Here is a 57,671-nt window from a genome sequence, read left to right on the forward strand (position 1 = left end):
GGATAGCCCATTTTCAGGTCGTGCCGCAACGATAGAGCCTGGATTTGACGTCATCCTCATCCTGCGGGACGGGGCTTTACGGCGCATCAGATAAATCAGAACGACCAGGAAACGCCAAGATTAGCATTCCATGGCGACTCCAGCCTATTGCCCCGGGAATAGCTTACATCCGTATGAACAGCCAACCGCTCCGTTAACTTTACGTTAACACCAATTTGGTAAATACCTCGCGTACCACTTAAGTCATTGACAAACTTATCATTGTTGACGCCCACTTCATTATCATCAATAAATTCTCTTTCAATGGCAAGTTTGAGATAAGGTTGAACCTGAGTGTTATTAACTATCACGTCGTGACCCAGCCTCACCCCCGCCTCACCGATAACTGATTGCTGATTGCCGACATGCGCTTTCATACCATTGGATAAGGTGTAGTGCTGTGAAGTGCCGGTGAAACCCATTACGGAGGTATAGGGAACCACATAGGCATTACCAATATATAAATACTTGCCCGCTTCGAGGTTTATTCCTAATCCAGTTACATCATCACTACCATTTGCTGCCATGCCACTTGTCATACGGGCATTAACATCATTTTTAAACCGATTGATTTTAAGTATGCCATCAAGATACAACCCTGTACTATCGCGATAGCTTGTGTAGGCACCGACTGAATACGAATTTGTTTTACCACTGCCGCTATGATGAAAATCGACTTTAGAATGGCTGTAAGAAAAGAATACACCTTCTGACAGAATGCCATCAGCAAATGCCTGAGTATTATCCGCGCCTATCGTCAGACCATTAATATCCAGTTCAAAATTGGCGCCAGCTGAATTATTCAGTTTGAGTTGGCTCGTGGTGTAATGTCCCCAGACATTTAAATCGTGGCTATACGACCGTGTCTGATCCATACGACTACGCACGGTGTTAAGTTCGGTGCGAAAGATCAACGGATCAACAGCCGCCATCGACAACACAGCACGCGTACTGGGAGAAATCATCGGTGCAGCTGAAGGCACTGACGGAGTCGCTGCCGGTACCGGTTCTTCTGCTGCGGATTTTGCAGGAGTAACAGGTTCTGCCGCAGCCGCGTCCTCAGGAGTAACGGGCACATCCGCAGCAGGTGTAGCGGGTTCTGCCACAGCCGCGTCCTCAGGAGTAACGGGCACATCCGCAGCAGGTTCTGCAGGTGTGACGGGGTCTGTCGCCGCTGGTTCCACTGGTGTGACAGGCTGCTGCGCATTTGGCGAGAGCGCCCAGCCTCCCGTGCCATCTGCCACTAAAAAGTATTGATATGTGCCGACATCAACCACGTTACCGTTGTTGGCGAGCGTAAAATCGGCATCGCCTCCACCCGTCTGGATAATTTTTAAAGCAGATGCTGACACCGGACTGACCCCAGTATCAGCAATATAGACATCAAAATCGCCGTTTGCCTCTCCCTGAATAGTCAGGAAATTACCGGTTAAGCTGGCTAAGTTACTGTTCATATAGAACGAGCCAGTGCCATCCAGTGTTTGCATGGTTAATGTTGAATAACGGGTCGATGAAATATCGCTGACTGCTGAGTCAAAGTAAATACTGCTGCCACTCATTGTAACAGTGCCTAATGAATAGTGATAAGGGCTATTGGCCGTTGTACTTTCAGCCAGATGTAAATTCCCTGTTCCCGATAACACCAGGCTGGCATCCACCGTGTTAACATCACCAGACAGGTTTAGCTGAGCCCCTTCATTTACTGCGATAGTACCCATAAGCGTTGAGATCATGTCTGTCCGCTCAGGGTTATTCTGAACGTTCATCGTGCCATTGATGGTGCTATCAGTCAGGGTGCCAGACTCTATATTTGCAACGGCTCCATTCCCGACGATCAGATTGGTAGAGGAGGCCGTTTCAGTTCCTCCCAGAGTGTATATCCCGCTACTGATCACACTATCTACATCAGATCCCCCGACGTTATTCATCTGACCATCGTTCATCAGGATATTAACAGCAGTGCCTTTATTTATCAGTAAAGCACCACTATTAAAGGTACTGTCGTTAATGGCTGATGTATCATCCTCAAGCGTAACGCTGCCCTCGATGCCACCATTAACTGTCCAGCCATTAGCTTGCGCGTTTTCATTAATAGTCGCTTTTACACCGTTTTCAAGCGTGGCATTCTCAGAGATGGCGGCCATACCGTCCTTGATACTTCCCATCATGCTAAAAGTGGCGTCAGGCATTATATGCGAGTTATTATCAACACCCCCATTATTTTGCATCTCACCATAAACAACCGTATCATTAGCCGTACCATATTGCGGGCCAGAGGTATCTGTATCAGTTTTATTATGCATGAAATAGAGAATTTTAATGGTTCCCCCTTTATTAATGATTGAACCGTTACTTGTTCCCTGATTATCAACCGTTTGTAATCCACCTTCATTCACCGTCGCATTATTTGATATCGCCGTATCAATCCAGTCGTTATCCAGACCCGAACCTGTTTGTAACTCTGCTCCAGCATTGACAATAGTATCAGTATCAATACCAAAACGGTTTTCCAGAAAGGCACTCCCGCTGAGAACAGTACGGTTCATACTCCCTCCTAAAGCAGAATCTACTGTGCCATTAAGGCCCGAATTAATGGATATTAATCCAGCCGTTGATACAACATCGTTGGCAATACCGTTAACAGCTAATTCACCTCCTGACATCAGGATGCCGTTAGAAACACCGTCATAAACAATATAATGAACACCATCTTTTAAAATAGTGTTGTTAGCAGTTCCAAAAATAAACTGGCTACCTGTCAGAATTGTTGTGTTATTGGCTTCCCCTTCTACGGTTTGTTGAGCAGCATCACCGCCATCGATAATTTCGCCATCCACTGTCTGGCCTGCATTAACCACCGGAGTAAATGCTGCAATAGCATGGTTTGTGGGTAACATTGCAACTGCTAAAAAAAGCAATAACGTCTGAGTGTTATTTTCCATTAACTCACCTGTTTTAAAATCCATTCAAAATTAGTGTGATTTGACGCAAAACAATGACTGTCAACCGTATCCAGATGGATAGCAGAAGGCGAAATATGATAAAGCAATACTTCACGTTTTACTGAACTTTTATTAACCCCAACCGGATATATTGAGAAATATTTACGTTGGCACTCTGCTAAAATTGTCAAAAATCCGAGCATCAATACTATTATGACTATGCATGTTATTTTTAACAAAGAGTTGTTATTTATTTGTTAGATGCATCATCTTTCAAAGATGACATAATGATTATTTACTAAAATTCATCCATTAATTTAATTTATAAGAAGCAGGTAATTATTAATATTTAAATGGCACCTAAAACCAGCTCAGGGAATCAACATTATGACGAAGCAGTACCAGCAACGATCGCGGTTTTCGTGCGTGTGACACCTGTTTAAATGTAAGTTTATTCATTACTGAATCAAACCTCGCACTCGAGTTCATTTTTTTTAGATTAAATTCAGAAGCTGTTTATCAGGCGATTTTTTAGTAAGTTATGGCTGACTGATGATGTTTTTACTGATGGGTAGAACTTAATATCATCCGGATCCTTTAAGGGCCTGTCAGTTTACTGCAAAATTCTGAACCTGATATTTATATTTGTCTGGGGCGGGAGTTAGCAGGTAATGGATCCTGCCTATGCACCGAGCGGATATGCAAAGACTGGCGCGATGGCACTTAATCCATACACCTCGATTTACGGTAACGGCCCGATTAATTATGCATTCAGTGCAGGGACAGCTTTGGCTGCAGTAGGGATGGCGGGATAAGTGGATTGTCCATCATGCTGGCGACGATGCTCTCAGCAACGGTCATTGATGCACTTATCGGGAGGGACAGATATATGTAATTTAACATAATTAGTATTGTGCGCATAAAGTAGCAACCTGAATTTTTTCCCCTGTTACAACCCGGCATCCCTCCAATCTTGAGCAATCCTGCTCTCTGATCTACCTTCAGACAGCGTGTTTAACCTCTTACCCTTATCCCCCATCAAACCAGCCGGAGGCCAGATGTCCGACAGTAAACATTCCAAACCCTATAGCGGCACCCTGTTTTTCGATGTCAATGAAACCCTGCTGGACACCACTGAACTGAACCGGTCTGTCGCACAGCGGCTCGGCGACAGACCGGAACGCGCCGAGGCCTGGTTTACCTCGCTGTTGCATCATTCACTGGTCGAGTCGGTAACCGGCAGCTGGAATACCTTTGGTGATATCGCCGAAGCGGTACTGGAAATGACCGCCGCGCGTTACGGCGTCACCTTGCCGAAAAACGCAACACCTATAGCTGAGATTATCGCGGCCATGCCCGCCCATCCGGATGTTGCTGCAGGACTGACTGCCTTACAGCAGCAGGGATTCACCCTGGTTGCGCTGACCAACTCCTCTGCTGCGCTGGCAGAAAAACAGCTCGGTTCAGCCGGGCTGGCGCCACTGTTCACTCGCCTTCTCAGCGTGGAGCAATTGCAGGTTTATAAACCCGATCTGAAGGTCTATCAGTGGGCGATGAAAGAGATGGGCAAGCCCGTCTCAGAGTGCATGATGGTGGCTGCGCATGGCTGGGATGTGGGTGGAGCAAAACGTGCAGGTATGAACACTGCATTTGTTACACGCAAAGGGCAGGCACTCTACCCGCTGGCACCTGCACCCGATCTGCTGGTCAGCGATATCGGTGCGTTAGCCACTAAGATAAAACCGCTTTGCTGACCCGCCGTTTACCGCTAATACCTTAATGCCGCGAGAGTTAATCGCTGCCCGAAAACGCTAATAAAAGGCGTATTGGATGCGAAAACGCTAACGTCATTTTTAACTCAGGGCTTAACCACGATACACAGCAGGCCGATGACAATAATCACTACGCCCGCCAGGCTATGCCAGCTGAACGCCTCATGGAATACTGGCAGACAGACAGCCACCAGCCACACCAGCACATAACTCAGGCTGAGCAGCGGATAGACCCGGTTAAGCGCAAAATAGTGCAGCGCGCGAATCCAGCAGAGCATGGAGACACCATAAGCGCCCAGCCCGGCCAGCAGCAGCAAGGCGGGCAACAGGGCAATAGCCGGCAGCGACGTTATGCTGCTGACATCAGGCAGACGCGGCATCGCCCAGCGCATCATCAGCTGTGCCGCTGAGACCAGCAGCACGCTGCATGCAACCCATCCATAGCCTTTCATAGCTGGCTCGCCATCAGCGCCACCCCCGTCACCACCAGCAGCGTGCCGGCGATCTGGCGCAGCGTCAGGCGCTCGCGCCAGAGGATGCGTCCTGCCAGCGCAACGAAAATGAAGTTAAGGCTCAGCATCGGATAGGCCTGGCTGACAGGCACCCGTTGCAGTACCCGCAGCCAGAGAAGCATCGCGACACCCAGCAACAGCACGCTCACCCCAATCCAGCTTAAGCGGATACGGCGTGATGCCGCGTGGGTCGCCTGTTTCTGGCACAGCTGCGCGCTGCAGCTGAGCAGACTGACCAGCACAATCAGCAGCAGCATCACTTCGTCTGACTGTAATAGAGGCAGACCAGCCTGCCCTGGCGATAGACGGCGTCCGGCACCGGGATATCCTCGCCGATATCACTGTGGACCGAGTCGACCAGCAGCAGCAGAGATACGCTTCCCATGCGGCGATGATCGGCAAGCCAGCCGCCGAAATTCGCCTCAGAGACAAAGCGGGATTGCGCATCCGGGTAGCTCAGACCATATTCCAGCTCACCTTTAGTGTCATAGAAGTCGATATCACTGCGTTGCAGATGCCAGGCCACGGCAGACGCCACGCCGGGATTGTCCGCCAGGATAAAGTGACTTGAGGCCAGACGCTTGCTGATCGTCGAGACAAAGTGCTGCGGTTGTTTGGCGTCGCGGATTTTATCCGGGATCGCCGTGCCAATAAACAGGGCGACGCCCAGCGGGCAAAGCGCGGCCGCCAGCCAGCGGCGCTGTGCAGAGCGGCAGCTATAGGCGCCCACCAGCCCCCAGATGAGAAATGCCAGTGCCCCCAGCGCAAGTTTCAGCATCTCATGCGTGGCGAACAGCGGATGATGCGTCACGCTCCAGGGAGCAAGCACCAGCACGACCGTTGCCAGAGTAATGATGCCGAAAATCAGGTTGAGCCAGCCATTAACGGTTAATGCGCGCCCTGCCCGCTGCGCGGCGTTCAGGCCATAATGCGCCATCAGCAGCGATAGCGGCACAAAACAGGGCAGGATGTAGGTTGGCAGCTTGCCTTTTGCCAGGCTGAAAAACAGCAGCGGCATCACCGTCCAGCTCAGCAGATAGAGCGCGCCGGGATGCTGCTGACGCTCGCGCCAGCCGGTCATCAATGCGCCCGGTAACAGCGCCAGCCACGGCAGCGTTCCCAGCAGCAGAACCGGCAGGTAATACCAGTACGGGGCTTTGTGCTGCGCATTCTCTTCCGCAAAGCGCTGGATATGCTCAACCCAGAAGAAGTAGTGCCAGAAATCGGGGGCCTGATGATAGATCGCCAGCGCCCAGGGTGCGCTGATCGCCGCGGCTGAGAGCAGCGCCAGCGGCCCGAAACAGAACAGTTCGCGCAATCGCTGCCGCCAGATCGCCCACGGCAGAATCGCCAGCACCGGCACAGCCAGCGCCAGAAAGCCTTTGGTCATGAATCCCATGCCGCAGGCGAGACCCAGCAGCAGATAGCCGCCCGCCCGCCCGGCGCGTCCGCTGGCCTCCGTCGCCAGCCAGAAGCTGCACATCGCGGTCGCCAGCCAGAGCATCAGCATCGGATCGAGCACCGCATAGGTGCCGACGGCATAGACCAGCAGCGAACTGAGGAAGATAAGAGATCCGACAGCAGCCGTGCGCGCCGAACCAAACATCTGCCTGCCGAGCCAGTAGATCAGCACGGCGGTCATTGCCGTGGAGAATATCGATCCCGCCCGCACGCCAAAGTTATTATGGCCAAACAGCCACTGACCCAGCGAGTTAACCCAGTAGCCAGCAATCGGTTTTTCAAAATAGCGCAGACCGAAGAAGTGTGGCGTCACCCAGTTACCGGTTGCCAGCATCTCCCGACTGATCTCCGCATAACGGGTTTCATCCGGCTGCCAGAGATCGCGGAACATCGGTGGAAGCAGATAATAGAGAATAAAAAAGCTGAAAAAAAGTAACCACTTCGTGTTGTTGCGTATCCGCACTAGTTCGCCTCTTCTGTCAGTTTCTGGCAGCCCAGCCATCCTTCCCGTCCGGGGATTTCGCCTCTGATTACCTTGCCCACCGGCAGGGTGCTCAGATCGTCGGGCAGCAGCTCGCTTAACGGACAGAACTGAATGCCGTGACGGGCCGCAGCAGCCAGCAGCTGGTCAAAGTCCGGATAGCCGATAATTCCCTCAACTTCGGCATGCACGGTATAGACCGCCCCCTCTTCAGCGGAGAGCATTTTCGCCAGAATGTAGTCGTTATAGCCTTCTGCGCTGACCTCGCGGCCAACCACTTCATCCCAGGTCGGCAGCGTCACCGGAATCTGTACGGTGCCGATCTGCCCATCAGGCAGCATGGGCCGGAAGGGGCCGCTGCCACGACAGTCGCTGTTGTAGTGAAAGCCAAAATCCTGTTTGGCGGCGATCACCCGGCCATCGGCGCGCCAGCCCGCGACGGCCGAGCAGTTGACAGGATGACCGAGGATCTCACTCAGCGTTTCGGTGCCACGTGCTATCTGCTCAACCAGCTTATCCTGCGGCCAGACGCCGGCCCAGGTCTGCCAGGCAAAGTGGTCCCAGGCATGCAGACCCACTTCGTGCTGACGAGTGGCGTCCTGAATAATGTGCCGCAAGCCCCGTCCTATCTGCTTTCCCGGCCAGGCCGTTCCGGCGAGCAGAATGTCCCAGCCATAGAGCGACGCGGCGCGGGAGCGCAGCATCTTTATGAGAAATGCCGGTTTCACCAGCCGCCAGAGATGGCGGCCCATGTTGTCCGGTCCCACGCTGAAGAAAAAGCTGCCCCGCACCGCATGACGCCGGAACAGCGTAAGCAGCGCCGGCACGCCCTGCTTCGTGCCGCGCCAGGTATCTACGTCAATCCGCAGACCGATCTTCTTCATCACTTATCAGCCTGTGGCTCAATGGTGCGCAGGAAGAAGTCGAGCGTGTTATCGATAGTGACATCCATCGTCACGGTCGGCGTCCAGCCGAGCAGGCGACGCGCATTGCGGATTGCCGGTTTACGGTGCTCCACATCCTGATAGCCCTTACCGTAGTAGCTGCTGCTTTCTACCTCGCGAAAACCGGCAAACGGCGGGAACTGGCTGCGCAGCGGGTGACGTTCGAAGCTGGCCAGCAGTTGCTCGGCCAGCTCTTTGATACTGGCTTCGTTATCCGGATTGCCGATATTGATGATCTGACCATCACAATTTTGCTGTTTGTTTTCGATAATGCGGAAGAGTGCCTCAACGCCATCCTGAATATCGGTAAAACAGCGCTTCTGTTTGCCGCCGTCGATCAGCTTAATCGGTGAACCTTCTACCAGGTTGAGGATGAGCTGGGTTATGGCGCGGGAACTGCCAATTCGCGCGGCATTAAGGTTATCCAGACGGGGTCCCATCCAGTTGAAAGGCCGGAACAGGGTAAAGCGCAGCCCCTCTTTTTCGCCGTAGGCCCAGATCACACGGTCCAGCAGCTGTTTGGAAACCGAGTAGATCCAGCGCTGTTTGTTAATGGGCCCGACCACCAGGTTAGAGCAATCCTCATCGAAGCTGGCATCGGTACACATGCCGTAGACCTCAGAAGTGGACGGGAAAATGATGCGCTTCTGATACTTCACGCAGTCACGGATGATTTTCAGGTTCTCTTCAAAATCGAGTTCGAACACGCGCAGTGGATTGCGGGTGTACTCAATCGGCGTCGCGATCGCCACCAGAGGCAGGATGACGTCACATTTTTTGATGTGATATTCAATCCACTCGGAGTGGATGGCGATATCCCCTTCAACGAAATGAAAGCGCGGATGCTCCAGGAAGCGGCTGATCGCGTCTGAACTGATATCCAGGCCATAGACCTCGAAATGCTCATCCTGTAACAACCGCTCGGTGAGATGGTTACCGATAAAGCCGTTAACGCCGAGGATCAACACGCGGGTACGGCGTTGCAGCACCGACTGCGGCTGTGAATAGAGCAGTGCGCCAGGCACCATGCCCAGGCTTTGCGCCAGCTGGCTGCCGTTCATGTAAACACCATGCTCGGACTGTCCGGTCTGGATTTCAAGCGCGTCCTCGCCACAGGCAATCAGGAAAGGCTGCTTAGAGAGCACCGTCCCCGGCTTCGCATGATGCTGCTGCGGATGAACCCGGCTCTTCCAGACGGTAAATCGGACCGAACCGGCAAAGGCAAAGGCACCAGGCCAGGGATCGGTGACCGCTCTGACCAGATTGTGAATCGTCTGAGCCGGCTGATTCCAGTCAATGCGGCCATCTTCGGCCGTACGGCGGCCCACACGTGTCGCCTGGCTCTCATCCTGCGGCCACTCACTGACCTCACCCTGGCGCAAGCGGGGTAACAGGTCGCCGAGCAACTGTGCGGCGGCCTGGGTCAGTTTGCGGTGCAGCGTCAACGCGTTGTCCTGATCCTCAATCATCACCGCCTGCTGTGCCAGAATATTACCGGCATCCGCGCGTTTCACCATGCGATGGAGCGTAACGCCCGTTTCGGTTTCGCCGTTAATCAGCGCCCAGTTCAGCGGTGCACGGCCGCGATATTTTGGCAGCAACGAGCCATGCAGGTTAAAGGCACCCTTTTGGGCGCATGCCAGGATCTCATCGCTCAGCAGATGGCGATAGTAGAAGGAGAAAATCATCTCTGGTGCCATGGTGCGGATGCGATCAAGCCAGATCGGGTGATTCGCGTCGTCCGGTGCATAGACCGGAATGCCATGCTCTGCCGCCAGACGGGCAACCGAGCCGAAAAAGGGATTTTCGGTCGCCACATCGTTGTGGGTAAAAATGGCGGTGATCTCATAGCCTGCACTCAGCAGCGCATTGATGCCGACACAGCCCATATCGTGATAGGCGAAAACAACGGTCTTCATGATTGAATATCCTGTACTGAAGGCTCTTCTGGAGCCTGAACAATGCGTTGAACGAAATAGCGCGGACGCGCCCGAACGTCGTTGTAAATGCGCCCGATGTACTCCCCGAGCAGTCCCATACCCACAAACTGGGCGCCGATAAACATGAACAGCACAGCGAACAACACGAAGACGCCATCACCCGCCCAGGCCGCACCAAAAAAGAGTCGTAACACGATCAGCACCAGGGAGAAGGCGAAGCCGGAGAGCGCAATCAGGCTGCCGACCACGCTGAGCAATCGCAGCGGCGTGGTGGTCAGGCAGGTCACCAGGTCGTACATCAGGTTAATCAGGCGCATAAAACTGTATTTCGAATCGCCAAACGCCCGTTCGGCGTGGATCACTGGCAGCTCAATGGTGTGTCGGGCAAAAGTGTTGGCCAGAATCGGAATAAAGGTGCTGCGTTCGTGACAGTTGAGCATCGCCTCAACGATGTGGCGACGATAGGCGCGCAGCATGCAGCCGTAATCGCCCATGGCTTTGCCGGTGACACGCTGAATCAGCAGGTTGAGCGTGCGCGAGGCTTTACGACGGAACCAGGTGTCCTGGCGCTGCTGCCGGACAGTGCCCACCACGTCATAGCCCTGACACGCGGCGTCAACCAGCCGTGGGATCTCCTCTGGCGGGTTCTGCAGATCGGCATCCAGCGTAATGACCAGATCGCCACGGACCTGGCTAAACCCGGCCATGATGGCAGAGTGCTGACCGTAGTTGCGGTTGAGCAGCACGCCGGTTATCCGACTCCCGGGAACGGTAGCGGCCTGTTCAATCAGTTCGGCAGAACGATCGCTGCTGCCGTCATCCACCAGCAGAATTTCATACTCAATCTTAATTGAGTCACAGGCGGCGCAGGTGCGCTGAAGCAACTCCGGCAGGCTCTCCTGCTCGTTATAAACCGGGATGACCACAGAAAGCATATTGATTGGTTTGATATCGCGCATCTCAGGCTCCGGCAATGTCATGCAGGGCATGAATTACACGTTCGACATCCTGATCCGTCATTGACGGAAACAGTGGGATCGAACACATCTGCTGGCTATTAAGTTCACTGGCGGGCAGACGTAAATCGGAGTAGTGCTCGCGATAATATTTGTGGGTATGCGCCGCACGGAAATGCAATCCGCTGCCGATATTTCGCGTCTTCAGCGCCTGCATAAAGGCATCGCGCGACAGACCGCAGCGCTGTTCATCAATGCGGATAATAAACAGGTGCCACGCATGCTGATGTGGCCAGGCGGGCAGTGACAGCGGCGTAAACGGCAGGGTGCGCAGCGCTTCAAGATAGCGTTCAGCGATCTCACGGCGGCGGACAATAAAGCCCGGCAGTTTCTGTAACTGCACCAGCGCAATCGCTGCGCTGATATCGGGCAGATTGTATTTAAAGCCCGGCATTATCACTTCTGCCTGTGGCAGACGGCCCTGGGTCTGGCGATCGAACGCATCTACTGCCAGGCCATGAAACTTCAGGCTGCGTATACGATCGGCGAGCGCGGCGTCATCGGTTACCACCAGGCCCCCTTCCGCGCAGGTGATATTTTTGATGGCGTGGAAAGAGAAAATTGCCGTACCGCGATGCCCGACCGGCTTTTCATGATAAGTGGTGCCCACTGCATGAGCCGCATCTTCAATGATGGCGATGCCATGCTGCTCAGCCAGTTGATAGACTGGCGCGAGATCGGCAGGTGCACCGGCGTAATGCACCGGAATAATGGCGCGGGTGCGGGGCGTAATCGCCTGCGCTATCCGTTCCGGCGTCACCATCAGGTTATCGGGATCCACATCAATCATCACCGGCGTGGCACCCAGAAGCGTGATCAGGTTCAGGGTAGAGACCCAGGTCATGGACGGCGTGATCACCTCATCGCCAGGCCCGATCCCCATCGCCATCAGCGTGACATGCATCCCGGCAGTGGCAGAGCTTACTGCAATGGCATGTTGGTTGCCGGTCAGCTGAACAAAGGCCTGCTCCAGTTCGGCGCATTTTGCTCCGGTGGTTATCCAGCCAGAGTCAAATACCGCTTTAACAGCAGCCAGCTCTTCATCACCGAATGAAGGGCGGGAAAATGGCAAAAAATCCATGCTAAAACTCCTGCAAATCAAACCCATAAACTGTCGCACGTTGTCAATCAGGCACAACGCCGGAAATAGAATTGGAATAGCGAATTATCAACAGTCGGCAATAGCGTTATCGACACCCTACTTTCCCTTTATGGAATCAAGGTTACCGGACTGCTAATACAACCTAACGGATGAAAGTTAACTGAACATTAAATGAAGCGTGTTAATTACAATAAAATCAGGCAGGAGTAAGTTGATGAATTCCGAAAAAGTTCACTACTAAAGGACTAATAATCACCCTGACAACCACTCTTTCAGGTTTATTGATATTTTGTTTAAAAACAGCAGGATCGCCCAGTAATGTGCGCAGAAACGCGCTCATCCAGCAGCAGGAATGTTGGGGTGCGGAAATTAACACGCTGATATTTATAGGCTAATTTCAGCCTGCTAATTGCAGTCTGACATCGGGAAAAATAGCGCCCCGCCGATTTCAGTAAAACCTCAGATTAATAAATCCTTCTTAAGGTATTCTTAATAATGTTTGTTATTAATATTCTGCCCTTACAATAATCAGTGTCCTTTGATGGATCTCAGGTGACAGTCAGTTAATATCTGTCAGCCCCTTTGTGTCGGTAAGGTAAAAACAGGGCTAAAAAAAGTGAATAAAATCGCGACTTCAGGCGTTAACGTTGAGTCTGCCTAAAAAAGAGAAAATAGTGATGATACGTGCCGCCTGTTTATGCACTCTGTTAGCCCTGGTGAGCCCGGTGCTTTGCGCCGCGCCGATAACCTATGCCATTACCCCCGACACAACGTCGATAGGCCTTTCATGGCGCGCCTTTGGTCACGACTTTTCGCAGGCCAGACTGCAGGGTGTGACTGGCACGGTGACACTCAATCCTGATGAAGACCGTGACGATCGTATTGAAGTGACTATTCCGGTAGGGACGCTGGTGGCCTCGAACAGCCTGTTAACCTGGCAACTGAAAAGTAATCTGTTTTTTGATGCAGCGCGTTACCCAAATATTCACTTTGTCAGCAGCCGCGTGGCCTCACTGGGTGGCGGGAATTACCGTATTTTTGGTGTGCTGACGGTTAAAAATGTCAGCCGGCCAGTCGTGATGCTGGCCTCGCTGGACAGCGGAAAGACCATTGATCCGGCTTCAGGCTCGCTGGCGCTGCATGCCTCCACCGCCATCTCCCGCTCCGCCTTCGGCATGGATCGGCTGATCGGTGTGGTAGATGACCGCGTCAACATTGCGCTGGCCATTGCCGCGCAGGGCAGATAGCTGCTGTTGCAGTAACCGCTTAGAGGACCGCCCTGTTAACTAAGCGCTGTCTGCAATGTTTCCGCAGTGGCAGCCAGTTGCGCCGGTGGGTTGCGGCCAATCAGCACATACTGATAGCCGTCACGCTTCCACCAGGCCAGCTGCATGCCATGGCGCTGTTCACGGGCGATGGGGTTCGCGTTGTCCGGCGCAGGCGAGATACAGAGCGCCATCGGGCCATAATCAGCATGCAGCCAGGCGATCTGCGCTATCGACGTCCGTTCGTAGCGCAGGATCCGTACCATTTTCAGTTCAGCCCCGGGCAGGCGGAGTTGCTGCGGATGCAACTGCAATCCTAAATCGAGACGGGTTCGATCTAATCCTCTCTGCAACACAGCAGCGTCATTGGGCATATCGGCCAGCGTTTCAGCACTGTAGAGCGACATATAGCGAGCTTCCAGATCGCGGATATTCTGGCTTTCATCCTTCTCATCATCTGACGGTCCTGCCAGCAAACCGAGGCCGCTGCCCACCAGCAAAAAACTGGCTGATGCGGCAATCAGTGCCCGACGGCTGTAGCCTTTGGCCGGCATCGGCGCAGGTGCCGTGATGGCCGCCAGTCGCTGTGACATTCTGGCCTGCGGTGCCTGTTCCAGCAGCGGTGCAAAAGCCTGCTCAAAATCGAGACTGCTGAGCTGGAAATGCGCAATCCGTCCGGCCAGCTCAGCGTCCTCCGCTATCGCCTGCTCAAACTGCGCGACTTCCTGCGGCGTCATCTCACCATCCAGCCAGGCGACTATCGCCTCATCGCGCCACGGTGGCGTAAAAGTTTCCCTGTTCATCTCCGTTTCTCCTGGGGTGAGGGCGAGGTCGCTGTCTGTCTGGCCAGCATGGCACGTGCGGCGGCCAGACGACTCATAATCGTGCCTATCGGGACGGAGAGCGTCTCTGCCGCTTCCTGATAGGTCAGACCTTCGACATAAACCAGAAACAGCGCATTACGCTGAGCCTCAGGTAAAGCGTTAACCTGTAGCATAATGCGCTGGAAGTGACGGGTATCGTCGCTGGAGGCGTGATTATCTGCGGCCAGTAGCGCATCGGGATCAACGAATCCCTGCCCCTGCCGCACCTTTCGTGCCCGCAAATCGCTGATCCAGATGGAGTGAAGGATTGAAAAGAGCCATCGGTCAATGCGCGTGCCCGGTGTGAACTGCGCGCTGCGTTCCAGCGCGCGTACGCAGGTTGACTGCACTAGCTCTTCTGCCATGTCACGATTGTGTGACAGCACATAGCCGTAACGCCAGAGCCTCGTCAGATGTTGCGCAAGATGCTGACGGATGTCGCTATGAGTGATTTTACGCTCCTCTCTGCCGCATCAGGCCTCGGGATGGCCAGTAATGGCGGCCTGCAGATCGCGGTACTCCTCACAATCTGTGCCACAAATCCCGGCAATGGTTTTTAACTGTTCGCGCGCCAGATCCGGACGCCCTTTGATCATCCAGGCTTCGCCCAGATATTCACGCACTTTAGCGTAACGAGGATCGAGTGCAATGGCGCGCTGATAATAGCCAATACCTTCGTCCGTGCGGCCAAGCTTGCGGGTAGCGTAACCACGATAGTTCCAGGCTTCACGGGTATCTTGATTTTGCAGCGTATCCAGCAGGTTGAGCGCCGCCTGATATTCGCCCTTTTTCGCCAGATGCCAGGCGTAGCGGGTTTTATCGTCATCACTCAGCTTGCTGGTCTTCTCGGGCACACAACTTTTAGTGTGACTGTCATAGACCTGACCTTTGGGGCAGTCAGGCGTCTTTTTATCACTGTCATTGTCGCCCATCGCCGTACTCAGCGGAGAGTGCAGCATCAGCAACAGTGCCGGAACGGCAAGCAGAGAAAAACCAGAACGCGTTGTCATAATTTATCCTTATCGGGTCTGTGAGGCAGGCGATAAAACCCACCGGATGCAGTCCGCTATCGCGGCGCTGTACGGTAAACAGCTCAGCGCCGGTTTCTATTCGATAAAAATAAAATTATTTTTTGCCAGGGTGCCACGCTGAATCAGAACAGCAGTTTTTCCACCGCACAGAAACGCCGTTCCGCCAGGGAGTTCACCGCGGCTTCCGCAATCGCCTGGGCTTTCAGTCCATCCTCAAGGCCCGGGAGATCGTCAACCTGCTCACCGTTAAGCGATCGGATAAACGCATCAAGATGAGCATAATAAGTTGGCTGCACCCGGCTGAACCAGTCGGGCAACAAGCCTGGCTGCTGAATCTGCGCACCCTGATAGCAGCTGACGCCACGTTGCGGCTGAGAGGCTGATTCCAGCATCCCGTGCGGTCCCATCACGCTGATGCGTTCATCGTAGCCATAGCCGGTGCGGCGGGCATTATCGAGCTGTGCCAGCGCCCCGCCCTGCAGCCGCAATAGCAGCGTGCTGGTGTCCACGTCGTCAAATTCGCTGATCGATGGCAGAGCCAGCGCGGCTCCCATCGCTGCCACCTCTGTCACCTCCTCTTCAGTCAGCCAGCGCAGCAGGTCAAAAAAGTGGATAGCCTGATCGCGCATCTGCCCCCCGGACGCCTGAAGATAGGCCAGCGGCGGCATGGCTGAGGATCGGCAAACCATCTGAATCAGTTCCGCCGGGCCGATCCGCCCCTGGCGGAGTTGTTGCTTCAGTTGCTGATGGCTGACATCAAAACGGCGATTAAACCCTACGGTGACCGGCACGTTGCAGGGGAGAACATTAGCCACGGCTGAACGGGCCCGCTCAAGAGAGAGATCGACCGGTTTTTCACAGTAGATGGCTTTACCGGCGCGGGCGGCAACTTCCAGCAAATCAGCATGGGTTGGCGTCGCGCTGGCGATCAGTACCATATCAATCTGCCCATCATTTATCGCCTCGTTGACAGACGCGGCACGGGCTCCAAAACGGGTCGCAAAGGCGGAAGCGCGCGCGGGATCCGCATCTGCGACCCACACCAGTTCAACCCCGGGATGCGCCTGAAGATTCGCGGCATGAACTTCACCAATAAAGCCACACCCCAGCAGGGCGACACGTTGTTTTTTACTCATTTATTTGAACTCCATCATAGTCCGGCAGAAAGCTGCATCAGCAGGATAACGCGACGTTTTACACTGGCGGCATGGTGTTTTGAGGTCTTTACCTCAGAGGAGATCGGCATGTCGCTGAAAGAAGTGGCCCGACGGGCAGGTGTGGGACTGGCAACTGTGGATCGGGTGCTTAATGAACGTGGCGGCGTCGCACCGGAGACGGTTCACAAGGTGCTGCAGGCGGCACGTGAAACGGGGCTGAAGCGGATCCTGCCTGAGGAGCATCGTCATCCCTGGCAGATTGAACTGCTATTAAGCAGCAACGACTCTTTTTTCTTTAAACAGCTGGCGCAGGATTTTACTGAAGTCGCCTCGCATCTGGGTTATCGCCGGTTAACGCTGCATCGCACTTTTGTCCCGGAGGCGCAGCCTGAGCGGCTTGCAACGCTGATCAGACAGGGTGCTGAGACGCGCGATGGACTGATCGTTTTTGCCCATGAGCATCCGGCGATTTATGAGGCGCTGAACCATTGCCAGGCGCGTGACGTCCCGGTAATTTCGCTGGTCACCGATTTGCCCGGCGCCGCCCGGCTTTGTCATGTCGGGATCAATCAGTTGCAGGCAGGACGTACTGCGGGTCAGCTGATGGGCAAAATGCTGCATCAGCCCGGAGAGGTGCTGATAGTAAGTGGACACCTGGACTACAGTGCACATCGTCAACGTATTGATGGATTTCGCACTCTGATAACTGAACGTTTTCCTCACCTTCAGCTGCGTGAGGTTCTGGCCGCTCAGGAAAATCGCGACGCCCTCAGTAAGTTGCTGGAAAAACAGCTGATTCAGAGCGGAAATCTGCAGGGTATTTATAATACCGGGCTGGGGAATACCGAGATCGGGCAGGCGCTGGCACGACATCGTCGGCTGAATCAGTGCATCTGGATCACTCATGAGCTTTATACCACCACCCGCACGCTGATGGCCCAGCAGAGCGTTGCGCTGACACTGGATCAAAATACCCGGCAGCATACCCAACTCGCGCTGCAGCTGATGCTGAATTATCTGGAGCAGGGAGAGAAACCCGATGAGTATATCAGCGGGAAAGTGGACTTCATGATTTATACCAACGAGAACGCGATATAAAGAAAACCGTCAGATCACACTATCCAGCAAGGGCCCAGATTTTCGTTGAAGATGCTCCTCAATACGATCTGTTATTGAAGCCATTGAGAATGGCCCAGCGAATAACACGCTTTTAGCTTTGTACAGCATCACCTTTCCCCGGATCGTCAGAATCAGCAAGAGTTTCATGACGGTAAATACCCCCATTAGTCAGATTTAAAAACTGGTATTTATATAAATATCAAAATATAAAACTATATGCAGCTAATTTATCATTTTAATGCTCCAGTCCAATCCAGGATTGTTATTATCGCCTCGATTCCGGCAGGCTGGCGGCGTACTGCGTCAAAAAAACACGGTGGGCCCGTCAAGAGGAGCATAAACAGTCTGTGTGGTGCTGATACGCGAAGGCGTGAAACTGATAAAGTACGTTTTTTATAAGATTTGATAAATATCAAGCCTGGACGGGTTATTAGCGGCAGAGTTCCGTTACGTTTTCACTTTCTGACGGTGCGATGCTAAATTCTCATCGGTCTTAGACAGATCGGCTTGCAGCGCTTTTTAATATACGCGTTCTGACGAAGCGGTTGTCCTGGATTTTTCCTGCACCCGCAACGGTACCTGACAGAGTAATGAGAGACCGGTTTGGAAAACTATTTATCACCAGTACGCACCACCACAGAAAGAGTACTGCACGCGGTAATTTTTGAAGTCGCTGCTAATGTGTTAGTTTTTATTATCCTGATTATCTGGGCTTCTGCAGCACCTGCGCAATCGGCACTGTTAACGATAGTCTCATCAACGCTGGCTATGGGATGGAACTATCTGTTCAACCTGATTTTTGACAGCGTTCAGCTACGAACAGGATTTAAAAAAGAGTGGCGGATGAGATGCCTCCATGCCGTTCTTTTTGAGGCGGGTCTGTTATTAGCATTGACACCCTTTGCAGCATGGTGGCTGGATATCACGCTACCCGAAGCGCTGAAACTGGAGTGTGGACTGGTGATTTTTTTTCTGGTCTATACTTATCTTTTTAACCTTCTTTGGGATTACGGCAGAGCAGCACGCAAAAGAAAAAATACAATAAATTCATAACATTAATCTCGATGTAAAGTGGCAGAACTGATTTACTTATCTTCCGCTTAACCGGGTCAGTGAATCGTCAGATGCGACACTGCGCATCTGAATTAATTCAGTGCGTAAGGACATACGTATATCTGTTATCAGGATCCTGGTTATTTTTCCTGGCAGCATCGATATGACAGCGAGTCAGCTTAAATAAAGTTAAGACCGCGCATAAGCCCATTTTTACAGGTTAAATTCAGCAAAATATCATGAACAAAATCTATTATCTGAATAAATTAAGAAACTGTCCATCAACCGATATTCTGGATATAGTGACAAGTTATATGCGGAAAAAGCTGCCTTCTGACGATCTTTCATCTTTTGAAGGCGCATATGATCATCGCAAAGCCGAGCTGATAATGAATGAGACCTATAGCGAAGTGCCTTCTGAAGTGTGGAGACTGGTATGCTGAACCCGTGAAACAGGTGTCTGGATCAATAACGCCACTTTATTTTTCAGGGAATAACTTTCCTGTGGGTCATTAACAGATCAATAAAAATCTGTCAGATATTATATCTCTGAAAATGACTGATGAATGATACTGCCGGATAATAGACAGAGCATCACACTGCACGACAGTGATGCTCTGTTATTGAACGCTATCAAAAACGCCAGGCGAAACCGACCTGACCGCTGTAATCCGTTTTAAAGTCACCACCGAAACTGGTATCGACTTTCGCGATGAGCGAGAGGTCAGGCGTAATGACACCCTGCAGGCCCACGCTGCTGCGATAGCGGTTGTCAGACCAGGCGCTGTATTGACGATTCGACTGACGATCTGAAAGCGTCGTGGTTGAACCGTTTTTACCCGGTGAATATTGATATTCAATGCTCGCACTCAGGTTCACGTTGGGCAGCCAGACACCCATGCCGCGTTTCTGCGCCATAATGCCGGTGGTTGTGAAGTAAGGCGTCGCTGAACTCAGCGCCACTTCTGCATCCTCTCCTTTCAGGGTGTAACCTGACATGATGCCACCGCTGACGCCCACGTAGGGTGAAATAAACAGCGTATCGTCAGCCAGACTGAACTGATATCCCGTCCGCAGACTGCCTGCCAGCATATGACTATCCTTTTTCATGCCGTTGATATGCAGGGCAGGATCCAGCGTTAACTCCTGGTTCAGATACATATAGCGACTGGCAGCATCAATAAACCATCCGGTATCAGCCTGCCACGAATAATAGGCACCCACCGTGGCCAGGCGATGTTTTTCATAACCCTTTCCTTTGACTTCACCCTGGGTATAACTGGCGCTGATACCGGCTGTTTGCGTATTGTTGCGGGTATCCCAGCCCACGTTCAGGGTCTGCTGGTTCGTGCTCAGGCCCAGAAAACGCCCTTTTCTCTGCTCAATGGTTGCCCATGAACCGCTACTGTCTGGCGAAGCGCGCAGACTGTCGGTGCGGTTATGCAACTGGCTGACTGCTTCACTGAAAATGTACTGACGCGAGGCGAGTAAGGCGCGTGTACGCTGGATCAGTGGCAGGTTGTCGTAAACAGAGAACCAGTCGTCCGGATTAAACGCCGGTTTTTTGGCTTCCTCTTCGGCTTTCGCGGCCTCCTCTTTCGCTTTTTCTTCGGCCTTTGCTTTTTCTTCAGCCTCTGCTTTTGCTTCCGCTTCGGCTTTTGCTTCGGCCTCTGCTTTCGCTTTGTGAGCATCCGCCTCATCAACAGGTGTTTCTGGCTCAGGCGTCACTTCCGGCGCGGGCGTCGGTTCTGGCTCAGGCGTCACTTCCGGTGCGGGTGTCGGTTCTGGCTCAGGTGTCACTTCTGGTGCGGGTGTCGGTTCTGGCTCAGGTGTCACTTCCGGTGCGGGCGTTGGTTCTGGTTCAGGCGTCACTTCCGGTGCGGGCGTCGGTTCTGGTTCAGGCGTCACTTCCGGCGCGGGCGTCGGGTCTGGCACAGGCGTCACATCCGGTGCGGGCGTCGGGTCTGGCTCAGGTGTCACTTCCGGCGCGGGCGCTGGGTCTGGCTCAGGCGTCACTTCCGGCACGGGCGTCGGGTCTGGCTCAGGCGTCACTTCCGGTGCGGGCGTCGGGGCTGGCTCAGGCGTCACTTCCGGCGCGGGCGTCGGGGCTGGCTCAGGTGTCACGTCCGGTGCGGGCGTGGGTTCAGGTTCAGCCGATTTGTTACTTTCGAGCACCCATAACACGCGGTCGTTATTTTCTTTCACCTGATAATTCGGTGTGTAAACACTGAAGCCGCTGTAGCTGTCTGCAAAAGAGAAATAGCTGTGCGACGTGCCAGCAGGTGCATCAACCATCACCAGATCCTGGGTTAGCGCAACCTGCTCTTCGCTGCTCACTAACAGGCTGACATCCAGCAGGTTATCGCCACCACTTACCGCGTTTTTAACAATCAGTTTGTCGCTTTCCAGCGTTGAAGGTTTGACGCCTAACATCAGATTCAGTCCGGTCGCATCCAGTGAATCAACGCTCAGCGTTTTAGCGCTCCAGCTGCCTGAAGGAACCATCGAAAGCGTAGATCCACGCTGTGCCAGCAGTGAGGTGACATTACTGTTACCAGTCATCATCCAGGTAGCATTTGCATCCAGCGTCATCAGGCTACTACCGGTAGAAGTCACAGCGCCCTGATAATTCACCTTTCCCAGATAAAGCGAACTGTTATTTGCCAGCTGAACGTCCCCTTCCACTTCACTGGCAGGCAACAGTGCGAGCGCATCTGCACTGCGCACCGGCTGGCTGCAGGAAACATCATCAGAATAGATCGCAGAATAGCAGCGCCAGCTTTTCTCTCCTGCCTGCGCGCTGTCGTTGTAGCCCAGAGACAGCGTTGAAGATTCAGCGGCGACCATCTTCGCTTTCACACCCGCGTATTCTCCCACCTGGAAATGCGCACCGGTGCCAACATTAATCTGATCGGCTTTAAACAATGACGTGCTCCAGTCATCATCGTTGACAACGGCACCTGCATGGGCAACTGGCTGCCCAGAGAGGACCACGGTACCGCTCGTAATATCCATATTGCCATTCAGATTCATACCACCGGTCAGCGCGGTAATTGCCGTGGCGTTGCGTGGCAGAATGTTAACGTTCATAACGCCATTCAGCGCACTATCCAGCGTTTCACCCAGAAAACCGCGGAACACCTGAACGTTCAGCTGCGTCAGCCGATGGTTAATGGCTTCATCGGCATCAGTTCCCAGGTAAGTCCAGGTCGACGTCGAGGATTTATCCGTGGGGAAATACCAGTATGAGGAGGTATTTAACTGAAAGTACTCGGTATCTTTGGTATAGGGGTTGTTATAAACATAGATTGAACCCGGAGTGCCTTTGGGATTGCTACCGTGAAATGTATTAAAAGGCACGTCAGCGGCGGTGTAGCCCGTGATATTGAGCGTTGCCGCGGCATTACTGTGGTTAACGAGTGTCGCGCCACTGTCGGTATGATTAATTTTTCTAAAGCTCAGCGTATTACCGTTTAAATCCAGCCGACCACCCCGATAGCCAAAGTAGATTTGGTCTGTACTCACCTGAGTGGCATCATTCAGTACTACGGTTGGCCGGCCGCTGACCAGGGTGACCGAAGAGAAAGCCTGTTTATTGCCTGAGGCATCCGCTTGCTGATCGAGGATAACGGTACCCTCTCCCACATTCAGTGAACCTGGATTTTTGCCCGTTGCATTGACATGCAGTGTTCCCGCGCCAATTTTATGCAGGGCATCACTGTCCAGACCGTTAACCTGCCACAGAACGGCTTTATCTGCGTCAACCTCAATGCCGCCTCCTGCCCAGGTCGCATTCACTCCCTCTGCTGAAGTCACAGTATAGTTGTTAGAAAACTGAAGTTTGCCTGCGCCCATATTGATTGGTGCATTCAGCGTGATCAGTCCGCCAGCCCCGTTGAAACGAAGATCTTTAGTCGCATCGAGTTCTTCATTACTGGCAGCAGAAGGTGCCAATGACGCATAGGTTGCTCCCAGTCCCGCCCATGACCAGGAGGACCCGTATTGCGTTATTGCGGTGTCGTTCCAGAAAATTGCTCCGTTGCCTGCCATATCAACAACGTCAGGTGAAGTATTGGCAGCCTGCACCGACGCAATGAAATCACCCGGGATATAGCCTGCAATCGCACGTTTTTTGTAAAGTCCACTATCCTGGTCATAGCCAACATGGACCGCAACGAGCTTCCATTGCTGCTCAATGTCATCCCAGGCAAAGACCGGACTACCGCTATCGCCGGCGTTAGCACCGATTGAAAGAGGTGTGGTATTAGCATCATCGGGTCCCAAATTGTAATAACGCAGATAGGTGCTATTAGATATGTCACGTACATTATTTGCGCTGATAGTGCCGCCGGTCTTCCAGTTATAAGCACCCGTCAGCAGGACACGCTCAGTCTGGTCGTCGTTGATTTGCTCCTGCGTCCCGGTGCCTACTCGGGTATACCATGAATAGCGTGATTTATAATCAGCGATAAAGTCTGATTTGGTCACGTAGTTATAAGGTGCAGCCTCCGTAACCACCTTATTTAACCGCGGCGCATGAAAATCCTGTGTGCTGAGTTCGTTACGATTGATGAGCGTGTAAGTTGTGGCATATTGAGCACCATTACCAAATGCCACCGATTTATAACCGGAGTTATGTTTTACACTGACAATATACGACGGTGAGATAAGCGTTGCGTAGCCCATAGAGGCTACGCCGCCAAAATCAGGCATAGGGAAATTAAGATAGTCCGTTAGCGATCCATCTTTGCTATAAACTGGGGCCTTCATTCTGCCCACATTATAGTTCCCCAAATTTTCTGCAAAATCGCGATAATCCTGAACATCAATATTGTTAAGCATGATGCCCGCATAAGATTTGGTGCAGATAAAGAAGGTACAACATAGCGCTGCGCTTCCAAAATACTTCAATGGATTATCCTCATGAGGCTATTGTTATTTAAGAAAAATACCTTAATTAATTAAATAGTATCATTATGACAATCGGTAACAGAATCTGAGTTTTATATTTCAATTGATCCAGATCAAAAAACGAGACGAGTCAGTGTAAAAACTGAGGTAACTTTATGTATTGCAAAGCAATAAAAACTCATTGCCAAAATGGAATGAACATTTACTTTTAATAAAACACTTAAAATTATCGTCAGGCCAATTGTCAAATGAGATCAAAATAAAGATGTAAGCACACATATTGATAAAAGATAAATCATTAATTCGGATTGGAAATAATTCCCTGCATCATGTAATCTTTTTTATTTGAAACCGACTGTAATTACATCGACTAAATAACATCCAAAGTCATTCATGATATTAATCAATCCCCTTTCTGCTGCAAAGGAATGATGGAGCTTAGCCTCATTTTCCGGGACGGAAATGAGGCCAGAAAGCCGAGCCCGTACAGGAAAAAGAGCTGTAATAATCAACGAGGTCATTATCAATACTTAGCCGGGATTGAAAGCCGACAAGGGTGGCTAAAAATAACCTTTAATTGTATAGACTTTACTCACCTTCCGCCTGCTGACCGTTTAATGATAAGAGGATTATTGCGGGTGATCACGATGAAACAATGCCCATTGCTCAATCTTTTCACCGGAGGGTAACAGGCAATAGCGTGTGCTCCCGTTCGATGGTGCCTCCTGAACCTGCTGTCCGCCACGCTGAGCACACCATTCACTTGCGGGATTACGCATTGTAAGGCGCGGTGATTCAGCGCTATGGGGCGTGCAGCCGCTCATTTGCAGAGTAGCCAGCATCAGGGAACAGACTGTTATTCTATTTACTCTTTTCATTTAATCTTCTCTCAACATTAACTTCAGGCTGGTGAGACGGCGTTCCTCAGGTTCACCAGGCTATGACTCAACGCACAATAGCGATCAGCGTCTTAAATAAGTAGCTCTGAATCAGACAGTTGTCAGAATGTGACTCTTCAGACAATTTATTTCTTAAATCCGGAAGCGGGTCTGAGCGTGTAATAATGATAGCACCCACACGCTAAACTTACTCTGAACAAACCGTCTTGTTACTGACAACCCCCTCGCCATCGGACAAAACAGAATAAATAACGCCCAAAAGAGAATGCCTGTAATAATAAATAACAACAATCCCCAGGCCAGAACTAACACACAAGCTTAATTTTCAATAGAAATTCGTTCAGCATGCCGAAATTATTTTAACCTATCGTTAAAAGATACTCACTTTCATTCCCTTTACATAATTCACTTCCACCCTGCATAATCCTGACATCTTTAGTACAGATGCTGTTATTAATGGATTTAATAAAAAATACACTCAATTCTTATCGGGCTAAGACTCAGTATGAGGTGTGAAGTAGTAAGCCTGTTCAGAGGCTATTCGCCCTTTAATTAAACCTCAAGGAAGATTGACTGATATGAATAAACAACCTGACCGAAATAAATGCATAAACGCGATGGTGCTGGCTGGCGGAATGAGGATATTGCCGCGGGTCAGTTCTGCTGCTGTAGCGGGAAACAGGTTTCTGCCAATTCAGGATCGGGCAGCTCCGTCACACCGGTTGCGTCAGGTAGTGCTTTTGCAGAAGGGGTGGTTGTGAGCAATCAGTCCTCGTTGCAGGCCAACGCATTGCAAATCACAGCTCAGGGCACCAACGGTATCGTTTTAGTTTTAAAGAATAAACCCAATAAAAGATGTGTGCTTAAGGAAACCTGAATGAAGAAAATATTATGGATGATACTGGCCCTGATCAGCTCGGGCCCGGCGTATGCTCGTCATGAGGTCACCGTTGCAGAGGCGAAAACGATGCGCGACGATCGACAGGTTACACTCACAGGGACCATTAGTGGCAGAGCAGATGATGATCATTACTGGTTAAAAGATTCGACGGGTCGTATTCGTGTCGATATAGATGAGGACGACGACGATGATCGTTATCTGATGGGTAAAAAGGTCCGGATCATCGGTGAAATTGACCGCGATGATGGTGACAGCGAAATTAATGTAGATCGCGTTTTTATTCTGCAATAATCCTCTACAAAAAACATAAAGAGCCAGCGATGACGCTGGCTTTTTAAGTTCATCAACCTATCAGAAGGTTCATGCCACTTCGGGCAACTCACCGGCAAAAAGATAAGTGACCCACAGCTTCGCACTCAGGTCCTGGCGATGGCTGATACAACAAATGACTTTTAATATTGCCATTTCAGATGCTGAAAAGAAGCCCGGTTGATCATTCCCGATTATGTAGGGATGATTTCTGCTGATTTTCGTGAGAAGAGTTGAGTGCAGGCACAGACTGAGAGAGATTACGGCTATCCACGCCTGACTGAAACGCATCAGGTAGATGAAGTACGGGTGCAGCAACGACATAGTTACTGTAAATATAAACAGACAGCAGAATAATCATACCTAACATCATTACTGTCACCATTCTAAAAGTAATGGCCAAAGATTTATATTTTTTTAGTGGCTCTTTCTTCACAAAAACCTCTTTACACCCTGAACACGAAAAGCAATCTGTGCATCACAGGAAAGCAGTTCATCAGAAATGGCTATTAACGTCAGAAACCACTCAAATACGGACTGAACAAATAGCTAAAAACTTACATATTCAATAACGCCTTTATAAAGCTCCAGCAAAGTGACATCATTAATGAAAGCGTTAAACTCCTTATCACCACTTAGCGAAAACTTCTTCATCACATTATACTTATGTGCATAGATCGTTTTAGCAGAAAGGTTCAGACGTTTAGCTGTCTGCCCCACGCTATACCCTTTTTTTAAAAAACTTAGTACCTGCAGCTGGACAACCGTGATACGCGCAAATTCACAGTGTGAGCAATCTGAGGGTAGAAATCCCTTCAGGCTTTCCTGCTTTTCCAGCCAGAAGCGGATAACTTTTGCAGAAATATTACGGACAGAATCGCTACGCGAGATGACAATCAAAGAACGATAGCAGAGAGGCAGGTGCTCAGTGATGATGTCCGCAACCTCATCAACAAACACCATTAAAATACTACCAGGCTTCCGATCCCGGTAGGCGGGCTGACACATATAAAGGCGCCACTGTGCAACACTGATCAGTATGAAATCCGCCTGAGGTAAATTTTGCGCGTCATAAGCGGGTAAAAATTCTACTGGTGTGTCAGATAATAGTGCTTCCTCAATAATTTTTGAAATGCCCAGCCGAAAGAAGTAGTTTTCATTTGTACAAATGACTTTAAAATCCATTTTTCCCTTAAGCATCTCAAAAGTTAAAATAAAAAACCAATCAGGTAAACTTGCCATTAATCAGAGTCAGTTCACCTTTCTCTTTTAATTCTTTCAACACTCTGCAAATGGAGCTTTTTGAAAGATGAGAACTATTTTCAATCAGATATAGTGCCGAAAATCGCTTCTTAAGATGAGGAGGTAGCTTCCCCCAGCGATTGATTAAAGAAATCACTTCATCATGCGAATTATTTTTAGGTAGCTGGATGTAGTTCATCAGGTCAGAGTACTGGCCAGATAGAATGGACATGGCATCATTGAAAAGATCTTTCTCAAACACCAGGCGCCAGAACACATCGTAATCTATGAAACTGATCTTTCCATAGTCAATTCTTTCCAGATAGACAGGTGGTTCATCAAGTGCCGGAGTGACACCGACAACAAATGGAGCCGACAAGATATTTAAAACCTTATTTTCGCTCTTTAATTTGAGTAAGAAATCACCATCAAGAATGAACATAACCCGGCGTACATTATCTTTAGTGAGATGGTAACGACGCTTGCCGCGCGAAATCTCATCTGGATTAGCAACCTGGGTATACCCGGCTAGCGCATCGATGATCCGCTCATGATTTTCAGTCACTCTATACATAATAATTAACTCAATCTAACTAACACAAGGTTAGTGATTAGTAGAAAAATTAGCAAAAATCCGTTTGTTATAATCTCTTTTTTTCGCCTGGCGTATTGACGATCTCTGACTCTCCCCCAAATATGAGCCATAGAAAGGTTGACTGGTTTCACTATAGTAAAACCATCACGCTAAAATTCAACACCACAAACACGCAAAAAGGAAGAGAATTACACCAATGAATGGCATCACAACCAGATATTTCACCGCTTAAAACCTTATTAATCAGTATATCAAACTAACAAGTAGAGAATTACTGATAGTGTTATAACTTTTTTCTTAAAAAAGGAATCAATCATAATCATTTGAACATTGATGTTATAATTCAGCGATATTAAGCACACAAAAAGGCGGCAGAAGTTTAAATACACTCCATTATTTATAATGTCTTTAATCATTATGGAATCATTGTTAATTACCCCCTAAAAGTAAAAAAAACACCACAGCATCTGATGTCATAAATTAAACCACAGCGTCCCCATAACAGACATTTAAATAACAAATTAATGAATATATAGTTTTATACTCTGCGTTTTATAGATATTGCAGACATAAGTCCTGGGTAGATGAATTGTTCTATTGCTGCAACCTTCATCTTAGATTGCATATGAAGACCGATTTCTCATCCTCTGGACGTTTAATCAGATTCCACTTTCTCCCGCTGAAGCTTTTACATCGCAGAATGCGTACCCCTTTCAACATTTAAAAAAACCAGTAATGCGAAAAGTTAAACCACCTCATCAATAGTCGACAGCAAACATATAACGATGTAAATAATTTCACGGCAAAACTCTAAATCACTATGAATGTAAAAAATTGTTAATAAAAGACACCTTCAGCTAATAATGCCAATAGCACGTGATATTAATTATGGATATTTTACTATTTTATTTTCCAGGGCTTCCAAACCCAATAACGCCGTTCGCTTGAAGCGGCGTTCTAAAAATTAATGCTGAGTAATCGAGTAAGTGATTAATATTGCAGATATAAATGAGAGTTAACGCCTGTTGAAATGTAAAATGTTTCAGGCGCAGGTTTTTTGATTTTGTGGGTGCTGTCGTTGTAGGTAGCGTTACCGGTATAACTGCTTTCGGTCTCACATGGGCAACGAGCGGCGGTAGCGCGGGTGGTATCGCGGGTTTAGGTATTATTTCTGGCGGTGTCGGCCTGATTGTCGGCGCAGTGGTTGGCCTGGTTGATGGCGCACTTTATGGTGCGATTAATGGCTGGGATTCAACGATTAGCGGGTTCAATCAGATTGCTGAAAACCAGTTTGATCCTACTGGTTCTGTCATTACTTCATAAGGGAATATCATGCGTGGATTGAACGATCGTGAAATTGAAGGCGTTAGTGGTAGCAACGTACACGCTGAGTTACCAGTAGTCAGCAGGGCTCTGATGAGCCCTGCTTCACTTTTTAACTACAGAAAAGGACTATCTGTGAATATTTTAGGGGAGAGGAAGCTCAGCAGTGGTGTTTCTGATGAAAATACATTTATTCTTTCTTCTGTCCAGACCAAACTTCTAAGAAAGTATTCAAATCTGAAAATTAATGCTTACCTGGTTGAGTCAGAGGATTTAATGTTACTATTCAGAGAGAAGACGCCAGCGATATTGATTACGAACTGTTGCTTTACCTTTAACCGTAATGATTTAAATGGCGTGCGAAAGCTTTAAAAGTACATAAGCAAAATCCAAAACTAAAAATAATCATTTTTACTGCGCAAAAGTCAGTCTCTTTGTAAAAGGTCTATTACAAGTTCCGTTCAATGCTATCGTATACAAATGCGATGATATTCGTGACTGTTCAAGATATTCAATTGGGTTTGCTCATCTGATTCAGGAATATACTAATCAGAACAGATTCCGCGGTCAGTCAGGCGAACATAATAATCCGGAAGAGAATATTAGCCAGCTTGCTATTCTGCAAAAGCAGATGGAGGACTGGCAACAGGACGTCCATCAGCCAGTGGTTCTGTGTAATAATCTGACTACAGGTGTCATGATTACCTATGATTTTCTTCGGCCAGATAAACTTCGTCTTTACCAGAAATAAACGGTATTCACACTAAACATGGACGACCTGTTAATTTTATCTCTGTTAAAGGCGAGTCCCATTACCGCTGCAGATCTTCAGATTTTCTCAGATACCCTGAAAAGTTTCCGTACCGCGTAAAAGCGGCTCTGCCAGCCATGTGCAGATAGAATCAAACCGGAAGAGTTTTCCTCTTCCGGTGTCTCTTTCAGTAATAAGACGCTCATTTTAGTAACGCTGACAGGTGAAGAGGTAGGAAAGTGGTCCACCAATAAGATATGTCTTTTGATCGACCTGCGTCATATCCAGCTGCAGATAACCAGGATCGAGTGTAATCTCCGCCAGCAGCAGATTAAACACGGCATCCGGCGTCGTATCGTTTGTTGCGGTAATAATCGTCCTTATTTTATAGCGATAAGTGTCACGATCAATTTTATTACCTGCGCTCAGCGCAATGCGTCGATTAAGCGTTGTATCTTTATCGCCAAATGTAACCTGCCCGTTGAGTAACAGATAGCCCGAGCCAGAATCAATAAAACGCAGATCCTGGGAAACAGAAAACTTAATCGTTTCACCATCATGACGACTAAGATCATAGCGGCTGAACGCTGAACAGCGAAAAGGCAGGTCGTTAGTCCGCGGCTTGAAATAATTAATCCCGGCGAAAATCACCAGTAGCAGCGCAGCGAGTGTTAACGTCAGCATAAATGTGGCGTTCCGTTTCAAAACGTTCTCCAGTCAAGATAATAGAAGCTGTCGCAGGAAACGATATGGCCACTGCTGTTAAGGTTACATGCGGAGAGAATGGTCCTGCCATAGTCAGTCGTTGTGAATGACGTATTTTTATCAAAATAGATGCGCCGTCCCGGCACGCAGGATTGCTTATTCTCTTTGAGAATTTCAAGTATTTGTTTATCCAGTGACTTCTGCTCAAACACTTCCAGCCCCTGAACAATCACCGCCTCACAACCGCCTTGCAGTTTAATGGTACTCATAAAAGCACTTTTTTCACCAGACTCACTGATAGTGATGTACCACAAAGCACTTCCCAGCAACATCAACATAACAATGACAAATATCGCCTGCCTGACGCTGAGAAAAGCTTTTTTGACAACCTTATCGTCCATGACAGGATCGGGGTGTATCGCCGGGCTATCCTGGCTGGAAACAGCACCCTCCGCCGGCTCTTCATCATTCTGACGTTCTGTCACTACCAAAGCCGGGGAAGATTCGCGTTCAATTTTGATGTCAGTATTCAGCCGAATGCCGATTTTCGGAATGGTGATAATCAGATTTTCACAACCATAAGCCGCGAGCGCTCTGCGCAGGATACTCAGATACTGATTCAGATTACTGTTTGATCCACGCAGGCCATATTTATCCCAGACTTCGGTCAGCAAGGTTTCGCGCGCCAGTACTGCTCCCTGGGAATTCAGCAACTGCTCAAACAGCCGACCCGATGAAATACTCAGACTCAGCGTTTCCTGGGTAGGAATATGACTCAGCGTACAGTCATCTGAATTGTAGGTAACCTGATCATCGATAATGTAAATCATTAAGAAATCACTGAATTTGCGCCCATTTCAGACAGTATAATTCAGCTTATTTAAAGAAGCACTAAAGAGACCTGAATCTGTCAACTCACACAGGTGATGTTGAGTTGACATCCAAATTTGGTATGCAGGCGAACCTGGACACGTTCATCCTGTTTTACGCCTTATAACCGGCCTTAAAGGGGCACTCCCAGAAGAATCCAGGCTTTACCCGCTTACCTCAGGCCTTATCAGCTGACAATATCAGTCCTGACCTCACTGGTTTGCCACCTGTGCGGTTTTGGAGCGCTCAACGCACTTCAGCGGTTGCAAATCATGGATTTTGATCACAACAGGGACTAAAATGTGACCACCTATAACAGTGGTCACTGAAATTTTCACCCACCTTTACTCTGCCAGGTTCTGACAATGACCCAATCCATTACGGAAAATGGCACGCGCGGCCCGACCGGGCACAACGTGCGTGACCAGATTGTGGATGCTGCCATGCAGCACTTCGCGCATTATGGCTACGAAAAAACCACCGTCTCCGATCTTGCCCGGGCTATCGGCTTTTCCAAAGCGTATATCTATAAATTTTTTGACTCGAAACAGGCAATTGGTGAAGTAATCTGCGCCACCCGACTGGCGATGATCATGCAGCTCACTGAAGCTGCGATCGCTGATGCGCCTGGGGCATCAGAACAACTGCGACGCCTGTTTCGCACGCTTTCCGTTAGCGGCTCGGAACTCTTTTTTCACGAACGTAAACTGTATGACATTGCTGCCGTCGCGTCGCGTGACAGATGGCCGTCAGCAAGGGCACACGAAGAGCGACTACTGAACCTGATCCAGCAAATCCTCCGACGGGGTCGCGAATCCGGTGAGTTTGAACGTAAAACCCCGGCAGACGAAGCCGCGGAGGCAATCTATCGGGTGATCAAACCCTACGCCAGCCCGGTACTGCTGCAGTACAGCCTGGATGACGCTGAAGAAGCCTCTGCACAACTGGCAGCACTGGTGTTACGTAGCCTTGCGCCCTGAGCATTGCGCATGATGTAACTATTGACTTATTTAGTCACAAGATCAACGATAGCATTCTGTCTGGTTATCGCTCAGGATTCTGATGCTGCTAAGCTTATCTCTGTCTGCTGTATTCCATCCCTGCGTTGACCTGGCGCACCACCCTACGCAGGGTCTCACCTTTCGCCCTCAAGGCGTGTATCTATTCTCCGCAGCAGCATTTCACTCACTGTCCGGACTGTCTAAGGGAGCAACATTATGAGTCACTTAGCCTCATCACAACGCATTGTCATTACCGGCGCGGGCGTCGTCTCGCCACTCGGTTGTGGCGTTGAAACCGTCTGGCGGCGATTAACGGCAGGGGAATCAGGTATTCGTACCCTGCCCGACACGCTTACTACTGGCACCGGTATTTCAGTGGGTGGCAGCGTGCCCGGCATCGATGAAGATCCGCAGGCAGGTTACGACCCGGAGGCGTTCATTGCGCCGAAAGAACGTAAAAAGATGTCGCGCTTTATAGAATTCGCGCTGCTGGCAGCAGAAGAAGCGCTGAATCAGGCGGGCTGGCATCCTGAAGATGAGGCAGCGCGTGAACGCACCGCGACGATTATCGCCTCCGGCGTCGGCGGCTTTGGTGCCATTGCCGACGCAGTGCGCACCACCGACGCGCGCGGCCCGCGCAGGCTCTCACCTTTTACAGCGCCTTCGTTTCTGGCCAACATGGCCGCAGGTCATGTCTCAATCAAACACGGTTTCACCGGTCCGCTGGGTGCGCCCGTTACCGCCTGTGCAGCAGGGGTTCAGGCAATTGGTGATGCAGCAAGGCTGATCAGAAGCGGTGAAGCGGACATTGCTATTTGTGGCGGCACAGAAGCGGCGCTGGATCGCGTCACGCTGGGCTGTTTCGCGGCCGCACGTGCGCTATGTGTGGGCTATGAAGAGCAGCCGCACCATGCCTCACGTCCGTTTGATCGTGACAGAAACGGCTTTGTGATGGCCGAAGGTGCCGGCCTGCTGGTGATTGAGTCACTGGCCCATGCCGAAGCACGCGGTGCAACGCCGCTGGCGGAGATTGTCGGCTATGGCACCAGCGCCGATGCATACCATTTAACCGCGGGTCTGGAGAATGGCAGCGGGGCTGCGCGGGCGATGAGAACCGCCCTGCGCCAGGCGGGCATCACCCCGGACGACGTTCAGCATATTAACGCTCACGCAACCTCAACGCAGGTTGGCGATCACGGTGAACTGGCGGCTATTCTCGCAGTGTTTGGCAATGATTCGCAGGTCGCGATCGCCTCAACGAAATCCGCCACCGGCCATCTGCTGGGCGCGGCAGGCGGCGTTGAGGCGATATTCACCCTGATGGCGCTGCGCCAGCAGCTTATTCCGCCGACGCTGAACCTCCATCATCCCGATGAAGCCGCAGGCAATCTGGATCTGGTGGCGCTCAATGCACGTCCCACTGCACTGACGTATGCCATGTCGAACGGTTTTGGCTTTGGCGGCGTCAACGCCAGTCTCGTGTTGCGTAAGTGGTCATGACGGCATAGTGATTATTAAGCCCGCGCTGCCAGACACCCTCTCAGCGCGGGTGATACCTCAGACATCCTGAAAAGCGTGCTCAGTGCTTCCCGGTGTGCCGGGAGCGCTCAAAACGCCCTGTGTACAACAATCGCTTTATAAATCTGTACCTTTCCTGACAAAATTGCCTCCGACAGACCGCCTGCCCTTTTCTTTGAGCACTACAATTAATCGAATGAAAACAACTTTAGAGAATATTGATGAAAATTGCAGCTTTCGATATTGGTGGTACCTCTTTAAAAATGGGCGTGATTGATGACCAGGGAAATATCCTGGCCAGTGACAGTACTGATATTTCCCATAATTCACGCGACAAAATACTTGATGAGATCCTGGCCTGGCTGGAGAAAAACCCCGGCTGTGCTGGCATCGCTGTCAGCACGCCCGGTTATATTGATGCAGAAGCCGGATATATCGCCATGGGTGGCACCATTCGGGACTTCGACCAGTTTCATCTGAGCCAGTGGCTGACGGAAAAAACCTCACTGCCTGCCATGGTCGAAAATGACGCACACTGCGCCTTACTGGCTGAACAGTGGCTGGGCAAAGCAAAAAAGCTCAGTGATTTTCTGATGTTAACCATCGGCACAGGATTAGGCGGAGCGGCTTTCTGCAACGGTGCGCTGATCCGGGGCGGTCGTAATCGCGCGGGCGAATTTGGCTGTCTGCTGACTTCACGCCCCACCAGCAGCAATATCGAGCGCCACACCATGAGCCAGAGTTGTACCATGACGGCACTTAGGGAGGATTACAGCCAGCTCATCGAAAAGTCTTCCGACGACGTCACCGGTAAAGATGTCTTTGACGCATACGATCGTAATGAAGATGCCGCACAGCAGGTGGTGAATAAATTCTACCAGGATCTTGCGGCCTGCTTATATAACCTGTTCAGCGTGTTCGATCCGCAGATGATATTTATTGGTGGGGGAATTACCGAGCGTGAGCCGTTCCTCGATGAACTGGCAAAGCAGCTGGAAAAATATGATCTTGATATCCGCATTGGTGCCGCAACCTACGGCAACGACTCTGGCATGCTGGGCGCGACATGGAATTTCCTGCAGCGTCAGCCAGAAAGATAAGGGTTTGCAGATCAGGTCTTAGGCAGGTTACTCCTTTCAGATAATTATGATGATTTATCTGGTGCGGTATTTAAAAAAATAACCCGGTCATGGCCGGGTTTATTCTTGTTTATAGTAGGGTCGTATTTACGCCAGATCGTCTGACGTCAGGCCGGTCATTTCCATGACAGTTTTACGGTCAGGGCCGTTTTGTAACCTGGCACGTGCGATTTTAAGGGAAGCTTCACGCTGTTCTTCAGTGCGACCTTTCTCAATACCACGCCGCTCACCAGGCTCGGTACCTTCTGCGCGCCCTTTTTCGATTCCTTTTTGTTCCAGCTGCTGTGCGATGGTCTTCAGTGCGTCTCCGTGTTATCGCACCCGCTGTGCCAGTTCATGAACGAAAGCTCCGTAGTCAGCTGACTCACCAGCCTGCAGTGAATGGTGTATTAGCGTCATCACCTGGGGTGAAGAAAGATAATCGGCCATGAGCAGCGTAACCAGATGGTCAGTCAGGCTTGCAATGCCGCGCTGATGAATATCTTTCTGCAAAAGCGTCAGAGCGGCCATACCGCGATGAGTCTGATCTCGTCATCCGTGATGACCGTAATGTCCACCAGCGGGAAGGCGCCTCTATAAAGATTTTCCGCCACTACCGGATCATCAAATTCGTCGAACCCGCGCGTCAACCAGGGATAGGGAGTGCGCTTACCGGTATAGAACAGTACAGGTATGGCTAAGGACAGCTTTTTATGGCCAGCTTCAAGGTGGCGCTGCGTAGCGGCTACCGCATAACGTATCAGGCGGAAAGCCACCAGCATACATTTAGCCCTCTCCCTATCCCCGTACCGGCGCATCCAACAGGCTAAGCGCCACGCCTGTCAGGGTATAGACCAGCACATACAACAGAATCAGCGCAGTAAGCAAACGACGGTGACTGCACATCCCGCTCTTTTTCATGATGTCATTCAGAAGGTATAGCTCAATGCCAGGGTGGCCGATGCGCCGTTGTGCCGTGCCACGATGGGGCTATCTGAAGCATGTTTATCCAGCCAGCTGTAGTCGCCGATCACACTGGCGGCCCAGGCGGGCGTGAACTGATGGCTCCAGGTCAGGCTGGTGTCGGTGCCATAAAATCCACCCGCGGCGTCATAGCGTTCAAATCCGCTGCGCGCACTTTGCTTGCTGTTAACGCCATACCAGGTATTCATATAGCGCCCGTCGCCAAACAGACCCGCCACCTGCAGTGCCACAGTGTCGTCGCTGGTCTGCCAGGGGATCAGGGTCACGGAAGTCCGGTACTGCACGCCCTGACTATCAGTTAATGGCAGCGTCGCTTTGCCCTCCAGCACCAGCCACGGCGTGACCGACCATCCCAGCGCCAGCGCGGTGTTCATCGTTGCGTCGATATTGCCCATGCCCCTGAGCCGGTCATCACCGTCACGCCAGGATGAATTGCGGTCAGAGCGGCCCAGCCCGTAGCCCAGCGTATGTTCCAGATAAAGCCCGTTATCTGCCTGCAGGTCGTAGCCAATCCCTTTCTGCGAGTCTAAAAAGAAGGCCCCGTCACGTGCCTGGATCACCGGCATCAGTTGCCAGTGCTGCTTATCGGCGCCGCTGTAGCGTGGTGCATTGATCCCTGCAATGCCCAGCGTCAGGCTGGGTGGTGGCGTGGTACTCTCATCAGCCATGGCAGCAGCGGTACTTAATCCCAGCGAAAAACAGACCATGTGCAGCGTTATTTTTCCGGTTATCATCACGTTTCCTCATTATCACATCAGGTGCGGAGCTGAGGGGTTCAGAGCCGCGTCAATGGCCGGAGTATGCGAGGCGAGTGTCAATGAACGACCAGGGATTTATGAAGAAACAGTCAAGGTGATCCGAAAATGCAGTCAAAACGTATACTGATTATTGAAGATGATGCTGATGCGGCGGGCGTACTTGAGGCCTACCTGAAACGTGAAAATTATGAGGTCATGATTGCCGGTGATGGCCCCGGCGGGCTGGATGCCGCCAGACGCTGGCAGCCCGATCTGATCCTGCTGGATATCATGCTGCCCGGCATGAACGGTACCGAAGTGCTGGCAGCGTTGCGACGTCGCGACGATACCCCGGTGATCATGGTGACCGCGATGGGTGATGCGCCGGACCGCATCGGCGCACTGCGCTATGGCGCGGATGACTACGTGGTTAAACCCTATCATCCGGGCGAAGTGGTGGCGCGCGTTCAGGCTGTACTGCGCCGCAGCCAGCAGAGCCACGTTCCCGCGCCAGAAACCCTGCGCTGGGCGGGTTTAGTGGTGGACCCGGTGGCACTTACCGCAGTGGTCGATAGTGACGGTGCTTCACCGCGCCGCCTCGATCTGACACCGACCGAATTTTCCCTGCTGGTCACCCTGATGCGTGCCCCGACACGTCCGTTTACCCGCCTGTTTCTGCTGGAGCACTGTCTGCCGGAAAGCGATGCGCTGGAGCGGGTGGTCGATACCCACGTCTATAACCTGCGTCGCAAACTGGAAGCCGCGGGCATCTCTGATGTCTTACCGGCAGTGCGCAGCGTCGGTTACCGGTTCAGACAGCCATGAAGAACGATACGCATACCTCACTGTGGCGCTGGATCTGCATCCGGGTGCTGTTTCTGGCGATCGGCAGCGTGGTGCTCATCGCCATCTGTATGTGGCTGCGCTTTGCCGTGCAGGCGTACTGGGTCTATTACCGGATGCCGCCCGCGCTGCTGGATGAGTTCACCCGGTTGCGCCAACACCCTGCCAGCGATCCGGCACGCTTTCATCAGATTATCGACCAGTGGTGGGGCATCAACTTCTCCGATCCGTCGCTGGCCTCGTCGGACTGGCTTACCGTGATCGTGCTGGTCGTGGTCATGATCCCGTTTATGGTGCTGATGGCGCTGCGTTTCGCCCGTCCGCTGTCGGCACAGTTCAGCCAGCTGGCTACCGCAGCGCGAGCGGTGTCGAAAGGGGAATTTGGCCGAACGGCAGTAATCGTAAAAGAAGCCCCCCAGGAGCTGGTACGTTTTACTGAAGATTTCAATCAGATGACGCAGCAGCTGGCGCGTTACGAGCGTGAGCTGCGCACCTCGCATGTGGCGATGGCGCATGAACTTCGCTCGCCACTGACGGCGGCGATGGGTCGCCTGCAGGGGATTCTGGATGGCGTCTTTCCTGCCGAACCGCAGCAGCTGGCGATGATCATGAAGCAACTGACGCAGCTCAGTCGCCTGACAGACGAACTGCATCTCTTGTCGCTGGCGGATGCCGGGCAGCTTACCCTTAACCGCGAGTGGTTTAATCTCTGCGAATTACTGCGCGAGCGCTCCGGCTGGCTGATGCCGCAGGCAGAACAGGCGGGTGTGAATATCAGCGTCATAGCACCGGAGGAGCTGCGACTGTATGCCGATACCTTCCGGCTGGGCCAGGTGGTGACCATCATCTGTGAAAATGCGCTGCGCTATGCTGCCGACGGTGGCGCGTTGCTGATCACCGCCAGCCAGAACGATCAGGCAATCACCATGACCTTCCGTGATTACGGTCAGGGTGTGGAACCGGCCTTCCTGCCGCAGCTGTTTGACCGCTTTACCCGCGCCGAATCTTCACGCGCCCGTCACTCCGGCGGCAGCGGTCTGGGACTGTCGATCGCCAAAGCGATCGTCGAGGCGCACGGCGGGTCGCTTCACGCAACGCTGCCCGCCGACGGCGGTCTGTTGATCGGGATAACGCTGCCGGCGAGATAAATTGTTCTGGCTTGACCATTTCTTGATGGTTCATGGCACGTTTCTGGACACAAGCCGGGTTCAATGAGCACAACTCATTAAAGGAACCCGGTTATGACAGACTTCTTATCGGATGCTGCCCGCCAGGTGTGGCGTCACCTCTTCGGTATTCACATCTTTGCGCCGATCATCTTCGTGCTGCTCGGGGTATTCATCATGACCGGCTGCCGGGACAACAGTTCTGCTCCGCCTGCCGCCCCGCTCCGCCCGGTTAAATCAGTGATCGCCCCACCGCTCAGCAGTGATGCGTCATTGCTGCTGACTGGCGAAATCCGTGCTCATGAAGAGGTTGCGCTGGCCTTCAGGCTGGATGGCCGGGTGGTGAGCCGTGCCGTTGATCTGGGCGATCGCGTCAGCGCCGGGCAATCGCTGGCAGCGCTGGAAAATGATCAGTCACGCAATCAGCTGAGCAGTGCCCGGGCCGATCTCGACAGCGCCCGTGCCGCTGAACGCGTCGCCGCGCTTAACCTGCATCGGATGCGGCTGCTGATGCCCGGTGGCGCCATCGCCCGCAGCCAGCTGGACAGCGCCCAGGCGGACTGGCAGAGCGCGCAGTCCCGCCGTCTCAGCAGCGAAGCGGCACTGAAAAATGCCCAGGATAATCTCAGCTGGACTCAGCTCACTGCGCCCACCGCAGGCCGGATTACCGCCATCGCGGTTCAGCCAGGTCAGGTGGTCAGCGCCGGACAAAACGTGATGACGCTGGCAGCGGGGGATGCCCGTGATGCAGTGTTTGACCTGACAACGCCTGCGCTGCTGCGCCCTGATGACCGGACACCGCTAAAAGTGACGCTGCTCGCCGATCCCGGCGTGCAGGCCAGTGGCACAGTGCGTGACATCAGCCCGCAGGCCGACCCGCAGACCCGCACATGGCGGCTGCGCATCTCGCTGAATCAGCCGCCTGAGGCGATGGCTCCCGGTGCCACGGTCATGGTCAGCCTTCCCGATGCGCAGCCGCCGGTCATCGTCCTGCCCGCCAGCGCCCTGACCCGCTCCGCAGACAAACCCGCGCTGCTGGTCGTTGATGCGGCGTCACGCTTACAGCTTCGTCCGGTGGTACTGGCTCGTTTTAACGCGCAGCAAATCTTCGTCACTGCCGGGATCCGGCCGGGAGAGCGCGTCGTCACCGCTGGTGTCAGCACCCTGCAGCCTGGCGAAAAAGTCACGCTGGCACAGGAGGCACCATGAAGAAATCGACTGGCTTTAACCTTTCCGGCTGGGCGCTGGCGCATCAGCAACTGGTGATCTTTTTCATGCTGCTGGTCATGGCGGCGGGTGTCCTGAGCTATGAAGGTCTGTCACGCAATGAAGACCCGGCATTTACTATTAAAACCGCAGTGGTTTCTGCTCAGTGGCCTGGCGCAGATGTGGATACCACCGTAAAACTGCTCACTGACGTACTGGAACAGAAGGTGCAGGAGATCCCGTCGCTGGATGCGGTTGAGAGCGAAACCCGCGCCGGACAAACCGTCATCTATGTCAACCTGCGCGATGACACGCCGCCCTCTCAGGTGGCCGGCATCTGGTATCAGCTGCGTAAAAAGATGCAGGACGTTGCCCCTTCACTGCCGCAGGGCGTGCAGGGTCCGGCCGTTAACGACGAGTTTGATGATACCTTCGGCACCATTTATGGCTTCACAGCGGATGGGTTTACGGCCAGAGAGCTGCGCGATCGGGTCGATAACCTGCGTCGCAGTCTGGCCAGTCTGCCCGACATCGGTAAAACCAGCCTGCTGGGTGTTCAGGAACAGCAGGTGGTTATCGCCTTTTCGCCGCGCAAGCTGAACGGTATGGGTCTCGATTTACAGCAGGTCAGTGACGCGATCAAAGCGCAGAACGACGTTGTACCCGCTGGCAGCCTGCGTACCGACCGCGAGAATATCGCGCTGCGGGTCAGTGGCACTCTGACTTCAGTCGAAAGTCTGCAGGCGATTACCCTGCATATCGGGGAGCGTTTTATTCCGCTGACCGATCTGGCCACCATCAGCCTGCAACCTGCCGAACCGCCGGCCCCGACGTTCCGGGTTAACGGCGTTCCGGCTATCGGGCTGGCGATCTCCATGGCCGGCAGCGGCAACATGCTCGATTTCGGTCAGCAGCTCAGTCAGCGCATGCAGATGCTGGCCGGTCAGTTACCGCACGGTATCACCATGACCCGCGTGGCCGACCAGTCTTCGGTGGTGAAAAACGCGGTCAGCGGCTTTGTCCGGATCCTGGGCGAAGCGGTCGTCATCGTGTTAGCCGTCTCCTTTGTCTCGCTGGGACTGCGCGCCGGTCTGGTCGTGGCGGCGGCGATCCCGCTGGTACTGGCCATGACCTTTACCGGCATGTTACTGGCAGGCATCGGACTTCAGCGCATCTCGCTTGGCGCGCTGATTATCGCGCTGGGGCTGCTGGTGGATGATGCCATGATCACCGTCGAGGCGATGGTGGCGCGACTCGAGGCGGGCGACAGCAAGTGGCAGGCCGCAACTTATGCATTTAAAACCACCGCCTTTCCGATGCTAACCGGTACGCTGGTGATGATCGCCGGTTTCATTCCGGTCGGTTTCGCCGCCTCCAGTGCCGGAGAATATTGCTACTCGCTGTTTGTGGTGATCGCCCTGGCGCTGCTCTGCTCGTGGGTCGTCGCTGTCATCTTCTCTCCGCTCACCGGCTGCTGGCTGCTGTCGGCCAGGCACATCAAGGCCGATAAGCCGCCGGGCGTGCTAACGCGGAGCTACCATCGGCTGCTGGAGGTGATTCTGTGCAACCGGCTGGTGACAATAGGTGCGGCGATGGCGGTGCTGCTGGTCAGCCTTTACGCCACCACCTTTATGCAGGGTGAATTTTTCCCTGCGTCGGATCGCCCCGAGCTGCTGGTCAGCCTGACGCTTCCCGCCAGTGCAGCCCAGGCTGAAACCACCCGCCGTGCCGCACAACTGGAACAGATGCTGCGCAACGATCGGGATGTGGCGAACTTCACCAGCTACGTTGGCTCGGGTGCGATACGCTTTTATCTGCCGATGGATGTGCTGCTGGATAATGAAAACATCGCGCAGCTGGTGGTGGTGGCGAAAGATCTGGCGGCACGCGATCGGCTGCGCAGCAGGCTGGAGCAGAAGCTGGCGGTGGATTTCAGTGATATCACCACCCGGGTATCGCCGCTGGAGCTGGGTCCACCGGTCGGCTGGCCGCTGAAATATCGCATCACCGGCCCGGATAACGCCAGGGTGCGACAGGCAGCCGATCGGCTGGCGGCGCTAATCGCCCGCTCACCGCTGACACGCGAGGTCAATCTTACCGCCGGCGAGCCAGAACGGGTCATGACGCTGGCGGTGAATCAGACCGCAGCCCGCGCAGCCGGACTCTCTTCCGATACGATAGCCACCGCGCTGAATACCCTGATGTCCGGCAGCGTGGTGACTACCCTGCGCGATCGTAACCGGCTGATCGACGTCGTGCTGCGCAGCAATGACCCGGAACGGCAGGACACTGACACGCTGGAAGGATTGATGATCACCAATGCCAGCGGACAGAAAATTCCGCTACGCCAGGTGGCGACCCTGAACTGGGGAGTAGATGACCCGGTCATCTGGCGACGGCAGCGGCTGGCTTATATCACCGTACAGACAGATATTGCGCCCGGTCAGCGGGCTGAACAGGTCTCGCAACAGCTCGCACCAGCCGTCGCCGCCCTGCGCGCTTCACTGCCTGCCGGATACGGTATTGAAGAAGGAGGCGTGGCGGCAGAGTCTGACAAAGGCAACAGCTCGGTGTTTGCTCTGCTGCCGGTGACGATCTGCGCCATGCTGATCCTGCTGATGATCCAGCTGCAACGCTTTTCCGGGATGCTGCTGGCGCTGAGCATGGCACCCTTTGGCCTGCCCGGTATCGTATCCGCGATGCTGCCGGCTGGCACACCGCTGGGGTTTGTGGCACTGCTGGGAATTATTGCCCTGGCGGGGATTATCATCCGCAATGCGGTAATCATGATCAGTGAAGTGGATGCGAATAGCCGTGCCGGGCTGCCTGCGGGTGAGGCAATCCGGCAGGCTGCCCATCACCGCGCGCGTCCCATTCTGCTGACCGCCTGTGCGGCAATACTTGGTATGATCCCCATCGCGCATCAGGTTTTCTGGGGGCCAATGGCACTGGCGATTATTGGCGGTCTGGTCAGCGGTACGCTGGTAACGCTCACGGTGCTGCCCGCCGCGTTAAGTCTGATGATGCAGCGCAGTTCGCGTTAAAACTGCACCCGGCGAACCCGTGCTGAGAGCCGCGGGATCGCCGGAAAGGATCAGTTCATCACCTCGACCAGAATCAGTGGACACTTTCGGACTTTGCAGGCCTGACTGTAGGCCAGCGAGCAGACCGAGCAGAGATCGCGCACGTCAGACTGGTACTCATACTCCATGAAATAGCGGAACTGGCCGCCCGCAGAATCTGTTCTCCAGAATCGTTGCGGCTCCAGAATTTCATCCAGTTGCCTGAATGTCAGGGCTGACGGGTTATGAAACCCGACTCTTACGCGGTATGTAGTCATGCACCGATTATTGGCATCCCGGTCCCCGGCCGCCAGTTGATTATTGTTTTCAGTACAATAGCTGGCGCTTATCAACCCGCTTCGCCTGGTGCCTCAGGCTGTTCTGTCAGCAACGCCAGCAGATGCAGCACCGCTTTTGACGGGTGATGCCGACGCCAGGCAAAGGCAACGTCGGTAAACAGCGTGTTGTTTTCGATATCGCAAAAGCTGACCCCGGGGTTATCGACGCAGCGCATCGACTCCGGCACCAGCGCAATCCCGCAACCCGCCGCCACCATGCCCAGCGACGTAGTGATCTGCGGAGCCTGCTGAAAGGTGTGGCGTGAAAAGCCTGCCCGCAAACAGGCAGTGACAATCAACTCATACAGACTGGGCGAGACGTCGCGCGGGAAGATTATCAGTGTTTCCCCCGCCAGCGCGGAGAGCGCCACGGTGGGTGTGCCGCTGAGAGGATGGCAGCGCGGCAGCGCAATCAGCATCTTTTCGGTGGAGATGATACGCAGATTAAATGCCTTGCTGCTTTCACACGGCAGCCGGATAAAAGCAGCATCCAGCAAGCCCTCCTGTAAATCCTGCATCAGCAAAGACATATTCTCTTCGCGGGTCAGCAGCTCCATCGCCGGATAACGTTCTTTAAACTGGCGGATCACGGTGAAGATACGCGGATTGAACGCCACCGAGCTGGCAAACCCCAGCGACAGCTGACCACTGATCCCGCGCGCGATACCGCGTGCGTTCTCCAGCGCCTGATCGGCCAGTTGCACAATCTGCCGGGCATCTGCCAGAAACGCTTCGCCCGCTTCGGTGAGTTCCACGCCACGCGTCAGGCGCTTCAGCAACGGTGTGCCAATTTCCTGCTCCAGCCGCAGTATCTGCTGACTCAGCGGCGGCTGCGAAATCCCCAGCATTTCAGCGGCTCGGGTGAAGTGAAGCGTCTCGGCTACGGCAACAAAATAACGCAGGTGGCGAAGTTCCATATCAAAAACGTCTCAAAGTTAACAGGTTTCGCTATTGGACCCACCGACTGAATCGGTTCACCATTAGGTTAACACGGCTTAACGGTTAATCGACGAGGCATAAAATGAGCAATTGTGTAACTGATTGTTCCTGTGAGGATCAACTAAAACATACTGTCTTAACGCTTTCCCAGGATGCACCAGAAAGCGTTATCTATCAGACCTCTTTAATGAGTGCGCTGCTGAGTGGCGTTTACGACGGCAATGTCCGTATTGCCGACCTGCTGCGCAAAGGCGATTTCGGCCTGGGTACCTTTAACCGGCTGGATGGCGAGATGATCGCGTTTGACAGTAAGGTCTATCAGCTGCACGCCGACGGCAGCGCGCACCCGGCCGATCCGGCGCAGAAAACCCCGTTTGCTGTGATGACCTTTTTTAAACCGCAGCATCTTTATGAATTTGACCGGCCGATGTCGCGTGAGGCGATCCATCAGGTGATCGACAACGAAATCACCTCCGATAACCAGTTCTGCGCGCTGCGCATCAGCGGTCGTTTCAGTCGCGTCGAGACCCGCACCGTGCCATGCCAGTGCCGTCCCTATCGCTCAATGCCGGAAGTGCTGGGCGATCAGCCGACCTTTGCCTTTAGCCAGCGCGCGGGCGAACTGATCGGATTCCGGACGCCGCAATATATGCAGGGCATTAATGTGGCGGGCTATCACGAACATTTTATTACCGACGACCGCGAAGGCGGCGGCCACATTCTCGATTATGCGCTGGAACAGGGCACCCTGACCTTTGGTGCCATCAGCAAGCTGGTCGTGGATTTGCCGCAGGACAGCGATTTTCTCAATGCCGACCTGAACCCCGCCAATCTTGACGCCGCGATCCGTGCGGTAGAAAGCTAATCAGAGGAATCATGATGAAAACTCCAACCGATACCGCACTCTGGACCTGTGGCGCTGACCTGGTGGTGGCGCAACTTGAGGCGCAGGGCGTCCGCCACGTTTTTGGCATTCCTGGCGCAAAAATTGATAAAGTCTTTGACTCACTGCTGGACTCCTCCATCCAGACCATCCCGGTTCGCCACGAAGCTAACGCCGCATTTATGGCTGCTGCAGTGGGTCGCCTTACCGGCAATGCAGGTGTGGCGCTGGTCACCTCCGGGCCGGGCTGCTCCAACCTGATCACCGGCATGGCCACCGCCACCAGCGAAGGCGACCCGGTGGTGGCCATCGGTGGCCAGGTGAAACGTTCTGACAGCGCCAAGCAGGTTCATCAGAGCATGGACACGGTTTCAATGTTTCGCCCGATCACCAAATATGCCGTTGAGGTGACCGATCCCGCTGCGCTCTCTGAATGCCTGTCGAACGCGTTTCGCCACGCCGAGCATGGCCGGGGTGGCGGTGCCTTTATCAGTCTGCCCCAGGATATTGTGGATCAGCCGGTGACCGGCAAAGCGCTGAGCAGCAAAGGCCGTCCGGTACTGGGCGCCGCACCTGACGCAATGATCGACGCCGTCAGCGAGGCCATCGCCGGGGCTAAAAATCCGGTCATCCTGCTGGGATTAATGGCGAGCCAGACAGAGAACAGCGAAGCGATTCATGAGCTGCTGACACGCAGTCACATTCCGGTCACCAGCACCTATCAGGCAGCGGGAGCGGTCAGACAGGATCACTTCTCACGCTTCGCCGGACGCGTCGGGCTGTTTAACAACCAGGCGGGCGACAGGCTGCTGCAACAGGCTGACCTGATCGTCACCATCGGCTACAGCCCGGTGGAATATGAACCGGCGATGTGGAACAGCGGTAACGCCACCCTGATTCATATCGACGTAATACCCGCTGAGACCGACAACCGCTATCTGCCGGATGCTGAACTGGTAGGTGATATCGCCGCCACGGTGCGTAAGCTCGCCGCGCGCATCACTGCCCCACTCCAGCTGACCCCGGAAGCCGCCACCATCCTTGAGGATCGTCAGCAGCAGCGCAAATTGCTGGCGATGCAGGGTGCCAGCCTCAATCAGTTTGCTCTGCATCCGCTGCGCATTGTGCGCGCCATGCAGGACATCATTAACAGTGACGTCAGCCTTACCGTCGATATGGGCAGCTTCCACATCTGGATCGCCCGCTATCTCTACAGCTTCCGCGCCCGCCAGATCATGATCTCCAACGGTCAGCAGACGATGGGCGTGGCCCTGCCGTGGGCGATTGGTGCCTGGCTGGTCGAGCCGCAGCGCAAAGTGGTTTCAGTTTCCGGCGATGGTGGTTTCCTGCAATCCAGCATGGAGCTGGAAACTGCTGTCCGCTTAAAAGCTAACATTCTGCACATCGTCTGGGTCGATAACGCCTACAACATGGTGGCGATGCAGGAAGAGAAAAAATATCACCGCGTTTCGGGCGTCAATTTTGGGCCGGTCGATTTCAAAGCCTACGCCGAAGCGTTTGGGGCAGCGGGCTTTGCGGTGACCAGTGCGGCAGAGCTGGAGCCGACGCTGCGTAAAGCGATGGATGTTCAGGGTCCTGCGGTTGTGGCTGTGCCGGTCGATTACGCCGACAACCCACTGCTGATGGGTCAACTGCATCTGAGCCAGCTTCTTTAATTTCTCAAAAAGGAAATCATGATGAAAAACAGAGTGGCATTTGTGACTGGCGCAGGCCAGGGCATTGGTGAAGCGATCGCCCTGCGTCTGGCGAAAGATGGACTGGCGGTTGCGGTAGCCGATTTTAATCCGGAGACCGCACGCCTGGTCGCGGAGAAGATCAACCAACAGGGCGGTAAAGCGATTGCGCTGAAAGTCGATGTCTCGCAGCGTGATCAGGTGATGGAAGCAGTAGAAGAGGCGCGCCGCACGCTGGGCGGCTTTGACGTCATCGTCAATAATGCCGGTATTGCGCCCTCCACGCCGATTGCTGAGATCACCGAAGCGGTGGTCGACAAGGTCTACAACGTCAATGTCAAAGGGGTGATCTGGGGCATGCAGGCCGCGATTAAGGCATTTGCTGCAGAAGGTCACGGCGGCAAAATCATCAACGCCTGTTCTCAGGCGGGTCATGTCGGTAATCCGGAGCTGGCGGTTTACAGTTCCAGTAAGTTTGCCGTGCGCGGCCTGACGCAGACCGCCGCGCGCGATCTGGCCTCTGCCGGCATCACGGTCAACGCCTTCTGCCCTGGCATTGTCAGAACACCGATGTGGGAAGAGATTGACCGGCAGATCTCTGAAGCAGCCGGCAAGCCCGCCGGTTACGGCACCGAGGAATTTGCGAAACGCATTACGCTGGGACGTCTTTCTGAGCCGGAAGATGTGGCAGCCTGTGTCGCTTATCTGGCCAGTCCCGACTCCGATTACATGACCGGTCAGTCACTGCTGATTGATGGCGGTATGGTGTTTAACTGATCTTCATTTGCCTGCTGCGTCATCGCGTAGCAGGCGTGTTTCCTGCCATCGTGGAACCGTTAATTTTTTTTATCTGAAAAGCGGTTAGCCATCAGCCTGTTGACCGTCTGACGTCGTATTCCCTGCCTTTTTGTCGCCACAGAGATTAAAGCTGCTTATCATCCTGCCGATAAAACAGAGACTCCTCTCCCTGTTCGAAGCGACCATGTTAACGATCAATCATAACGAAACCGCCGCGATTACGAACAAAACGCGGTACAGCACTGACTCTGTTCTGGGACGAACGGTTGAACGGTTATCATCAGGGATGAGAATTAACAGTGCCAGAGATGACGCGGCAGGTCAGGCGATTGCCAACCGCATGACGGCCAATATCAATGCCGATGCGGTGGTAGCGCGTGGCCTCAATGACGCCATCAGCTATTCCCAGACGGCAAGTGGCGGCCTGGGCAGCATCGTCGATCTGCTGGTCCAGGCGCGCACCCTGTCGGTCCAGGCAGCCAACGGCACGCTGTCGGACGCCGATCGACAGAGCATCAACGGCCAGTATCAGCAGATTATGGCAGGCATCAATGAAGTGGCGGAACACACCGAGATTTTCGGGCGTTATCCGCTGGCGACTAATAATCCCGATCTACCGCCTGCGAAGCTGGGTAACGTTGACCCTATCAACACGAAGTTTCCGGTGCCGGGCAAGAATTACTCCTTTACCTCTGGCGTAATCCCGCTGGCCTATATCCCGGCAGGCTCGACGGCGATAAGCATCACCATCGACTCGCTGGGTATGGATGACGACCTCCAGCTCTTTACCCGCGACGGTAAGCACCTGGTCGGTACACCACTGGACGGCAGTGCGCCTGATTACACCTGGGCCAGCAAAAGCATCACTAATTCGGCTACCGCGGATAGTCGCCTGCTGACCAGCAGTAACGGATTTGCCAGCGGTGCAGCTTATGACAGTTCTCAGTTGCTGGAGGGCGGCCCGAGCTGGACGCTGGCGGGCAGTAACAGCAGCACCTACAACGGCATGAACATCACTTACAGCGGTGACGGCGATCGCTATGAAGATGTCGCGAGCGGCGATTTCAACAACGGCACCATCACCAGTAACCGACTTGAGCGCATCACGCTGGATACCGTCAGCGAGGATTTGATTGTGGTGGTGGTGGGCAATGGCTCCTTCACCGGTAATCTGACCTGGGGAAATCTGCCGGAACCCAAAGGTGTGCCTGCGACGCCGCCGAAGAAGAGCGAACCTATGGAGGTAGTCACCAGCGCCGATTACGGTCAGCCAATCCAGTCGGATACTATTCCGGCAACGCCATCGGATACCAAAACGCTGGGGCTGAACAACACCACGCTGCTTACAGAGGGCGATATCTCAACCACCATGAAAGCACTGGATAGCGCGCTCGAGAAGATCAGCGGCTATCAGTCGACCTATGGCGCGAAGATAAATCGTTACGAATCGAACCGTAATGTGCTGGCGCAGCAGGGCGTGGATACGTCAACGGCTCGCAGCCGCATACAGGATGCGGACTATGCTGAAGAAGCCAGCCAGCTGGCACGCAGCCAGATTATTCAGCAGGGTCAGACGGCCGTCAGCAAGATGGCGAACAAGACTCCTGAAATGATTCTCCAGCTGTTAAGTAACTAATCCCTCTGACCGGCTGAGCATCCTGACTCAGCCGGCCCCCCCGTTTCTCCTGTCCCCAGCCCCTCTTATTCAATTCCCGGCTGGCCCGAAATCTCTGGTTACACGTCGTCACCCTTTGATCCCTGTCACACAAACTCGTTTAAGATTCGTTTAAAGATGATCATGATCACCCTTTTTTGTTAAAAAAATGCTAAATACTGACAGCGATTTAATATCGTCTTTCTGAGCAGGGTTAATTAAAACAACAGGTTAATGATTACCACGCTAAGTAATTACCTGAATTTTCCTGCCGACATTTAACTCTTTCATTACTTTTACGCCATTGCGAGGGCTGTTAATTTGCTGACGATACTGGGTTTTACCATGGTTGTTTGCTTCATGTATCTGATCATGACCAAACGCATGTCAGCCTTGATTGCGCTGATCCTGATACCCACCCTATTTGCGCTGATTGGCGGATTTTACCAGGGCCTGGGTACCATGATGCTGGATGGCGTCAAAACGCTGGCCCCTACCGGCGTAATGCTGACCTTCTCCATTCTCTATTTTGGTCTGATGATCGATGCCGGCCTGTTTGACCCGCTGGTGCGCTTCATTCTCCGGCTGGTGCGCGGGGATCCCCTGAAGGTGCTGGTCGGAACAGCAGTACTGACGCTAATGGTCTCGCTGGACGGTGACAGCTCGACCACTTACATGATCGCCATTGCTGCTTTCCTGCCGCTCTATCACCGGCTGGGTATGAACGTGCTGATGATGACCTGTCTGGTCAACCTCGCCAGCGGCATCATGAACCTCTCTCCCTGGGGCGGCCCGACAGCCCGTGCCGCGGCGGCACTGCGCATTGACGCCCTCGACATCTTTATTCCGATGCTGCCAGCGATGCTGCTGGCCTGCGCCAGCCTGGTGGCGATGGCGGTGCTGTTTGGCCTGCGTGAGCGTAAGCGTCTTGGCGTGATGATCCTGAAAGATCACCATATCGACAACATTGAGCTGGGTCTGGGCGATGCGGAAGAGTGTGCAGCCAACCGCCGTCCAAAAATGTTCTGGCCTAACTTCATCCTGACCACCGTGCTGCTGGTGCTGCTGGTGATTGGTTTAATGCCGATTCAGATCCTGTTTATGCTGGCGTTTGCGATTGCAGTAATGCTCAACTATCCGACGCTGGAGGAACAGAAAGCGCGCATTGGCTCCCATGCCGGTAACGTCCTGGCCGTCACCTCGCTGATTTTTGCCGCCGGTATTTTTACCGGCATCCTTTCCGGCACCGGCATGGTTGATGCCATGGCGAAGAGTCTGCTGGCGGTCATCCCCCACAGCTTCGGGCCTTACCTGGCAGTGTTCACCGCACTGGTCAGTCTGCCGTTTACCTTCTTTATGTCGAATGATGCGTTTTACTTCGGCATTCTGCCGGTTATCGCCCAGACGGCAGCCAGCTACGGCATCACCGCGGAAGAGATTGCCCGCGCGTCTATCGTTGGTCAGCCTTTCCACCTGCTGAGCCCGCTGGTGCCGTCAGTCTACCTGCTGGTGGGTCTGGCGAAAGTTGACATCGGCGACCACCAGCGCTTTGCAATCAAGTGGGGGATTCTGGTCAGTCTGGTGCTGATGGCGGGTGGTCTGCTGACCGGCGCTTTCCCGCTGTTCCACAGTTAACCCTCTGCTTTCTGGCGGATAACCGGCAATTTTGTCCGGTTATCCGCTTCACCGCTCCGCCTACTGCGTCATCCCTCTCTACACTCTATAGCCAGGCTGATGGGCTGCGCGCCGGACAGGCCGTAGCCTCTCAACGATATCCCCATTGACCCTATGGAGGCCCGATGAAAATTCACCACCTTAACTGTGGCTGTATGTGTCCGCTGGGCGGCGCATTTTATGATGGATTCAGTAAAGGCCTGAAAGCGCATCTGGTCTGTCACTGTTTGTTGATTGAGACGGATCGCGACGGGCTGGTGCTGGTAGATACCGGCTTTGGTCGCCAGGATATCCATGCGCCCGGCAGCCGCCTGTCCGGCTTTTTCCGCGCATTAAACAATATTCAGCGCCGCGATGATCTGACCGCACTGTCACAGATTACGTCCCTGGGTTTCCGGGCTGAGGATGTGCGGCATATTATTCTGACCCATCTCGACTTTGATCATGCTGGCGGACTGACCGATTTTCCGCAGGCGCGCATCCATCTTTTGCAGCAGGAGGTTGATACCGCGCATCAGCGTCATAGCTGGTTGTCACGGGAACGTTACCGGCCTGGCCAATGGGGTGGGATCAGCAACTGGGAGACCTATCAGCCGCAGGGAGAAAAGTGGTTTGGTTTTGAGGCGGTTAATCGCCTGCGGGACTTACCGCCGGAGATCTTGCTGGTGCCGCTGGCGGGCCATACGCCGGGTCACGCGGGTATCGCAATTCAGCAAACCGATGGCTGGCTGCTGCACGGCGGCGATGCCTGGTTTTACCGCGGCGAAATGCGGCAGCAGACGCGGCACTGCACGCCGGGACTGCGCTTTTACCAGTGGATGATGGGCATGGATAACGTGGCCAGACGGCACAATCAGCAGCGACTGCGTGAGCTCTCCTGCCAGCACGGCGGCGAAATCACCTTTTTTTGCAGTCACGACGCCCGTGAGCTGGATGCGTTACAGGTTAATGCGCCGCTGCGCTGATGAGAAAATACCCGTATCCACTGATTCGAGCAGTATGGTGACCGGATGAAAACTCAGGGTTATGGTTTGTCAGGCGCCTGTTACTTTGTCGCTTTCGCGTTTTCATCTCCAGCCTTCTCACTTAAGCTTCCTTGTCATAGCTTATCATTGTACAATGATTGGTATTACTTACTACGGAGGTCCCATGAGAGCAATCAGTTACAGCGAAGCCCGACAGAATCTGTCTGCCACTATGGTTCAGACAGTTGAAGATAAAGCGCCGGTATTGATCACTCGCCAGAACGGTGAATCCTGCGTGCTGATGTCGCTTGAAGAATATAACTCACTGGAAGAGACGGCATACCTGCTGCGGTCACCTAAAAATGCGCGCAGGTTGATGGATTCCATCGAAAGCCTGCAAAGCGGTAACGGGACTGACAGGGATATTATTGAGTGAAACTAACCTGGTCCGCAGAAGCCTGGGAAGATTATCTCTACTGGCAGGATGCCGATAAAAAAACCGTTAAAAAGATAAACGAGCTGCTCAAAGATGCCAGCAGGACGCCTTTTGAAGGCAAAGGAAAACCCGAGCCGTTAAAGCATAATCTTGCAGGTTTCTGGTCACGCAGGATCACGGCTGAACATCGGCTGGTGTACGCTGTCAGCGGGGATGCTCTATTGATTGCCTCATGCCGTTATCATTACTGACGGGCTCATGAGCTTGCGCCTGAGCCCTTACAATGCACCAGTTTCAGCGGCGTAATCATCCACCGCAATCCGGATCGCACGCCCTCTTTTTCAGCTGTGCGGAAAGCCAGGGCGCAGTCAGGCTCTCTGCAGATGCGCTCACCTCTTCCGGTGAGCCGGAGGAGACAACCCTTCCTCCTTTAAGACCCGAGCCGGGACCCAGATCAATCACCCAGTCCGCCTCTGCCACTATACGCATGTTGTGTTCCGCCATGATCACGGTATGACCACGCTTCACCAGTTCATCCAGCACAACCAGCAGCTTATCCATGTCAGACGGATGCAAACCTGTTGACGGTTCATCAAGCAGATAAAGCGTGGCGGTACGCTGGACCCGCTGCAGCTCCCAGGCAAGCTTGATACGCTGGCACTCCCCGCCCGACAGCTCAGTGGCGGGCTGACCCAGCGTCAGATATCCCAGCCCCAGCGACGTCAGTGCCGAGAGCGAACGCTGGATCCCGTCATGTCCGTGAAACACCTCAGTAGCGTCATCAACGGTCAGATCAAGCACATCCGCTATCGTCAGGTTGTTCCACTTCACCTCCAGCGTTTCGGGGTTATAACGGCTTCCCGCGCAGACGGAACAGGTGGCGGTAGCGCTAGGCATGAAGAGCAGCTCAATCGAAATCTGTCCCTGCCCTTCACAGGCAGGACAACGTCCGGCTGGCAGATTGAAGGAAAACCGGCTGGCGCTGAAGCCTTTGGCTTTCGCCGCATCGGTGTCTGCAAACAGCCTGCGAACAATGTCGAAAAAGCCGGTGTAAGTGGCCAGATTTGAGCGTGGTGTCCGGCCGATAGGACGCTGGTCGATTCTGACCAGACGGCCGATGGCGTCACTTCCGCTGACAACCTGACCCCTAACGTCCGGCACCAGATCCTCTTCCTCGGCCTCCTCGATGTCAGGCGTTTTGTCAAAACGTCCGAGCATTTCCGGCAGTACGCGATTCAGCAGCGTCGATTTCCCGGAGCCGGACACGCCGGTGACGGCCGTCATTCTCCCCAGTGGGATGGCGATATCCATTCCGGCAATATTGTTGCAATAAACCTGTTCAAAACAGAGCCAGCTCTCTGCGGGCCGGCGCTGGCGCAGCCCGGTATAGCTTCGTGAGAAAAGATAGACTGAGGTGGGTGACGCACTGACCTGCGCAAGCCCTGCCGGTTCGCCGTTATAGACGATCTCGCCGCCATGCGTTCCCGGGCCGGGGCCGACCTCGATAAGCCAGTCCGCTTCGGCGATGAGGTCAATATTATGTTCGACGACCACCAGCGAATTACCGGCACGCACCAGGTTCTTCAGGGATGCAAGCAGCGATTTGACATCATCGGGATGCAGCCCGGCTGACGGTTCATCCAGCACATAAAGCACGCCAAACAGCCGCGATATCAACTGGGTGGCCAGACGTACGCGCTGCAGCTCGCCGGATGAGAGCACGGTGGTGCGGCGTCCCGGCGCCAGATGACCCAGACCCAGCGTTTCCAGCTGCTCAAGCCGCATACAGATATCCGACGCCATCCGGATGACCGCCTCACGCAGTGCCGCCTCTGCCGGCAGGTCTGGCGATGCGCCACGTGCATAAGGCTTCAGCAGTTCAGCGAGCTCAGAGACCGACAGCTCACTCAGGCTGGCAATGTCATGCCCGGCAAAGGTCACGGACAGCGCATCCTGGTTTAGTCTTTTACCGTGGCATTCAGAACAGGGCGTGACCGTCACAAAGCGCGCCAGCCGTTTCTTCGTCGTCTCGCTGCCACCCGAATAACTCTGCAGCACGATTTTTGCTGCACTGGTGTACGTGCCGGTATAAGCCGGCTCTTCGCCCGCCGCCAGCGCTTTTTCGCGCTGCTCAGCGTTCAGACCGACAAAAATCGGCACCGAGGGCTGTTCGTCAGTCAGCAATATCCACTGCTGATCACGGGCTGAAAGCGTATGCCAGGGCGCATCGACATCGTAGCCGAGCGTCTCAAGGATGCTGCGCAGGTTTTTGTTATGCCAGCCTCTGGGCCAGGAAGCGATAGCTCCCTGGCGGATGCTCAGTGAGACATCCGGCACCATCGACTCGGTTTTAACGGTGTGCACTCTTCCCAGTCCCTGGCAGTGGGGGCAGGCACCTTCAGGATTGTTAGGCGAGAAAAAATCGGCGGTCATAAAGGGAACGCCTTCAGGCCTTACGCCCGCCCGGGAAAACAGCAGGCGCAGCGTGACAGAAATTCGGGTGAGGCTGCCCACCGTTGAACGCTCCTGAGCGCCAGCCCGGCTCTGCTGAAGCGCCACCGCGGGCGGAAGTCCGTCAATATTATCCACATCCGGCGCAGCAGCCTGATCGATCAGACGACGAGCATGTGGCGACACCGACTCGATAAACCGGCGCTGGGCTTCCGCATAGAGAGTATCAAAGGCGAGGGACGATTTACCGGAGCCTGAAACCCCGGTGAACACCACCATGGCGTTGCGGGGAAATCGCAGTGAAACATCTTTGAGATTATGTGTTCTTGCACCCTGTACCGAGATATAAGGATCAATGTGCTCATCAGCGCGGTTATGCTCGGCGTTGCGTTGTTCTGTCATGATTTCCCTGATTGATAATGCACGGCAGATTCACGATCGCCTGCCGTTACTGACTAAAAATTGCAGATCTCACCCGGCGTTTGGGCTATCCGGCCCGTTTTGGGATAGAAACAACAGCAAGGGTAGTCAGGGATCGCGGTCAGCACAACGCGAGGGACGTTCATTAAGTCATGGCAGCACAGACGGGTAACCAGCATGTACAGGAAGCCTTCTGGTCTCTTAAGAAAACAACTGGAGCAAATTCAAACAACGGCACGCTGACGCCGCGAGACACCGTTCAGGACTTGCCGGACTGGGGCGTTGTGGCTGAAGCCGTCACGGATCTGGCTGAGCCAGGATTCAATACTGCACCGCAGGAATAAAAAAGCCCGCACATGGCGGGCTTCAGTGACTGGACTCATATCCGTTTGGATTCGGCTGCGCCTACAAGGGATGTAAGCGGTATATTGAACATTTCATGCAGGTTGCGGATCATTGGCAGCGTCAGCGCACGCTTATGATTCAATACCTCATAGACACGGTTCGGCCGTCCAATTGCCGGCACCAGGTCTTTCGCTGTCAGCCCCATCTGCTCCATGCGAAATTTAATCGCTTCTACCGGATCGGGTGCCTCAATCGGATAATGTTCCTGCTCGTATTTTTCAATAAGCAGGATCATGACGTCCAGAAAGTCCCCGGCTTCACTTCCCGGTTCTGGCTCGTTGTCGAACAGGGGAGATACGGCAGCCAGAGCGGCTTCATAATCTGCTTCACAGTGAATCGGTTTGATTTTATAAGTCATCACATTTCCACCGTATTTGCGTTTATCTTGTCGTATTCAGCATGCGTTCCTACAAACTTTATGTAGACCGCCTGAAACCTGTAAGCCACTGCAACGATCAGACGGTAATGATTGCCTTTAATATCAAACACCACCCGATTGTTGCTCAGGAAATCTGCCGTTCTGTACTTATCCTTGATGTCCTGTGGCGTTTTCCACTGAGCCTTACTGACTTCATCTACCCATGCTCTTAACGGCTGCTCCGCCTGATTATGAGCCTCCCAGAATAGTTTGAGAGACGCGATCGATATAATTCGCACTGACTTTCCCTGTAGTCCCATTATGGGACTAGCTTAACAGCCCCATAATGGGGCTTCAAGGTTTAAGGCGCATCTTTGTTTTCAGGTAACTTGTATGGGTAAACAGTGATGAATCAGAGATATTGCCAGGTTCGCGCTGGATGACACTAAAAATCTTTAAGCATCCTCAACGCAAAAAAAAACCCGTCTGCGACAGGTTTTCAGGCATAGAAGGCGACAGTCACCGCTCCGGCATTACGGCTTCTTAAATTTATCTTCGACCTTCTCTTTCGCTTCCGCGATTTTGTCACCGGCTTTTTCCGCGAAACCCTCTTTATGCGCTGGCTCGCTGCCTGGCGTGACCGGGCGGGTGTCGTGGTCAGCGCGGGCCTGACGCGTGCTTTCAAGTAACGGATCGGCCACAGTACGATTCCCGGTCAGCCGGTCTGCGCCGAGAGGATCTGTACTGGCATGGTCAATATCCACTTCCTGACGGCGTACCGAATCGTTGATGGTTTCAACCCGATCGCTTGTCTCTTTACGTAACACCACCTCTTCAATGATCTCCGCGGTCTTATTAATCACGGGCTGCTCATGCGTCTCTTCTACTTCGACAGTTTTTTCAGACCAGTCAACATGGGTGGGTGAACCTGATTCATTCACGGGACGACGGAAGATTGCGGCGTGCTGCTCATGCAGCGAGACATTCTCTGACACCTGATCGGTGACAGTGTAGCGGCGAACGCGGGTTGATCCTTCGCTGACCAGACGTTTACCCACTTCCAGCCGCTCCTCGGCCAGACGCAGTACATCTTCGTCACTTTCATCACCGGTCAGGGCAGTACGGGCAGCGCCACGATGGGCAGGATCGGTAGAGAGCGGATCGACGGCGACATTATCCTGAAGCGTTCCACTGGCAGGTGCAGTCAGCCCATCACTGGTCGCGTAATCATCGGGCAGCGCCGCACTGCGCTCGGTAAGCTCTTCATGTGCATCAAGGATGCCCAGGGCGCGAGGTAACTCATCTTCATCGGCCCGCAGCGACAGCACCACTCCGCCGGTTCTCATCGCGTCTTCATAGACTTCGGCCTGATCCTCCTCCAGCGTATTGCCGAACAGGCGTTGCCAGAAGCCAGGGTGACGGGCTTCCTGACCTTCGGTACGCAAACGATCACCGGAGATGATATCAATGTCATCATCCAGGAACCCGGCCTTGATCAGGTTACGCTTTGCACCCTCTGCCAGTGAGAGATTGCTGAACATTGTTACGATTGTTTCACGCGCCATGTTGTGTTCCTCGGTGATGGATTCGGACGGCTCTGAATAGGGTGTTCGGGTCAGGTGAGCGTGCTGTTTGCGCAGGGAGACAACCTGTTCTGTCGCTTCCTCACTGACAACTTTGCGGATATGCCACTCCTCTTTCAGCACCAGATGACGAACGATCTCGACTTCTTCTTCGACGATCGGAATGATCAGCACGCCATTTTCTTCACGGATCTCCGGCATCTCAGCCAGCCGTTCCGACTTAGGAATGCGTTCT

The 57,671-nt window shown here is 53.2% G+C and carries 52 protein-coding genes and 1 pseudogene (1 of these 53 running past the window's edge); 25 read left to right on the forward strand and 28 right to left on the reverse strand.

Going from position 1 to position 57,671, the window contains the following annotated elements:
• Positions 1–95 precede the first annotated feature (95 nt).
• A complete protein-coding gene (locus AC0T7J_RS22750) occupies positions 96–2,981 on the reverse strand; it encodes an autotransporter outer membrane beta-barrel domain-containing protein (protein ID WP_473797410.1) in 2,886 nt (961 codons plus the stop codon).
• 1,058 nt (positions 2,982–4,039) lie between these two features.
• On the opposite strand from AC0T7J_RS22750, the gene AC0T7J_RS22755 reads away from it, so the two are divergent.
• Positions 4,040–4,735, forward strand: coding sequence for a haloacid dehalogenase type II (locus tag AC0T7J_RS22755; RefSeq protein WP_473797413.1), 696 nt, complete (start codon positions 4,040–4,042; stop codon positions 4,733–4,735).
• A 104-nt stretch (positions 4,736–4,839) separates the two neighbouring features.
• Here the strand turns inward: AC0T7J_RS22755 and arnF are convergent, their stop codons facing one another.
• Genes arnF through arnB form a run of 7 tightly spaced genes read right to left on the reverse strand, consistent with a single transcriptional unit; the run spans position 4,840 to position 12,188 of the window.
• The gene (arnF, locus tag AC0T7J_RS22760; protein WP_473797416.1) at positions 4,840–5,205 is read right to left on the reverse strand and encodes a 4-amino-4-deoxy-L-arabinose-phosphoundecaprenol flippase subunit ArnF; all 366 of its coding nucleotides are present in this window, start codon (positions 5,203–5,205) and stop codon (positions 4,840–4,842) included.
• Positions 5,202–5,522 carry a 4-amino-4-deoxy-L-arabinose-phosphoundecaprenol flippase subunit ArnE gene (gene arnE / locus AC0T7J_RS22765; protein WP_473797419.1) on the reverse strand — a complete coding sequence of 107 codons (321 nt, stop codon included), beginning with the start codon at positions 5,520–5,522 and terminating at the stop codon, positions 5,202–5,204. The genes arnF and arnE overlap by 4 nt, the downstream gene beginning before the upstream one ends.
• The gene (gene arnT / locus AC0T7J_RS22770; protein ID WP_473797725.1) at positions 5,522–7,189 is read right to left on the reverse strand and encodes a lipid IV(A) 4-amino-4-deoxy-L-arabinosyltransferase; all 1,668 of its coding nucleotides are present in this window, start codon (positions 7,187–7,189) and stop codon (positions 5,522–5,524) included. Before arnT ends, arnE begins: the two co-directional genes overlap by 1 nt.
• Positions 7,189–8,091, reverse strand: coding sequence for a 4-deoxy-4-formamido-L-arabinose-phosphoundecaprenol deformylase (gene arnD, locus AC0T7J_RS22775; protein WP_473797421.1), 903 nt, complete (start codon positions 8,089–8,091; stop codon positions 7,189–7,191). The genes arnT and arnD overlap by 1 nt, the downstream gene beginning before the upstream one ends.
• Complete coding sequence (gene arnA / locus AC0T7J_RS22780; protein ID WP_473797424.1) at positions 8,091–10,070, reverse strand: bifunctional UDP-4-amino-4-deoxy-L-arabinose formyltransferase/UDP-glucuronic acid oxidase ArnA; 1,980 nt, start codon at positions 10,068–10,070, stop codon at positions 8,091–8,093. The genes arnD and arnA overlap by 1 nt, the downstream gene beginning before the upstream one ends.
• Positions 10,067–11,050, reverse strand: a complete 984-nt coding sequence (gene arnC / locus AC0T7J_RS22785) for an undecaprenyl-phosphate 4-deoxy-4-formamido-L-arabinose transferase (RefSeq protein WP_473797427.1) — start codon at positions 11,048–11,050, stop codon at positions 10,067–10,069. The genes arnA and arnC overlap by 4 nt, the downstream gene beginning before the upstream one ends.
• Position 11,051: 1 nt before the next feature.
• Entirely contained in the window at positions 11,052–12,188 is a 1,137-nt protein-coding gene (gene arnB, locus AC0T7J_RS22790) for a UDP-4-amino-4-deoxy-L-arabinose aminotransferase (protein ID WP_473797430.1), read from the reverse strand.
• A 698-nt stretch (positions 12,189–12,886) separates the two neighbouring features.
• On the opposite strand from arnB, the gene AC0T7J_RS22795 reads away from it, so the two are divergent.
• On the forward strand, positions 12,887–13,456 hold the full coding sequence (locus AC0T7J_RS22795) for a YceI family protein (protein ID WP_473797728.1): 570 nt from the start codon (positions 12,887–12,889) through the stop codon (positions 13,454–13,456).
• A 35-nt stretch (positions 13,457–13,491) separates the two neighbouring features.
• Here the strand turns inward: AC0T7J_RS22795 and AC0T7J_RS22800 are convergent, their stop codons facing one another.
• The 4 genes from AC0T7J_RS22800 to AC0T7J_RS22815 form a co-directional block, all read right to left on the reverse strand.
• Entirely contained in the window at positions 13,492–14,277 is a 786-nt protein-coding gene (locus tag AC0T7J_RS22800) for an anti-sigma factor family protein (RefSeq protein ID WP_473797432.1), read from the reverse strand.
• The gene (locus AC0T7J_RS22805) at positions 14,274–14,723 is read right to left on the reverse strand and encodes a sigma-70 family RNA polymerase sigma factor (protein ID WP_473797435.1); all 450 of its coding nucleotides are present in this window, start codon (positions 14,721–14,723) and stop codon (positions 14,274–14,276) included. The genes AC0T7J_RS22800 and AC0T7J_RS22805 overlap by 4 nt, the downstream gene beginning before the upstream one ends.
• Before the next feature lie 87 nt (positions 14,724–14,810).
• Entirely contained in the window at positions 14,811–15,347 is a 537-nt protein-coding gene (locus AC0T7J_RS22810) for a tetratricopeptide repeat protein (RefSeq protein ID WP_473797438.1), read from the reverse strand.
• Between the two features lie 143 nt (positions 15,348–15,490).
• Positions 15,491–16,504 (reverse strand): Gfo/Idh/MocA family protein, encoded by a 1,014-nt coding sequence (locus AC0T7J_RS22815; RefSeq protein ID WP_473797441.1) that lies wholly within the window; start codon positions 16,502–16,504, stop codon positions 15,491–15,493.
• A 108-nt stretch (positions 16,505–16,612) separates the two neighbouring features.
• On the opposite strand from AC0T7J_RS22815, the gene AC0T7J_RS22820 reads away from it, so the two are divergent.
• The 3 genes from AC0T7J_RS22820 to AC0T7J_RS22830 all read left to right on the forward strand — a co-directional run bounded on the left by AC0T7J_RS22820 (position 16,613) and on the right by AC0T7J_RS22830 (position 19,140).
• Positions 16,613–17,623 carry a LacI family DNA-binding transcriptional regulator gene (locus tag AC0T7J_RS22820; protein WP_473797444.1) on the forward strand — a complete coding sequence of 337 codons (1,011 nt, stop codon included), beginning with the start codon at positions 16,613–16,615 and terminating at the stop codon, positions 17,621–17,623.
• 624 nt (positions 17,624–18,247) lie between these two features.
• Positions 18,248–18,697, forward strand: a complete 450-nt coding sequence (locus AC0T7J_RS22825) for a PACE efflux transporter (RefSeq protein WP_473797447.1) — start codon at positions 18,248–18,250, stop codon at positions 18,695–18,697.
• Between the two features lie 239 nt (positions 18,698–18,936).
• Positions 18,937–19,140, forward strand: a complete 204-nt coding sequence (locus tag AC0T7J_RS22830) for an Hha/YmoA family nucleoid-associated regulatory protein (RefSeq protein WP_473797450.1) — start codon at positions 18,937–18,939, stop codon at positions 19,138–19,140.
• A gap of 190 nt (positions 19,141–19,330) precedes the next feature.
• On the opposite strand, the gene AC0T7J_RS22835 is transcribed toward AC0T7J_RS22830, so the two are convergent.
• Both AC0T7J_RS22835 and AC0T7J_RS22840 read right to left on the reverse strand, forming a co-directional pair.
• Positions 19,331–23,539 carry a S6 family peptidase gene (locus AC0T7J_RS22835; protein ID WP_473797731.1) on the reverse strand — a complete coding sequence of 1,403 codons (4,209 nt, stop codon included), beginning with the start codon at positions 23,537–23,539 and terminating at the stop codon, positions 19,331–19,333.
• Positions 23,540–24,237: 698 nt separating this feature from the next.
• Positions 24,238–24,486: a putative hemolysin gene (locus AC0T7J_RS22840; RefSeq protein WP_473797453.1), complete on the reverse strand. Its 249-nt coding sequence runs from the start codon at positions 24,484–24,486 to the stop codon at positions 24,238–24,240.
• A 625-nt stretch (positions 24,487–25,111) separates the two neighbouring features.
• On the opposite strand from AC0T7J_RS22840, the gene AC0T7J_RS22845 reads away from it, so the two are divergent.
• Both AC0T7J_RS22845 and AC0T7J_RS22850 read left to right on the forward strand, forming a co-directional pair.
• Positions 25,112–25,384 carry a hypothetical protein gene (locus AC0T7J_RS22845; protein WP_473797456.1) on the forward strand — a complete coding sequence of 91 codons (273 nt, stop codon included), beginning with the start codon at positions 25,112–25,114 and terminating at the stop codon, positions 25,382–25,384.
• On the forward strand, positions 25,385–25,699 hold the full coding sequence (locus tag AC0T7J_RS22850) for a NirD/YgiW/YdeI family stress tolerance protein (protein WP_473797458.1): 315 nt from the start codon (positions 25,385–25,387) through the stop codon (positions 25,697–25,699). It begins immediately after the preceding gene.
• A gap of 202 nt (positions 25,700–25,901) precedes the next feature.
• Here AC0T7J_RS22850 and AC0T7J_RS22855 read toward each other — a convergent pair whose 3' ends face one another.
• From AC0T7J_RS22855 to AC0T7J_RS22865, 3 genes are all read right to left on the reverse strand, one after another.
• Entirely contained in the window at positions 25,902–26,153 is a 252-nt protein-coding gene (locus AC0T7J_RS22855; protein WP_473797461.1) for a hypothetical protein, read from the reverse strand.
• Positions 26,154–26,266: 113 nt separating this feature from the next.
• On the reverse strand, positions 26,267–26,959 hold the full coding sequence (locus AC0T7J_RS22860; protein ID WP_473797464.1) for a helix-turn-helix transcriptional regulator: 693 nt from the start codon (positions 26,957–26,959) through the stop codon (positions 26,267–26,269).
• On the reverse strand, positions 26,943–27,533 hold the full coding sequence (locus tag AC0T7J_RS22865; RefSeq protein ID WP_473797467.1) for a helix-turn-helix domain-containing protein: 591 nt from the start codon (positions 27,531–27,533) through the stop codon (positions 26,943–26,945). Before AC0T7J_RS22865 ends, AC0T7J_RS22860 begins: the two co-directional genes overlap by 17 nt.
• Positions 27,534–28,619: 1,086 nt before the next feature.
• On the opposite strand from AC0T7J_RS22865, the gene AC0T7J_RS22870 reads away from it, so the two are divergent.
• Positions 28,620–28,877 carry a hypothetical protein gene (locus tag AC0T7J_RS22870; protein WP_473797470.1) on the forward strand — a complete coding sequence of 86 codons (258 nt, stop codon included), beginning with the start codon at positions 28,620–28,622 and terminating at the stop codon, positions 28,875–28,877.
• 9 nt (positions 28,878–28,886) lie between these two features.
• Entirely contained in the window at positions 28,887–29,249 is a 363-nt protein-coding gene (locus AC0T7J_RS22875) for a hypothetical protein (RefSeq protein WP_473797473.1), read from the forward strand.
• A 586-nt stretch (positions 29,250–29,835) separates the two neighbouring features.
• On the opposite strand, the gene AC0T7J_RS22880 is transcribed toward AC0T7J_RS22875, so the two are convergent.
• Both AC0T7J_RS22880 and AC0T7J_RS22885 read right to left on the reverse strand, forming a co-directional pair.
• Complete coding sequence (locus AC0T7J_RS22880; protein ID WP_473797476.1) at positions 29,836–30,312, reverse strand: FidL-like protein; 477 nt, start codon at positions 30,310–30,312, stop codon at positions 29,836–29,838.
• A gap of 17 nt (positions 30,313–30,329) precedes the next feature.
• Complete coding sequence (locus tag AC0T7J_RS22885; RefSeq protein WP_473797479.1) at positions 30,330–31,163, reverse strand: winged helix-turn-helix domain-containing protein; 834 nt, start codon at positions 31,161–31,163, stop codon at positions 30,330–30,332.
• Positions 31,164–31,568: 405 nt separating this feature from the next.
• Here AC0T7J_RS22885 and AC0T7J_RS22890 point away from each other — a divergent pair, with 405 nt between their 5' ends.
• From AC0T7J_RS22890 to AC0T7J_RS22900, 3 genes are all read left to right on the forward strand, one after another.
• A complete protein-coding gene (locus AC0T7J_RS22890) occupies positions 31,569–32,183 on the forward strand; it encodes a TetR/AcrR family transcriptional regulator (protein ID WP_473797482.1) in 615 nt (204 codons plus the stop codon).
• 237 nt (positions 32,184–32,420) lie between these two features.
• The gene (fabF, locus tag AC0T7J_RS22895) at positions 32,421–33,704 is read left to right on the forward strand and encodes a beta-ketoacyl-ACP synthase II (RefSeq protein WP_473797485.1); all 1,284 of its coding nucleotides are present in this window, start codon (positions 32,421–32,423) and stop codon (positions 33,702–33,704) included.
• Positions 33,705–33,943: 239 nt separating this feature from the next.
• Positions 33,944–34,822 carry an ROK family protein gene (locus AC0T7J_RS22900; protein ID WP_473797488.1) on the forward strand — a complete coding sequence of 293 codons (879 nt, stop codon included), beginning with the start codon at positions 33,944–33,946 and terminating at the stop codon, positions 34,820–34,822.
• 126 nt (positions 34,823–34,948) lie between these two features.
• Here the strand turns inward: AC0T7J_RS22900 and AC0T7J_RS22905 are convergent.
• The 3 genes and pseudogenes from AC0T7J_RS22905 to AC0T7J_RS22915 all read right to left on the reverse strand — a co-directional run.
• A pseudogene (locus AC0T7J_RS22905) lies at positions 34,949–35,616 on the reverse strand (Rpn family recombination-promoting nuclease/putative transposase); the annotation flags it as partial.
• 22 nt (positions 35,617–35,638) lie between these two features.
• Positions 35,639–35,761, reverse strand: a complete 123-nt coding sequence (locus tag AC0T7J_RS22910) for a hypothetical protein (protein WP_473797491.1) — start codon at positions 35,759–35,761, stop codon at positions 35,639–35,641.
• Positions 35,762–35,769: 8 nt separating this feature from the next.
• On the reverse strand, positions 35,770–36,558 hold the full coding sequence (locus tag AC0T7J_RS22915; protein ID WP_473797494.1) for a MipA/OmpV family protein: 789 nt from the start codon (positions 36,556–36,558) through the stop codon (positions 35,770–35,772).
• 129 nt (positions 36,559–36,687) lie between these two features.
• Between AC0T7J_RS22915 and AC0T7J_RS22920 the strand changes: the two genes are divergently transcribed.
• The 4 genes from AC0T7J_RS22920 to AC0T7J_RS22935 all read left to right on the forward strand — a co-directional run bounded on the left by AC0T7J_RS22920 (position 36,688) and on the right by AC0T7J_RS22935 (position 42,820).
• The gene (locus tag AC0T7J_RS22920) at positions 36,688–37,386 is read left to right on the forward strand and encodes a response regulator (RefSeq protein ID WP_473797497.1); all 699 of its coding nucleotides are present in this window, start codon (positions 36,688–36,690) and stop codon (positions 37,384–37,386) included.
• Complete coding sequence (locus AC0T7J_RS22925; protein WP_473797500.1) at positions 37,383–38,552, forward strand: sensor histidine kinase; 1,170 nt, start codon at positions 37,383–37,385, stop codon at positions 38,550–38,552. The genes AC0T7J_RS22920 and AC0T7J_RS22925 overlap by 4 nt, the downstream gene beginning before the upstream one ends.
• Positions 38,553–38,645: 93 nt before the next feature.
• Positions 38,646–39,779, forward strand: a complete 1,134-nt coding sequence (locus AC0T7J_RS22930; protein WP_473797503.1) for an efflux RND transporter periplasmic adaptor subunit — start codon at positions 38,646–38,648, stop codon at positions 39,777–39,779.
• Positions 39,776–42,820, forward strand: coding sequence for an efflux RND transporter permease subunit (locus AC0T7J_RS22935; protein WP_473797507.1), 3,045 nt, complete (start codon positions 39,776–39,778; stop codon positions 42,818–42,820). Before AC0T7J_RS22930 ends, AC0T7J_RS22935 begins: the two co-directional genes overlap by 4 nt.
• 50 nt (positions 42,821–42,870) lie before the next feature.
• Here the strand turns inward: AC0T7J_RS22935 and AC0T7J_RS22940 are convergent, their stop codons facing one another.
• Together AC0T7J_RS22940 and AC0T7J_RS22945 are read right to left on the reverse strand one after the other, a co-directional pair.
• On the reverse strand, positions 42,871–43,116 hold the full coding sequence (locus AC0T7J_RS22940; RefSeq protein WP_010256845.1) for a hypothetical protein: 246 nt from the start codon (positions 43,114–43,116) through the stop codon (positions 42,871–42,873).
• 71 nt (positions 43,117–43,187) lie between these two features.
• On the reverse strand, positions 43,188–44,093 hold the full coding sequence (locus tag AC0T7J_RS22945; protein ID WP_473797511.1) for a LysR family transcriptional regulator: 906 nt from the start codon (positions 44,091–44,093) through the stop codon (positions 43,188–43,190).
• Between the two features lie 104 nt (positions 44,094–44,197).
• Between AC0T7J_RS22945 and budA the strand changes: the two genes are divergently transcribed.
• From budA to AC0T7J_RS22985, 8 genes are all read left to right on the forward strand, one after another.
• Complete coding sequence (gene budA, locus AC0T7J_RS22950) at positions 44,198–44,980, forward strand: acetolactate decarboxylase (RefSeq protein WP_033781025.1); 783 nt, start codon at positions 44,198–44,200, stop codon at positions 44,978–44,980.
• A 14-nt stretch (positions 44,981–44,994) separates the two neighbouring features.
• The gene (gene alsS / locus AC0T7J_RS22955; protein ID WP_473797514.1) at positions 44,995–46,674 is read left to right on the forward strand and encodes an acetolactate synthase AlsS; all 1,680 of its coding nucleotides are present in this window, start codon (positions 44,995–44,997) and stop codon (positions 46,672–46,674) included.
• Between the two features lie 21 nt (positions 46,675–46,695).
• Complete coding sequence (locus AC0T7J_RS22960; RefSeq protein WP_473797734.1) at positions 46,696–47,469, forward strand: (S)-acetoin forming diacetyl reductase; 774 nt, start codon at positions 46,696–46,698, stop codon at positions 47,467–47,469.
• Between the two features lie 205 nt (positions 47,470–47,674).
• Positions 47,675–49,126, forward strand: a complete 1,452-nt coding sequence (locus AC0T7J_RS22965) for a flagellin N-terminal helical domain-containing protein (RefSeq protein WP_473797517.1) — start codon at positions 47,675–47,677, stop codon at positions 49,124–49,126.
• A 339-nt stretch (positions 49,127–49,465) separates the two neighbouring features.
• On the forward strand, positions 49,466–50,779 hold the full coding sequence (locus AC0T7J_RS22970; RefSeq protein ID WP_473797521.1) for a CitMHS family transporter: 1,314 nt from the start codon (positions 49,466–49,468) through the stop codon (positions 50,777–50,779).
• 164 nt (positions 50,780–50,943) lie between these two features.
• Entirely contained in the window at positions 50,944–51,783 is an 840-nt protein-coding gene (locus tag AC0T7J_RS22975; RefSeq protein ID WP_473797524.1) for an MBL fold metallo-hydrolase, read from the forward strand.
• 184 nt (positions 51,784–51,967) lie between these two features.
• On the forward strand, positions 51,968–52,219 hold the full coding sequence (gene yefM, locus AC0T7J_RS22980; RefSeq protein ID WP_010256861.1) for a YoeB-YefM toxin-antitoxin system antitoxin YefM: 252 nt from the start codon (positions 51,968–51,970) through the stop codon (positions 52,217–52,219).
• On the forward strand, positions 52,216–52,470 hold the full coding sequence (locus AC0T7J_RS22985; RefSeq protein ID WP_010256862.1) for a Txe/YoeB family addiction module toxin: 255 nt from the start codon (positions 52,216–52,218) through the stop codon (positions 52,468–52,470). The genes yefM and AC0T7J_RS22985 overlap by 4 nt, the downstream gene beginning before the upstream one ends.
• Before the next feature lie 55 nt (positions 52,471–52,525).
• Here AC0T7J_RS22985 and AC0T7J_RS22990 read toward each other — a convergent pair whose 3' ends face one another.
• Entirely contained in the window at positions 52,526–55,072 is a 2,547-nt protein-coding gene (locus tag AC0T7J_RS22990; RefSeq protein WP_473797529.1) for an excinuclease ABC subunit UvrA, read from the reverse strand.
• Positions 55,073–55,242: 170 nt separating this feature from the next.
• Between AC0T7J_RS22990 and AC0T7J_RS22995 the strand changes: the two genes are divergently transcribed.
• A complete protein-coding gene (locus AC0T7J_RS22995) occupies positions 55,243–55,434 on the forward strand; it encodes a hypothetical protein (RefSeq protein WP_473797532.1) in 192 nt (63 codons plus the stop codon).
• Between the two features lie 35 nt (positions 55,435–55,469).
• Here AC0T7J_RS22995 and AC0T7J_RS23000 read toward each other — a convergent pair whose 3' ends face one another.
• From AC0T7J_RS23000 to AC0T7J_RS23010, 3 genes are all read right to left on the reverse strand, one after another.
• Positions 55,470–55,853 carry a helix-turn-helix domain-containing protein gene (locus tag AC0T7J_RS23000; RefSeq protein WP_473797535.1) on the reverse strand — a complete coding sequence of 128 codons (384 nt, stop codon included), beginning with the start codon at positions 55,851–55,853 and terminating at the stop codon, positions 55,470–55,472.
• Positions 55,853–56,152, reverse strand: coding sequence for a type II toxin-antitoxin system HigB family toxin (locus tag AC0T7J_RS23005; protein ID WP_473797538.1), 300 nt, complete (start codon positions 56,150–56,152; stop codon positions 55,853–55,855). Before AC0T7J_RS23005 ends, AC0T7J_RS23000 begins: the two co-directional genes overlap by 1 nt.
• A 234-nt stretch (positions 56,153–56,386) precedes the next feature.
• On the reverse strand, positions 56,387–57,671 hold the 3' portion of the coding sequence (locus tag AC0T7J_RS23010; protein ID WP_473797541.1) for a YsnF/AvaK domain-containing protein. The gene runs 182 nt beyond the window's last position; 1,285 of the gene's 1,467 nt are visible here — the last part of the coding sequence; the start codon falls outside the window, past its right edge — the gene reads right to left on this strand; its stop codon occupies positions 56,387–56,389.

The organism is Pantoea sp. E956-1 (assembly GCF_982223955.1).

Bases quoted from the DNA above. Each gene is read 5' to 3' on its own strand.
- AC0T7J_RS22750 (WP_473797410.1), bottom strand. From the start codon at position 2,981: ATGGAAAATAACACTCAGACGTTATTGCTTTTTTTAGCAGTTGCAATG.
- AC0T7J_RS22755 (WP_473797413.1), top strand. From the start codon at position 4,040: ATGTCCGACAGTAAACATTCCAAACCCTATAGCGGCACCCTGTTTTTC.
- arnF (WP_473797416.1), bottom strand. From the start codon at position 5,205: ATGAAAGGCTATGGATGGGTTGCATGCAGCGTGCTGCTGGTCTCAGCG.
- arnE (WP_473797419.1), bottom strand. From the start codon at position 5,522: ATGCTGCTGCTGATTGTGCTGGTCAGTCTGCTCAGCTGCAGCGCGCAG.
- arnD (WP_473797421.1), bottom strand. From the start codon at position 8,091: ATGAAGAAGATCGGTCTGCGGATTGACGTAGATACCTGGCGCGGCACG.
- arnA (WP_473797424.1), bottom strand. From the start codon at position 10,070: ATGAAGACCGTTGTTTTCGCCTATCACGATATGGGCTGTGTCGGCATC.
- arnC (WP_473797427.1), bottom strand. From the start codon at position 11,050: ATGCGCGATATCAAACCAATCAATATGCTTTCTGTGGTCATCCCGGTT.
- arnB (WP_473797430.1), bottom strand. From the start codon at position 12,188: ATGGATTTTTTGCCATTTTCCCGCCCTTCATTCGGTGATGAAGAGCTG.
- AC0T7J_RS22795 (WP_473797728.1), top strand. From the start codon at position 12,887: ATGATACGTGCCGCCTGTTTATGCACTCTGTTAGCCCTGGTGAGCCCG.
- AC0T7J_RS22800 (WP_473797432.1), bottom strand. From the start codon at position 14,277: ATGAACAGGGAAACTTTTACGCCACCGTGGCGCGATGAGGCGATAGTC.
- AC0T7J_RS22810 (WP_473797438.1), bottom strand. From the start codon at position 15,347: ATGACAACGCGTTCTGGTTTTTCTCTGCTTGCCGTTCCGGCACTGTTG.
- AC0T7J_RS22815 (WP_473797441.1), bottom strand. From the start codon at position 16,504: ATGAGTAAAAAACAACGTGTCGCCCTGCTGGGGTGTGGCTTTATTGGT.
- AC0T7J_RS22820 (WP_473797444.1), top strand. From the start codon at position 16,613: ATGTCGCTGAAAGAAGTGGCCCGACGGGCAGGTGTGGGACTGGCAACT.
- AC0T7J_RS22830 (WP_473797450.1), top strand. From the start codon at position 18,937: ATGAACAAAATCTATTATCTGAATAAATTAAGAAACTGTCCATCAACC.
- AC0T7J_RS22835 (WP_473797731.1), bottom strand. From the start codon at position 23,539: ATGCTTAACAATATTGATGTTCAGGATTATCGCGATTTTGCAGAAAAT.
- AC0T7J_RS22840 (WP_473797453.1), bottom strand. From the start codon at position 24,486: ATGAAAAGAGTAAATAGAATAACAGTCTGTTCCCTGATGCTGGCTACT.
- AC0T7J_RS22845 (WP_473797456.1), top strand. From the start codon at position 25,112: ATGCATAAACGCGATGGTGCTGGCTGGCGGAATGAGGATATTGCCGCG.
- AC0T7J_RS22850 (WP_473797458.1), top strand. From the start codon at position 25,385: ATGAAGAAAATATTATGGATGATACTGGCCCTGATCAGCTCGGGCCCG.
- AC0T7J_RS22860 (WP_473797464.1), bottom strand. From the start codon at position 26,959: ATGGCAAGTTTACCTGATTGGTTTTTTATTTTAACTTTTGAGATGCTT.
- AC0T7J_RS22865 (WP_473797467.1), bottom strand. From the start codon at position 27,533: ATGTATAGAGTGACTGAAAATCATGAGCGGATCATCGATGCGCTAGCC.
- AC0T7J_RS22875 (WP_473797473.1), top strand. From the start codon at position 28,887: ATGCGTGGATTGAACGATCGTGAAATTGAAGGCGTTAGTGGTAGCAAC.
- AC0T7J_RS22880 (WP_473797476.1), bottom strand. From the start codon at position 30,312: ATGCTGACGTTAACACTCGCTGCGCTGCTACTGGTGATTTTCGCCGGG.
- AC0T7J_RS22885 (WP_473797479.1), bottom strand. From the start codon at position 31,163: ATGATTTACATTATCGATGATCAGGTTACCTACAATTCAGATGACTGT.
- AC0T7J_RS22890 (WP_473797482.1), top strand. From the start codon at position 31,569: ATGACCCAATCCATTACGGAAAATGGCACGCGCGGCCCGACCGGGCAC.
- fabF (WP_473797485.1), top strand. From the start codon at position 32,421: ATGAGTCACTTAGCCTCATCACAACGCATTGTCATTACCGGCGCGGGC.
- AC0T7J_RS22900 (WP_473797488.1), top strand. From the start codon at position 33,944: ATGAAAATTGCAGCTTTCGATATTGGTGGTACCTCTTTAAAAATGGGC.
- AC0T7J_RS22910 (WP_473797491.1), bottom strand. From the start codon at position 35,761: ATGAAAAAGAGCGGGATGTGCAGTCACCGTCGTTTGCTTACTGCGCTG.
- AC0T7J_RS22915 (WP_473797494.1), bottom strand. From the start codon at position 36,558: ATGATAACCGGAAAAATAACGCTGCACATGGTCTGTTTTTCGCTGGGA.
- AC0T7J_RS22920 (WP_473797497.1), top strand. From the start codon at position 36,688: ATGCAGTCAAAACGTATACTGATTATTGAAGATGATGCTGATGCGGCG.
- AC0T7J_RS22925 (WP_473797500.1), top strand. From the start codon at position 37,383: ATGAAGAACGATACGCATACCTCACTGTGGCGCTGGATCTGCATCCGG.
- AC0T7J_RS22930 (WP_473797503.1), top strand. From the start codon at position 38,646: ATGACAGACTTCTTATCGGATGCTGCCCGCCAGGTGTGGCGTCACCTC.
- AC0T7J_RS22935 (WP_473797507.1), top strand. From the start codon at position 39,776: ATGAAGAAATCGACTGGCTTTAACCTTTCCGGCTGGGCGCTGGCGCAT.
- AC0T7J_RS22940 (WP_010256845.1), bottom strand. From the start codon at position 43,116: ATGACTACATACCGCGTAAGAGTCGGGTTTCATAACCCGTCAGCCCTG.
- AC0T7J_RS22945 (WP_473797511.1), bottom strand. From the start codon at position 44,093: ATGGAACTTCGCCACCTGCGTTATTTTGTTGCCGTAGCCGAGACGCTT.
- budA (WP_033781025.1), top strand. From the start codon at position 44,198: ATGAGCAATTGTGTAACTGATTGTTCCTGTGAGGATCAACTAAAACAT.
- alsS (WP_473797514.1), top strand. From the start codon at position 44,995: ATGAAAACTCCAACCGATACCGCACTCTGGACCTGTGGCGCTGACCTG.
- AC0T7J_RS22960 (WP_473797734.1), top strand. From the start codon at position 46,696: ATGAAAAACAGAGTGGCATTTGTGACTGGCGCAGGCCAGGGCATTGGT.
- AC0T7J_RS22965 (WP_473797517.1), top strand. From the start codon at position 47,675: ATGTTAACGATCAATCATAACGAAACCGCCGCGATTACGAACAAAACG.
- AC0T7J_RS22975 (WP_473797524.1), top strand. From the start codon at position 50,944: ATGAAAATTCACCACCTTAACTGTGGCTGTATGTGTCCGCTGGGCGGC.
- yefM (WP_010256861.1), top strand. From the start codon at position 51,968: ATGAGAGCAATCAGTTACAGCGAAGCCCGACAGAATCTGTCTGCCACT.
- AC0T7J_RS22990 (WP_473797529.1), bottom strand. From the start codon at position 55,072: ATGACAGAACAACGCAACGCCGAGCATAACCGCGCTGATGAGCACATT.
- AC0T7J_RS22995 (WP_473797532.1), top strand. From the start codon at position 55,243: ATGGCAGCACAGACGGGTAACCAGCATGTACAGGAAGCCTTCTGGTCT.
- AC0T7J_RS23000 (WP_473797535.1), bottom strand. From the start codon at position 55,853: ATGACTTATAAAATCAAACCGATTCACTGTGAAGCAGATTATGAAGCC.